The sequence below is a fragment of the Xanthomonas cucurbitae genome (genome assembly GCF_002939885.1).
GTDB classification, from domain to species: Bacteria; Pseudomonadota; Gammaproteobacteria; order Xanthomonadales; family Xanthomonadaceae; genus Xanthomonas; species Xanthomonas cucurbitae.
In genome coordinates this window covers 1-54,214 of sequence record NZ_MDED01000029.1, presented here as the reverse complement: position 1 = coordinate 54,214, position 54,214 = coordinate 1, and the positions used below count along the sequence as shown (strand labels likewise).

At 65.6% G+C, this 54,214-nt stretch carries 34 protein-coding genes; 21 read left to right on the top strand and 13 right to left on the bottom strand.

From position 1 onward, the window contains the following. The 9 genes from XcuCFBP2542_RS19825 to XcuCFBP2542_RS14690 all read left to right on the top strand — a co-directional run. A partial coding sequence (locus XcuCFBP2542_RS19825; RefSeq protein WP_211293014.1) for a hypothetical protein occupies positions 1-193 on the top strand: 193 nt, incomplete at its 5' end. Between the two features lie 29 nt (positions 194-222). Beyond that, positions 223-1,119: a hypothetical protein gene (locus tag XcuCFBP2542_RS14730; protein ID WP_146090340.1), complete on the top strand. Its 897-nt coding sequence runs from the start codon at positions 223-225 to the stop codon at positions 1,117-1,119. Between the two features lie 1,151 nt (positions 1,120-2,270). Further along, positions 2,271-3,170: a hypothetical protein gene (locus XcuCFBP2542_RS14720; RefSeq protein WP_146090338.1), complete on the top strand. Its 900-nt coding sequence runs from the start codon at positions 2,271-2,273 to the stop codon at positions 3,168-3,170. A 26-nt stretch (positions 3,171-3,196) separates the two neighbouring features. Beyond that, positions 3,197-5,371: an XVIPCD domain-containing protein gene (locus tag XcuCFBP2542_RS14715; protein ID WP_104604369.1), complete on the top strand. Its 2,175-nt coding sequence runs from the start codon at positions 3,197-3,199 to the stop codon at positions 5,369-5,371. A gap of 288 nt (positions 5,372-5,659) precedes the next feature. Continuing rightward, positions 5,660-6,145, top strand: coding sequence for an rRNA maturation RNase YbeY (gene ybeY, locus XcuCFBP2542_RS14710; protein WP_104604367.1), 486 nt, complete (start codon positions 5,660-5,662; stop codon positions 6,143-6,145). Next, the gene (locus XcuCFBP2542_RS14705) at positions 6,145-6,663 is read left to right on the top strand and encodes a hypothetical protein (protein WP_104604365.1); all 519 of its coding nucleotides are present in this window, start codon (positions 6,145-6,147) and stop codon (positions 6,661-6,663) included. The genes ybeY and XcuCFBP2542_RS14705 overlap by 1 nt, the downstream gene beginning before the upstream one ends. 92 nt (positions 6,664-6,755) lie before the next feature. Beyond that, positions 6,756-7,634: a CorC family transporter gene (locus tag XcuCFBP2542_RS14700; RefSeq protein ID WP_104604379.1), complete on the top strand. Its 879-nt coding sequence runs from the start codon at positions 6,756-6,758 to the stop codon at positions 7,632-7,634. Next, the gene (locus XcuCFBP2542_RS14695) at positions 7,631-8,932 is read left to right on the top strand and encodes a lipoprotein N-acyltransferase Lnb domain-containing protein (protein ID WP_104604363.1); all 1,302 of its coding nucleotides are present in this window, start codon (positions 7,631-7,633) and stop codon (positions 8,930-8,932) included. The genes XcuCFBP2542_RS14700 and XcuCFBP2542_RS14695 overlap by 4 nt, the downstream gene beginning before the upstream one ends. A gap of 15 nt (positions 8,933-8,947) precedes the next feature. After that, positions 8,948-9,949, top strand: coding sequence for a magnesium and cobalt transport protein CorA (locus tag XcuCFBP2542_RS14690; protein WP_104604361.1), 1,002 nt, complete (start codon positions 8,948-8,950; stop codon positions 9,947-9,949). Between the two features lie 196 nt (positions 9,950-10,145). On the opposite strand, the gene XcuCFBP2542_RS14680 is transcribed toward XcuCFBP2542_RS14690, so the two are convergent. The 4 genes from XcuCFBP2542_RS14680 to XcuCFBP2542_RS14665 all read right to left on the bottom strand — a co-directional run bounded on the left by XcuCFBP2542_RS14680 (position 10,146) and on the right by XcuCFBP2542_RS14665 (position 16,055). Then, entirely contained in the window at positions 10,146-11,510 is a 1,365-nt protein-coding gene (locus tag XcuCFBP2542_RS14680) for an NAD-dependent succinate-semialdehyde dehydrogenase (protein WP_104604357.1), read from the bottom strand. Positions 11,511-11,783: 273 nt separating this feature from the next. Beyond that, positions 11,784-13,274 (bottom strand): efflux transporter outer membrane subunit, encoded by a 1,491-nt coding sequence (locus tag XcuCFBP2542_RS14675; protein ID WP_170066999.1) that lies wholly within the window; start codon positions 13,272-13,274, stop codon positions 11,784-11,786. 4 nt (positions 13,275-13,278) lie between these two features. Then, complete coding sequence (locus XcuCFBP2542_RS14670; RefSeq protein WP_104604353.1) at positions 13,279-14,865, bottom strand: MDR family MFS transporter; 1,587 nt, start codon at positions 14,863-14,865, stop codon at positions 13,279-13,281. Then, the gene (locus XcuCFBP2542_RS14665) at positions 14,862-16,055 is read right to left on the bottom strand and encodes an HlyD family secretion protein (RefSeq protein WP_104604351.1); all 1,194 of its coding nucleotides are present in this window, start codon (positions 16,053-16,055) and stop codon (positions 14,862-14,864) included. The genes XcuCFBP2542_RS14670 and XcuCFBP2542_RS14665 overlap by 4 nt, the downstream gene beginning before the upstream one ends. A 282-nt stretch (positions 16,056-16,337) precedes the next feature. Between XcuCFBP2542_RS14665 and XcuCFBP2542_RS14660 the strand changes: the two genes are divergently transcribed. Continuing rightward, complete coding sequence (locus XcuCFBP2542_RS14660) at positions 16,338-17,636, top strand: GGDEF domain-containing response regulator (protein ID WP_104604349.1); 1,299 nt, start codon at positions 16,338-16,340, stop codon at positions 17,634-17,636. 184 nt (positions 17,637-17,820) lie between these two features. Here XcuCFBP2542_RS14660 and XcuCFBP2542_RS14655 read toward each other — a convergent pair whose 3' ends face one another. The 5 genes from XcuCFBP2542_RS14655 to XcuCFBP2542_RS14635 all read right to left on the bottom strand — a co-directional run bounded on the left by XcuCFBP2542_RS14655 (position 17,821) and on the right by XcuCFBP2542_RS14635 (position 24,862). Next, the gene (locus XcuCFBP2542_RS14655; protein ID WP_104604347.1) at positions 17,821-19,128 is read right to left on the bottom strand and encodes an MFS transporter; all 1,308 of its coding nucleotides are present in this window, start codon (positions 19,126-19,128) and stop codon (positions 17,821-17,823) included. Positions 19,129-19,717: 589 nt separating this feature from the next. Continuing rightward, positions 19,718-19,996 carry a hypothetical protein gene (locus XcuCFBP2542_RS14650; RefSeq protein ID WP_104604345.1) on the bottom strand — a complete coding sequence of 93 codons (279 nt, stop codon included), beginning with the start codon at positions 19,994-19,996 and terminating at the stop codon, positions 19,718-19,720. Then, positions 19,986-22,334 carry an FdhF/YdeP family oxidoreductase gene (locus XcuCFBP2542_RS14645; protein WP_104604343.1) on the bottom strand — a complete coding sequence of 783 codons (2,349 nt, stop codon included), beginning with the start codon at positions 22,332-22,334 and terminating at the stop codon, positions 19,986-19,988. Before XcuCFBP2542_RS14645 ends, XcuCFBP2542_RS14650 begins: the two co-directional genes overlap by 11 nt. After that, positions 22,331-23,176, bottom strand: coding sequence for a formate dehydrogenase accessory sulfurtransferase FdhD (gene fdhD, locus XcuCFBP2542_RS14640; RefSeq protein WP_104604341.1), 846 nt, complete (start codon positions 23,174-23,176; stop codon positions 22,331-22,333). Before fdhD ends, XcuCFBP2542_RS14645 begins: the two co-directional genes overlap by 4 nt. Positions 23,177-23,182: 6 nt before the next feature. Further along, positions 23,183-24,862 (bottom strand): OFA family MFS transporter, encoded by a 1,680-nt coding sequence (locus tag XcuCFBP2542_RS14635; protein WP_104604339.1) that lies wholly within the window; start codon positions 24,860-24,862, stop codon positions 23,183-23,185. 395 nt (positions 24,863-25,257) lie between these two features. Between XcuCFBP2542_RS14635 and XcuCFBP2542_RS14630 the strand changes: the two genes are divergently transcribed. The 4 genes from XcuCFBP2542_RS14630 to XcuCFBP2542_RS14615 all read left to right on the top strand — a co-directional run bounded on the left by XcuCFBP2542_RS14630 (position 25,258) and on the right by XcuCFBP2542_RS14615 (position 33,185). Next, positions 25,258-26,130, top strand: a complete 873-nt coding sequence (locus XcuCFBP2542_RS14630; protein WP_104604337.1) for a plasmid replication/partition related protein — start codon at positions 25,258-25,260, stop codon at positions 26,128-26,130. Positions 26,131-26,656: 526 nt separating this feature from the next. Beyond that, positions 26,657-27,961: a DUF445 domain-containing protein gene (locus XcuCFBP2542_RS14625; RefSeq protein ID WP_104604335.1), complete on the top strand. Its 1,305-nt coding sequence runs from the start codon at positions 26,657-26,659 to the stop codon at positions 27,959-27,961. A gap of 112 nt (positions 27,962-28,073) precedes the next feature. Beyond that, positions 28,074-32,162: a CHASE domain-containing hybrid sensor histidine kinase/response regulator gene (locus XcuCFBP2542_RS14620; RefSeq protein WP_104604333.1), complete on the top strand. Its 4,089-nt coding sequence runs from the start codon at positions 28,074-28,076 to the stop codon at positions 32,160-32,162. Between the two features lie 36 nt (positions 32,163-32,198). Then, entirely contained in the window at positions 32,199-33,185 is a 987-nt protein-coding gene (locus XcuCFBP2542_RS14615) for an HD-GYP domain-containing protein (protein WP_104604331.1), read from the top strand. Between the two features lie 169 nt (positions 33,186-33,354). On the opposite strand, the gene XcuCFBP2542_RS14610 is transcribed toward XcuCFBP2542_RS14615, so the two are convergent. Next, a complete protein-coding gene (locus XcuCFBP2542_RS14610) occupies positions 33,355-38,379 on the bottom strand; it encodes an NAD-glutamate dehydrogenase (RefSeq protein WP_104604329.1) in 5,025 nt (1,674 codons plus the stop codon). Between the two features lie 278 nt (positions 38,380-38,657). Between XcuCFBP2542_RS14610 and XcuCFBP2542_RS14605 the strand changes: the two genes are divergently transcribed. The 3 genes from XcuCFBP2542_RS14605 to XcuCFBP2542_RS14595 are packed head-to-tail and all read left to right on the top strand — an operon-like array spanning position 38,658 to position 43,813. After that, a complete protein-coding gene (locus XcuCFBP2542_RS14605; protein ID WP_104604327.1) occupies positions 38,658-39,317 on the top strand; it encodes a TetR/AcrR family transcriptional regulator in 660 nt (219 codons plus the stop codon). A gap of 14 nt (positions 39,318-39,331) precedes the next feature. Then, positions 39,332-40,630: an efflux RND transporter periplasmic adaptor subunit gene (locus XcuCFBP2542_RS14600; protein ID WP_104604325.1), complete on the top strand. Its 1,299-nt coding sequence runs from the start codon at positions 39,332-39,334 to the stop codon at positions 40,628-40,630. Positions 40,631-40,642: 12 nt separating this feature from the next. Further along, positions 40,643-43,813 carry a multidrug efflux RND transporter permease subunit gene (locus XcuCFBP2542_RS14595; RefSeq protein WP_104604323.1) on the top strand — a complete coding sequence of 1,057 codons (3,171 nt, stop codon included), beginning with the start codon at positions 40,643-40,645 and terminating at the stop codon, positions 43,811-43,813. A 695-nt stretch (positions 43,814-44,508) separates the two neighbouring features. Here the strand turns inward: XcuCFBP2542_RS14595 and XcuCFBP2542_RS14590 are convergent. Then, complete coding sequence (locus tag XcuCFBP2542_RS14590; RefSeq protein ID WP_104604321.1) at positions 44,509-45,501, bottom strand: LacI family DNA-binding transcriptional regulator; 993 nt, start codon at positions 45,499-45,501, stop codon at positions 44,509-44,511. Between the two features lie 160 nt (positions 45,502-45,661). Between XcuCFBP2542_RS14590 and ptsP the strand changes: the two genes are divergently transcribed. The 4 genes from ptsP to XcuCFBP2542_RS14570 all read left to right on the top strand — a co-directional run bounded on the left by ptsP (position 45,662) and on the right by XcuCFBP2542_RS14570 (position 52,483). Further along, entirely contained in the window at positions 45,662-48,178 is a 2,517-nt protein-coding gene (ptsP, locus tag XcuCFBP2542_RS14585; protein WP_104604319.1) for a phosphoenolpyruvate--protein phosphotransferase, read from the top strand. After that, entirely contained in the window at positions 48,175-49,131 is a 957-nt protein-coding gene (pfkB, locus tag XcuCFBP2542_RS14580; RefSeq protein WP_104604317.1) for a 1-phosphofructokinase, read from the top strand. Before ptsP ends, pfkB begins: the two co-directional genes overlap by 4 nt. Before the next feature lie 152 nt (positions 49,132-49,283). Continuing rightward, the gene (locus tag XcuCFBP2542_RS14575; RefSeq protein ID WP_104604315.1) at positions 49,284-51,029 is read left to right on the top strand and encodes a PTS fructose transporter subunit IIC; all 1,746 of its coding nucleotides are present in this window, start codon (positions 49,284-49,286) and stop codon (positions 51,027-51,029) included. 182 nt (positions 51,030-51,211) lie between these two features. Next, positions 51,212-52,483 carry a carbohydrate porin gene (locus XcuCFBP2542_RS14570; protein ID WP_170066998.1) on the top strand — a complete coding sequence of 424 codons (1,272 nt, stop codon included), beginning with the start codon at positions 51,212-51,214 and terminating at the stop codon, positions 52,481-52,483. A gap of 102 nt (positions 52,484-52,585) precedes the next feature. Here the strand turns inward: XcuCFBP2542_RS14570 and XcuCFBP2542_RS14565 are convergent, their stop codons facing one another. Both XcuCFBP2542_RS14565 and XcuCFBP2542_RS14560 read right to left on the bottom strand, forming a co-directional pair. Beyond that, positions 52,586-53,212, bottom strand: a complete 627-nt coding sequence (locus tag XcuCFBP2542_RS14565; protein ID WP_104604313.1) for a DUF2314 domain-containing protein — start codon at positions 53,210-53,212, stop codon at positions 52,586-52,588. A 421-nt stretch (positions 53,213-53,633) separates the two neighbouring features. Next, positions 53,634-54,053, bottom strand: coding sequence for a TIGR02391 family protein (locus XcuCFBP2542_RS14560; RefSeq protein ID WP_276329816.1), 420 nt, complete (start codon positions 54,051-54,053; stop codon positions 53,634-53,636). Positions 54,054-54,214: the final 161 nt, after the last annotated feature.

Sequence of the window (54,214 nt, the reverse complement as noted above, 5' to 3'; positions counted from 1 at the left end):
GAAAACGGCGAAAATCGAAGGTTTGAACGAGTTTTACGCGACCCAGGACGGCTTTTTCCGTCTCCTGGCTGCGTTGATCAGACAATCCTTAAGCAATGCGCAGGCAATTGACCACGGCAGGCCGAAGCGGTACACAGGTGACCAACATCAGATGGGCAATACCGCCAAAGGAAAGCGTCCTGGCAGGCATTGATACGCTATATCCAAGGACCGATACATTATATGCAGATAACACCCTACCCATCACTAAAAAAGCTCGCTCAAGACTGCCATGAATGGCTAGAGCGCCATCATCAGCGCAACGAATACCATCAACTTTCGACTACTGTTCAAGGCCACTTGGACGCTACTGGGCCACTGAATCCCAAAGCTTGGTCACCTCTCAGGTGGCTTGCACTGTATTACGACGTCGCAAGCTGCGATGCATTCCTGCGCTCGGATGTGGAAACACTGACCGGCGCGCTTCAACATGCAGTGCAACTGCGTGCACTGCTATTTCGGTGGAATGGCATGTATAGCGACATGCGCCAGGACCTGGGCAATTGGCCGACCGAATTTACCGACGGCATGGCGGCGGCAGGCCCAGCCATGTTGTCGTGGTGGAACAGTGCCGAAACCTGCGCCCAGCTGTTCATCGAGATGGCCGAGAAGGACCAGCGCCTCAACATCTTGCATGAAATGCGCCGCATCAAGCATGGCAGCAGCGACGCGTTCTTGATCGGGCTGTTTTCCCAGGCATTTGGCATGCAGACCGACTTCGTTGCACCGGTCGAGCTCATCCCCGAGTATCAGGCGCTGCTGGATCACTGGCACAGCTTTGATGAAACGATGTTTGCGGCGGTGATGCAGAAAGCGGCCGACTTCCACATCACCCGCAGCAAGGACGGCACAGACCAGACCACCTATGAGTTTGAAGCAACGCTGGATCGCGTCTTTCCCGCCGAGCTACTGGCCGTGCAGGCACTACGCCGCCGCCAGGGCCTGCCCGAGTTCAAGACCGATCATCTGTTGATCGATACGCCCTGGGCGCTCGTTCGGGACATGCCGCCAGCGGCACCGCATCCGTTGGCAGCGGTAGTGGAAGCACGCCTGGTGCAGGATTACCCTCAGTTTCGTTAAGCAATGCGCAGGCAATTGACCACGGCAGGCCGAAGCGGTACATAAGTGACCAACACCAGATGGGCAATGCGGCCAACGGAAAACATCCTGACAAGCATCGTCAACCCGCATTCAAGGATCAACACGCCACATGCAGATCACACCTCATCCATCGTTGAAGAAGCAGCTGCCATTGGAATGTAGAGAGTGGCTGGAACATGCTAAAGAAAAAGGAAAAATTCATCGTTACTCCAATGACTTACAGAGTTTTCTGAATGCCTCAGGGCCATTAAAGCCTAAGGCTTGGCTGCACCTCAGCCGCCTTACGCTGCATTACGAGGTCGCAACATGCGATGCATTCCTGCGCTCGGATGTGGAAACGCTGACCCGCTTGCTTCAACATGCAGTGCAGCTGCGTGCACTGCTATTTCGGTGGACTGGGATGTACAGCGACATGCGCCAGGATCTCGGCAACTGGCCGACCGAGTTTGCTGACAGCATGAGAGCCGCAGGTCCCGCCATGCTGTCGTGGTGGGATAGTGCCGAAACCTGCGCCCAGCTGTTCATCGAAATGGCCGAGAAAGACCAGCGGCTCAATACATTGCATGAAATGCGCCGCATCATGCATGGCAGCAGCGACGCGTTTTTGATCGGGCTGTTTTCCCAGGCATTTGGCATGCAGACCGACTTCGTTGCACCGGTCGAACTCATCCCCGAATATCNGGATCACTGGCATAGCCATGATGAAGCAATGTTTGCGGCAGTGATGCAGAAAGCGGCCGACTTCCACATTTCACGCAGCAAGCAAAACACCGATCACACCAGATACGAATTCGACGCAACGCTCGATCAGGTTTTTCCCGCCGAGCTACTGGCCGTGCAGGCGCTACGCCGCCGCCAGGACCTGCCCGAGTTCAAGACCGATCATCTGTTGATCGATACGCCCTGGGCGTTCGTCCGGGACATGCCGCCAGTGGCACCGCATCCGTTGGCAGCGGCAGTGGAAGCACGCCTGGTGCAGGATTACCCGCAGTTTCGTTAAGCAATCCGCAGGCAATTGACCATCGCCGACCGAAGCGGTACACAGTGAGCCGACACCGGATGGGTAATGTGGCCAACGGAAAACATCCTGACTAGCATCGTCAACTCGCATTCAAGGACCAACGCGCCACATGCAGATCACAGCTCATCCATCGTTGAAAAAAAAGCTGCCATTGGAGTGTAGAGAGTGGCTGGAATACTCTCAAACAAAGAATGAGTACGAGGCTCACCTCCTTGCTGTTCAGCGCCACCTAGATAACTCTGGGCTATTAAATCCTAAGGCCTGGGTACCTCTTAGCCAACTGGCACTGCATTACGATGTAGCCAGCTGTGATGCGTTTCTTCGTTCAGATATAGACACACTCGCCCGCACACTTCAACACGCCGTCCAGCTGCGCGCCCTGCTATTTCGGTGGAATGGCATGTACAGCGACATGCGCCAGGACCTGGGTAATTGGCCGACCGAATTTACCGACGGCATGGCGGCGGCAGGCCCAGCCATGTTGTCCTGGTGGCAGAGCGCAGAAACCTGTGCCCAGCTTTTCATCGAGATGGCCGAAAAAGACCAGCGCCTCAACATCCTGCATGAAATGCGCCGCATCAAGCATGGCAGCAGCGACGCGTTCTTGATCGGGCTGTTTTCCCAGGCATTTGGCATGCAGACCGACTTCGTTGCACCGGTTGAACTCATCCCCGAGTATCAGGCACTGCTGGATCACTGGCACAGCCTCGATGAAACGATGTTTGCGGCGGTGATGCAGAAAGCGGCCGACTTCCACATCACCCGCAGCAAGGACGGCACGGACCAGACCATCTATGAGTTTGAAGCAACGCTGGATCGCGTCTTTCCCGCCGAGCTACTGGCCGTGCAGGCGCTACGCCGCCGCCAGGGCCTGCCCGAGTTCAAGACCGATCATCTGTTGATCGATACGCCCTGGGCGTTCGTCCGGGACATGCCGCCAGTGGCACCGCATCCGTTGGCAGCGGCAGTGGAAGCACGCCTGGTGCAGGATTACCCGCAGTTTCGATAAATCACTCGCGACAGGAGCAGGCCGACATGAACGCGACGAACCGCACCTCACGGACCAGCGACCTGGTGTCGCTTGCGCAGGCCACCGACGCAACCGGCCAGGTGGATCTGGGCGCCTACCAGGCATACCGGCTCATCAACGCCCACCAGACACTGGATGGGATGGATGCCGCAGGCGTGGTGGATGCCATCATGGCCTCGCCGGTCTATGCCGACGAACGCGGCAGAGCGCAAGTGGGCCAATTGATCGAGGCCATCTCCAGCCGCTTGCCGCCGGCCGATGCACGGCGGTTCGACGCGGCCCTGGATGCGGCGCAGCTCGATGAGTCGTGGGTCGAGCGCAACTATGAGCGCTATGTGGAAGAGCCGCTTGGCGCTGCCGCGCACCAGGCCAAGGCGGGGCTGGGGCAGGCGCTGGCCTGGAGCGACCAGCAGATCAGCGACAACCTGGCGGCAGCGCGGCGCTGGGCGCAAACCGCGCCGACACAACCGCAGAACCTCTACCTGGACCGGGCCGCCAGTGAAATGGCTGCAGGGTCGCAGGAAGCGTATGGCGCGCTGAAAGGCGCCACGCGGCATGGCCTGGCCATGCTGGGCGACACCGTGGAACTGGCCGCGCTTGCGCACCAGTTCAGTACCGACCGCGATTTCCGCAATCTGCTCATCGGCGCGGCCTCGGTGTATGCCGCCCAGGCCATCGACGACCCGGCCAAGCTCCCGCGCGACCTGCGTAACGCGGCGATCGGCGCCTGGAACCAGTGGGAAGCCGGTCTGGAGCAAGCCACGCGCGACGGCAAGGAGCATGAATACCTGGGCGATGCCAAGGGTGCCGCGGCGGTGGAAATCATCGCCACCTTCGTGCCTGTCAGCAAACTGACCAAGCTGGCGCATATTGCCCAGGTTGCGCATGCCGGCGAGGAACTGGCGCCGGTTGCAGGACGCGTTGCCGGCACGCTTGAGCGCAAGCAGGCCGGTGCACTGGCCGCAGACCTGGTCGAACTGGCCCAGGACGCGCGCCACGTTCAGGTCAGCGGCGGCCTGGCCGCCGATGGCGCCAACCTGATGTTCCACGGCCTGGCCGGGGTCAAACGCAGCCAGGGCGAGCTGGGCGCGCTGGTGGATGGCTTGCATGCGTCGGGCAACCTGGGTGGCCTGTTGCAAAGCGGCGCCTTGTCGCCCAGGGAACTGGCGCATCTGGCACGCCGCGATGTGACGCTGTTCGATGGCGAGGTGTCCTTCCATGCGGCCATCGATGCCTATGTGGGCAAGCGCGCGTTGACGGAACTTGAGAACCACGAGGTTGGCGCGATCGGCGAGGCGCTGGTGTCGCATGACCTGGCGGCACGCGGGTATACGGATCTGGTGCCGATCCAGAACAATTCCGGCCATGGCATCGATGTGGTCGGCATCAACCCGCAGACCCAGCGCTGGGAGAGTTTTGAAGTGAAGGCCTCCGTGCAGGGGATTGCACGTAGTCAGGGCGGTGATCCGGAGCAGTTTGTGGTCAGTCGGCTCAATAGAGCGATAGCTAAACAGGGCCAATGGGCGCCCCAAAATACGTGGGAAGAGCAGGCACAATCAACTGCCGCAAGAGTTCTTGCTGAAGCGCGGGATATCACCACCGGCAAAGTCGATATCGAAGCAAACTGGGCCAAAGTCAATCTCGCGCGCGACCCTGCCACCGGCACGCTCACCGGCACCCCGGAGATCGGCAAATGGATGACTCCGGCAGAACGACATCACGAGCGCGCGTTGCCCCGTGAGACACCTGCGCCACGCTCACCTGCCGATGCCGATCACCCCGACCACGCCTTGCATCAACAGATCAAAGGCAAGGTCGCCGAGCTGGACCAGCAGGCCGGCCGCAGCTTCGATGCCACCAGCGAGCGCATGACCGCCAGCTTGCTGGTGCTCGCCAAGAAACAAGAGCTGGCGCGGGTTGACCATGTGCTGCTGGGCACCCCAAGCGCCAACCCCGATGCAGTGCAGAATGTCTTCCTTGTACAAGGCTCGCCGACAGATCACGCCATGGTCCGCACGTCCATGCCGACACTGCAGGCCATACAGACCCCTGTCGAGCAATCTCACCAGCAGCTGGAGGTCATCAACCAACGGTTGGCGCAAGAACACGCACAACAGCAGGCGCAGCAACAGGCCACCGATCAGACACGCCCGCCGCCCGGGCCGCAACTCACCGTGTAGGCACCCTGTGGCAAGCAGGCGCGACACAGGCACGCCCGCTACAAACCCTCCAACGTGCAGGCAGACGCCGCGTAGCGCGCAGGGCAAACGGGCAAACGCCCCCCCCACCCGTGCGCAGGCTGTCACGTCGTGAATTTGGGCGCAGCCTCCGCCAGGGCCACCTCGACACCGCTTACAATTGCCAGATGCCGGCCGGCCGAAATGGCAGCTACACGCGGTCCACTGCGCACAGCGATGCGGCAGGTGACCGGCATGGATCAGATGCCCCTTTGCCCAGGAATTGTCGCCATGACCCGTGGACCTGTCCGTCTCGACGTTGCCGTCAGTTATGCGTTGCCGCGCGCCGGCCTGCCGTCGTCGGTGAGCTTTCGCAAGTGGGTGGCCGCTGCCTTGAAGGGACGCATCCGCGAGGCCGACCTGGCGGTGCGCGTGGTCGATGAGAAGGAAGGCTGCGCGCTCAACCACCACTACCGCGGCAAGGATTACGCCACCAACGTGCTGAGCTTCCCGGCCGAACTGCCGGAGGGCCTGCCCAAGGGCATCAAGATGCCGCTGCTGGGCGACCTGGTGATCTGCGCGCCGGTGGTGGCGCGCGAGGCGGCCGAACAGGGCAAGTCGCTGGCCGCGCACTATGCGCACCTCACCGTGCACGGCACCTTGCATCTGCTGGGCTGGGACCACGAAGACGACAAGGAGGCCGATGCGATGGAGCAACTGGAACGCGAGATCCTGGCCGACCTGGGAATCGAAGACCCCTACGCGGGGGAGCGTTGATGCGCGCGTTGATGGCAATGAGCTGCCTGCTGCTGAGTCCGGCAGCGGCATTGGCGCAGGGCGCGCCGGTACGGCCCGATCTGCCGGCACTGATCGAATGCCGCCAGCGCATCGGCGACTTCAACGCCTTGGCGCCGGTGCTGGCCGACCCGCTCAAGGCGGTGGCGCTGGGCTGGACGCCGCTGGACCAGTCCAACCTGTTCATGACCGAATACACCCTCAACACGCCCATCAAGGTGTTCGGCCACAGCACCCACCACATCGCCTTTTCCGGCGCCAGCATCATGGCGATCCTGGACCTGCCCGATCCGCGCCCGCTGGCCAAGCAGTTGGACCTGGAGCTGGGCGTGGATAACGCCGACAAGGTCATGTACGGGCGCGAGCTGGTCAGCGAAGACACCATCAACCCCAAGACCGGCGAGGCGATGATCGAATCGGTGGTACTCAGCGTGACCAACGTCAAATCGCATCCGGGCAAGACCGTGGTGGGCTGCGGCTACAGCCTGGACCTGCCCTGACCCGGGCCTGGCAACGCATCCACAGCGTGTGGCCGGCTTCCTGCTAGACTGCTGGTCCATGCCTGGTTTTCCGGGTGCCGTCCCCCGTCATGATGTCAGAAGACGACAGTAGCTACAGCGCAGACCCCCCCGAAAAACGCCGCAGCTGGCTCGAACGCCTCAGCGCGGCCTTCTCTGGCGAACCCCACACCCGCGACGAACTGATCGCGCTGCTGCGGACCGCCGAACAGGACGGCCTCATCGCCGCCGACACCTTGCGCATGATGGAAGGTGCCATCGCCGTCGCCGAGCTCACCGTGGGCGATGTGATGATTTCGCGCTCGCAGATGGTCTCCCTGCCGGTGGAGGCGCGCTTCATCGACCTGATGAAGCAGGTGGTCGAATCCGGCCATTCGCGCTTCCCGGTGCATGGCGAGAACAAGGACGAAGTGCTCGGCATCCTGCTGGCCAAGGACCTGCTGCGCGGCGTGGTCGCCGACAACGGGCCTGGCAACATCCGCGAGCTGCTGCGCCCGGCGGTGCTGATCCCAGAGTCCAAGAAGCTCAACGTGCTGCTCAAGGAATTCCGCCTGTCGCGCAACCACATGGCGATCGTGGTGGACGAGTACGGCGGGGTCGCCGGCCTGGTCACCATCGAGGACGTGCTGGAGCAGATCGTCGGCCAGATCGACGACGAACACGACGACGCCGAAGAAGAGAATTCGCTGATCGCCATCCAGGCCGATGGCCGCTACGTGGTCGATGCGCTGACGCCGATCGAGGACTTCAACGAGCGCTTCGGCGCCGAGTTCCCCGACGACGAGTACGACACCGTCGGTGGTTTGGTCACCGATGCGATCGGCCATCTGCCGGAAACCGGCGAAGAGCTGACACTGGGACGCTTCGCATTCCGCGTGGCCAAGGCCGACGCGCGCCGCGTGCATGCCTTCCACGTCACCATCTTGCCGCCCGACCCGCAGGACGACGCTTGAACCAGCTCGCCCGCAGTGCCTGCACGGCGCCGCAGCGCGGCGGCGCACGGCGGTGGCTCGCCTGTTGGGCGCTGCTGCTGCTGACGCTGCTGGCCGCGCCGCTTGCCGTGGCCCAGGCGGTCCAGGCGGTCCAGGCGGTCCAGGGCAAGGCTGCCCAGGGCATTGCTTCGGCGGTCGCCCCGGCGCCACGCGTCGGCGTGCTGACCATGCAACCGGGCGAAGTGTTCTTCGAGCGCTTCGGGCATGACGCCATCGTGGTGGTGGACCCAGTCAGCGGGCAGGCCACCTCGTACAACTTCGGGTTCTTCGACCCCAGCGAGCCGGACTTCGTGCCGCGCTTCGCGCGTGGCGAAATGATGTATTACCTGGTGGCGCTGCCACTGGAAGAAGACCTGTCGCAATACCGCAACGCCGGCCGTGGCGTCAGCGTGCAGTGGCTGGATCTGCCGCCCGAGCAGGCACGCGCACTCGCCGACGGGCTGGCGGTGCGCAGCCGCCCGGAAAACGCGCGCTATCACTACGATTATTTCGAAGCCAACTGCGCCACGATGGTGCGCGATACGCTCGATCGTGCCATGGGCGGCACGCTGAAGTCGCAACTGGCCGGTCGCTCGCGCGGCAATACCTACCGCAGCGAGGCGATACGCCTGGCCTCCCCTGCCCCGTGGATGTGGCTGGGCTTCGACCTGGGCCTGGGTCCGTACGCCGATCGCCCGCTGTCGCGCTGGGAAGAAGGCTTCGTGCCGATGCGACTGGCCGACAGCCTGACCCAGGTGCACACCAGCACCGGCCGGCCGTTGGTGCAATCCACGCAAGTGTTGTTGCCGCACCGCGTCGCGCCCGAGCCTGCCGAACAGCAGCGGCAGTGGTGGCCGTGGCTGCTGGCCGGCGCGCTGGTGGCCGCCGGCGTGCTGGCGCTGCGTCGCCGGCAACGCCTGCTGGCCGGGCTGGCACTGCCGTTCTGGCTGCTGTGCGCCATCGGCGGCGGCCTGCTGGTGTATCTGTGGGGCTTCACCGCGCATCAGTCCGCGTGGGCCAACCGCAACCTGTTGCTGGTCAATCCGCTGTGCGTGCTGCTGTGGTTTGGTGGCATCCGGCTACAGCTCGGCCATCGGCCGGGCCTCTGGTTCAATGGGCTGTCCTGGCTGGTGGCGGCCGCGGCGCTGCTGGCACTGGTGATCCACTGGCTCTCGTTCCAGGCGCAGGACAACCTGCAGTGGGTGATGCTGCTGTTGCCGATCCACGCCGCGCTTGCGATCGCCCTGCAGCCGCGCGACGTGTCGCTTCCTCGACGTTGACCCGACGATGTGCCCATGAACAGCCACGGCCGCCATCCAGACAATCCGTCCTGCGTCATCACCTGTGCCTATTACGATGGCGATGGCAAACGCCACGACATCGGCCTGGAGCAGATCAGCGACGTGCTGGAGCGCCCGGATGGCTTTGTCTGGGTGGGACTGTACGAGCCGCAGGAGTCGGTGCTGCACAAGCTGCGGGACGAATTCGGCCTGCATGACCTGGCCATCGAAGACGCGCTCAAGGCGCATCAGCGGCCCAAGGCCGAGAGTTACGGCAACTCGCTGTTCGTGGTGGTCAATACCGCACAACTGGTCAACGAGCGTATCCGTTACGGCGAAACGCATGCATTCCTGGGCGAGCGGTTTCTGCTGACCGTGCGCCACGGCGCATCGCTGTCGTACACGCCGGTGCGGCATCGGGTCGAGCGCGAGCCGGCCATGCTCCGCATGGGTGCCTCGTTCTGCCTATATGGCGTGCTGGATTTCGTGGTCGACAACTATCTGCCGATCATGGACGAGTTCCGCGACACGCTGGAGCGCCTGGAAAAGGACATCTTTGCCGACGACTACAAGCGCGAAACGGTGGTGCGGCTGTATGAGCTCAAGCGCGAACTCAACAAGATGCGTCTGGTGGTGGCGCCGTTGCAGGACGTGCTCTCGCACCTCAAGCGCAACCCTGGCTCATTGATCCACGCAGAAGTGGGCATCTATCTGCGCGACGTACTCGATCATGCGGTGCGCATCAACGACGCCATCGACACCTTGCGCGAGATGCTGGGCACCGCACTCAGCGTCAACCTGTCGATGGTAACGATGGCGCAAGGCGAGACGGTCAAGCGTCTGGGCGCCTGGGCCGCACTGCTGGCCGCCCCCACGCTCATCACCAGTTGGTATGGCATGAACTTCACCCACATGCCCGAACTCGACAAACCCTACGCCTACCCCCTGCTGGTGGGCGGCATCGTCGCCTCCTGCCTGGTGCTGTATCGCCTGTTCAAGCGCGCGCGGTGGCTGTGATGGCCGCGTTGCGGCCTGGGAATGGGGAATGGGGAATGGGGAATGGGGAATGGGGAATGGGGAATGGGGAATGGGGAATCGTAGAAGCGATTTCCCTCTTTCTGATGGAGGTAGGGGATTAGCAACGTTCATTTGCTCCAATGCCTCAGTGAGCCGCTCTACCGATTCCCCATTCCCGATTCCCGATTCCCAGCCGTCAAGCCACATAGATCGTCTTGATGTTCATGAACTCATGGATGCCGTGATCGGCCAGTTCGCGGCCGAAGCCTGAGCGCTTGATGCCACCGAACGGTAGCCGCACGTCGCTCTTGACCACCGAGTTGACGAAGGCGGCGCCGCACTGCAGCTGCTGAGCGACGCGTTCGCCGCGCTTGGCATCGGCAGTCCAGACGCTGCCGCCCAGGCCGAAGCTGGTGTCGTTGGCCACGCGCACGGCCTCGGCCTCATCGGCGACGCGAATGATAGAGGCCACCGGTCCGAAGAATTCTTCGTGATAGGCCGGCATGCCCGGCGCGACGTGGTCGAGGATGGTCGCCGGGTAGCCGGCGTGGGAGCCGGGCACCGGTTCGCCGCCCAGCAGCACCTTGGCGCCCTTCGCCACGCTGGCCTGCACCTGTTTGTGCAATTCATCGCGCAGGTCGGCACGTGCCATCGGTGCCAGCGTGGTGCTTTCCTGCTGTGGATCGCCGACCACGCGCTTGGAGGCGGCAGCAACGAAGCGTTCGATGAAACGCCCGGCAATGGCCTCCACCACGATGAAGCGCTTGGCCGCGATGCAGGTCTGCCCGCTGTTGTCGAAGCGCGACTGCACCGCCGATTCCACGGTGTGCTCCAACTGCGCATCGTCCAGCACGATGAAGGCATCGCTGCCACCCAGTTCCATCACGCACTTCTTCAGTTGATCGCCGGCATTGGCAGCAAGCGAGCGCCCGGCGCGTTCGCTGCCGGTCAAGGTCACTGCGGCAATGCGGTCGTCGCGCAGCACATCCGCGGCCTGGTCGTTGTCGATATGCAACACGTCGAACACGCCTGGCGGAATACCGGCGGCATCCAGTACCGCCTTCATGGCATCGGCGCAGCGCGGCACGTTGCTGGCATGTTTGAGCAGCGACACGTTGCCAGCCATCAAACCAGGCGCCAGGAAGCGGAACGCCTGCCACAACGGAAAATTCCATGGCATCACCGCGAACACGCAGCCCAGCGGTTCGTAGCGCACGTAGCTCGATTGCGCCTCGGTGGGAATCTGGCGCGGTGCCAGGTAATCGGCCGCATGCTCGGCGTAGTACGCGCAGGCCTGCGCGCACTTGTCCACTTCGGCCAGTGCTTCGGCGCGGAGCTTGCCCATCTCTGCGGTCATGATGTGCTGCAGGTCCTCGCGCCGGCGGGTCAGCTCTTGGCCCACACGGCGCAGCAGCGCGCCGCGCTCGGCTAGGGGCAAGGCCGCCCAGGCTGGAAATGCTTTTGCCGAGGCTGCCAGACGCTTCTCGATACCGGCGCTGTCCAGGGTGTGCTGGGTGTGCTCGACCTGGCCATTGGCCGGGTTGACGGTGTCGTAGGACATGACGTTCTCCAATGACAAGGCGGCCAATGCTAGACCCGCACGAGTTGCCGTTGCGTCACAGACGCCTGAAATCGATGTAACGCTGTGTCCATCGCACTGCGACGCAGTGCCGGACACCTGCGGCACTGGCGAAAACCCATCGGCACGGCCGCTTGTCACACCGGCTGGCGGTTCGCGGACTGTCTGCAACGCATCGTCGCCAGCCAGTCCCGCTGCCGCCAGATCCAGGCTGCCAGCCTCGCGTGAAGCGACCGTCGATCCGCAGGCACGGCCTCAACGCGTCTCCTGCTGCGCCTCGCTCCAGCCCAACCCCAGGCTCTTCTGCAAGGCCACATAGTTCACCAGGAGTTGCACCTGTGCCTGCGTGGCAGCGTCCTGCGCGATGAGTTGCTGGCGCTGCACATCCAGCAGGTCGATGGATGAGGTGGCGCCGGCATCGCGGCGTTGCTGCATCAGCCCGGCCGAGCGCGTGGCCGAGGCTTCTGCCTGGCGCGCCACCACCAGCTGTTTGCGCGCCGAGCCGAAACGCGACAGCGCCGCATTGGCATCCTGCAAGGCACCCAGCACCGCCGCCTCGTAGGCCGCCTCACGGCCGGCGTTGCCGGCACGCGCCTGGTCCACCTGCGCACGGGTCTTGCCGAAATCGAAGATCGACCAGCGCAGCATCGGCACCGCCAGGGTAGTCAACGCATCGGAATTGAAATCGCTGGGTGAGCCGGCCACCCAGCTCAGCCCGCCCAGCAGGGTCACCTGCGGGAAATAGCCGTTCAGCGCCTCGCCGATCTGTGCGCTGGAGGCAGCCAGCGCGCGCTCGGCCTTGCGCACGTCCGGGCGACGGCGGATCAGCGCGCCGGCATCGTCCACGCGCACCTGGGTGGGCAACATCGGCAGCGGCTGGGTCGTCCTCAACTGGGCGTCCAGCGCGCCGGGCTCGCGCCCGACCATCAGCGCCAGCTGGTCCTGCGCTTCCTGCGCCTGCATCTCCAGCGGCAGGCGTTGCGCCTGCTGCTGTTGCACCTGGGTGGCGATCTGTTCGACCTGCAGGTCCGAGGCAGCGCCCTGTGTGCGGCGTTGCTGCACCAGCTGCAGTGATTGGCGGATCTTGTCCAGGTTGGCATCGGCAATTGCCAAACGCGCCTGCAACCCACGGTAATTGAGATACACCTGCCCGACTTCGGCGGCCAGCTGCACCTGCGCGTCGGCCAGTTCGGCTTCGGAGGCCTGCGCCTGGGCCAGTGCGCCTTCGGCGGCACGACGACGACGACCGAAAAAATCCAGCTCCCAGCTGGCGTCGAAGCCAGCGCTGTAGATCTCGGTCTTCTCCAGATCCAGCGCCTGGCTGCCTTGCGCCGGCGGCTGCCCCTGCTGGCCGTTCTGCAGCCCGCCCAGGGTGTCCACGATGGTCTGCGGCGGCTCGGCATACGCATACACCGCACTGGCATTGAGCTTGGGCAGACGCTCGGCGCGGCGCTGGCGGGCCAGCGCGCGGTTGGCGCGCAGGCGGGCCTGCGCGGCGCGCAGCGTGGGGCTGTCGGCCAGCGCCTGGGTCACCAGCCGGGTCAAGGTGGGGTCATGCAGTTCTTCCCACCAGTGGTTCACCGGTGCGGCGGCCACCACCTCCGCGCCGCTGGCACGATGCAGTGCCGGGGCCTGTATCGCCGCATCGGCCACCGACGGTGGCTTGGTGTAGTTGGGGCCAAGCATGCAGCCACCGAGTACGACGGCGCTCAACGCCGCGGCCAGCGGCATGCGGAACAGGCGCATGGAATCAATGCATCGCAAGGTGCGTCCCCTTGGGTAACGGCTTGAGCAAAAAGGCCAGCGGGATCGTGCACACCACGATCATGCCGAAGATCCAGAACAGGTCGCTGTAGGTCATCACCAGCGCCTGCTGTTGCACCACCCGCGCGAACTGCGCAATGGCCGCAATCGCCGCCTCGCCCCCCGCGCTGCCGTGCATCTGCGCACTCAGGCCGGCCAGCGCCTCCTGCGCACGCGGCGCGTTGGCGGTGATCGAGCTGCCGATGGTTTCGGTGTGGAAACCCATCCGCCGCTCCTGGAAGGTGGAGATCAGCGCCAGGCCGACCGACCCGCCCAGGTTGCGGCCGGCATTGAACAGGCCAGAGGCATCGCCGGCCAGCTCCGGCGGCACCGAGGAAATGGCCGCCTGGTTGAGCGACATCATCGCCAGTGCCAGCCCGCAGCCCTGCAGCAGCTGCCCGGCGACGAAATGCATGCCCACCGTATCGGCGGTCAGCGACAGGTTGACGAAGCAGGCGGCGGCAAAGCACAGCAGGCCGGCGATCACCAGGATGCGCACGTCCACCACGTCCAGCAGCTTGGGCATCATCGGCATCAGCAACACGGTCGGCAGCCCGGACAGCAGCAGCACATAGCCGGCCTGCTCGGTGTTGTAGCCGGAGATCACCGCCAGGAACTGCGGAATCATGTACATCACGCCGAACAGGATCATGCCCACCGCCATGATCATGATGAACACCGCACCGAAGCTGCGATGCAGCAGCAGCGACAGGTGGATCACCGGGGCGCGCTTGCGGAACTGGCCAACGATCAACGCAATGAAGCCGCTCAGCGCGATCAGGCTCAGCGTGTTGATCTCGCTGGATTCGAACCAGCGTTCGCGCTGGCCTTCTTCCAGCACCACGGTGAGCCCGCCCAGACCCGCAGTGAGACCGTAGATGCCCAGCCAGTCGGCATCGAGCAGGCCGGCCCAATTGCCTTTCTCATGCTCCAGCCCCAGCAGCAGCAACGCCACCAGGCCCACGCAGATCGGCACGTTGATGAAGAAGGCGTAGTGCCAGCTGACGTTTTCGGTGAGCCAGCCACCCAGCAGCGGGCCGATCACCGGCCCCATGATGACGGTCATGCCGAACAGCGCAGTGCCCATGGTCTGCTGGCTGGGCGGCAGCCGGGTGGCCACGATGGTCAGCGCGGTGGGAATCAGCGCGCCGCCCGCCAGGCCCTGCCCCACCCGCCCGACGATCATCATGGTCAGCGAGGTCGACAGCCCGCACACCACTGAAAACGCGGTGAACATCACCGCGCAGATCAGCAGGAAATTGCGCAGGCCCAGCGTGCGTACGAACCAGCCGGTGAGCGGGATCATGATGATCTCGGCCACCAGGTAGGCGGTGGAGATCCAGGTGCCTTCGGTGCCGCTGGCGCCCACCTCGCCCTGGATGGTCGGCAGGGCCGCGTTGACGATGGAGATGTCCAGCGTGGCCATGAACGAGCCGATGGTGCCGGCCAGCACTGCCAGCCACGCGCCGGGGCTGGCCTTCTCGCGGCCTGCGCTGCCGCCGGCCCCCTGGCCGGTGACGGCCGCTGCGCTCATCGCGCGCGCTCCTGCTCCTGCACGCGGTCCGATTCTGCTTCGGCGCGCTGCTTGGCGTCCTTGGCCGAACGGGTATCCACGGTCACTTCCACCGACATGCCCGGTACCAGCACCTTGCGCGCCTCGGTGCCGGCCAGCACGCGGATGCGCACCGGTATGCGCTGCACCACCTTGGTGAAGTTGCCGGTGGCATTTTCCGGCGGCAACAGCGCGAACTGCGAGCCGGTGCCCGGCGACAGGCTCTCGACCTTGCCATGCAGCTTCACGCCCGACAGCGCGTCCACTTCAATTTCGGCCGGCTGGCCGGGGCGCATCAGGCCGACCTGGGTTTCCTTGAAATTGGCGACCAGGTACAGCGATTGCTGCGGCACGATGGTCATGGTGCGGGTGCCCGCAGCCAGGAATTGCCCTTCCTGCACGGTCTTGTCGCCCACCCGGCCGTGGATACGGCTGATCAGGCCGGTGTCTTCCACCGCTACGCGTGCCTGGTCGGCATCGGCGGTGGCCTGCTTCAGGCCGGCCTGGGCCTGTTCCAGCTGCGCCCTACTGGCCTGGATCTGGCTTTGCGCCCCGGTAGCCTGCGCCCGCGCGGCGTCGTACTGGGCGCGGGCGCGCGCCAGGTCGTGCTGCAGGCTTTCCTGGTGCTCGTGGGTGTCCGCGCCGGAGGCCGCCAATGGCGCGAAGCGCTTCACTTCGGCCTGGGCGAAGGTGAGGCTGGCGGCGGCCGAGGTCACCTGGGTACGCGCCTGCACCAGCGCCGCTTCCTGGCCGGCGACATTGGCAGTGGCGGCCACGATATCGGCCTGGCGTGCGGCAATGGCCGCTTCGGCCTGCTGCAGCGTGGCCTGGTAGGTGCGATCGTCGATCTGCAGCAGCGGCTGGCCGACGTCCACGATCTGGTTGTCGCCCACCAGTACCTTGGTCACATAGCCGCTGACGCGCGGCGCCACCGCCACCGAGTCGGCCTGCAGATAGGCGTTGTTGGTGTCCTGCAGGTAGCGGCCCTTGATGAGGTAATAGGCCAGCCAGATCACCAGCAGCACCACGACCAGCACGCCCACCAGGATCAGGGTCCACCTGACCTTGGGATTCTTCAGCGGCGACGGCTTTGGCGGCGGCTGGGCCTCAGCGCCCTGGGCATCGGCAGGCGCATCGCGGCCATCGTTGGACGGGGGGACTGGGTTGCTCAAGAGAAGCGTCCTGTGTGTCGTGGGCGGGGTGCGCAAGGGCTCGCCGCAACAGCGGCATTGGCGAACGCGCCGGAAACCATACAATCATTTGAACCCATCGGTACAGATTGTGTGATGAGCCTGCTCAGCCATCGCTGGGGTCGCCCCGTGGGCTACTGGCGCAGCAGGCGGCCTGCCAGCACATGCCGCGTACCGTCCGTGCCGCCGCGTTCGCTACCGCGCTCAAGTTTTCGCGGCCCGGGCCGTTAGTTGGTCTGACGGTTCGATCCACACGGCCAGCCGATGTCTCCAGGTACCTTAAATCGCAATAGTGAAAGCGCAGTCCTGCCGCAGCGCGTACTGCTGGTGGAGAATTCGCGCACGTTCACCAGCATGCTGCGCGAAGCCATCGAGCAGCGCGTGGAACTGCCGGTCACGGTCGTGTCGACCCTGGCCGAAGCGGCACGCGTGCTCGATGAGGAAGATGGCTGGTTTCTGGTCCTGACCGGGCTGGTGCTGGTGGATGGTGACCGCGACAAGGTGGTGGAGTTCTTCCTGTCGCGCAACCTGCCCACCGTGGTGGTCAGCGGCGTCTACGACGAGGATCTGCGCCAGCGCGTGCTGCAGCAGCAGATCATCGACTACGTACTCAAGAACGCGCCGGGCAGCATCGAATATCTGGCCTGGCTGGTGCAGCGCCTGGAACGCAATCGCCGCATCGGTGCGCTGGTGGTGGACGATTCGTTGTCTGCGCGCACCTACGCAGCGGCACTGTTGTCGATGTACGGCTACCGCGTGGTGCTGGCTGCCGACGGGGCGGCGGGGCTGGAAGCGATCGAACGCGACGCCGGCATCCGCCTGACCATCGTCGACCAGGAAATGCCCGGCATGGAAGGCGTGGAATTCACCCGCCGGCTGCGTGCCATCCGCTCGCGCGACAAGGTGGCGGTGATCGGCATCTCCGGCAACAGCGATTCGTCGCTGATCCCGCGTTTCCTGAAGAACGGCGCAAACGACTTCCTGCGCAAGCCATTTTCCCGCGAAGAATTCTTCTGCCGCGTCTCGCAGAACGTGGACCAGCTGGAACTGATCGGCACGCTGCAGGACCTGGCCACGCGCGACTTCCTCACCGGCCTGCCGAACCGGCGCTACTTCCTGGAGCAGAGCCAGCGGGTGATCCCCAAGCTGCTGTCGCAGGACCAGACGGTGACTGCGGCGATGGTCGATATCGACCACTTCAAGCACATCAACGACACCTGGGGCCACGAAGCCGGCGACCAGGCCCTGCGTGCGGTGGCCGCCTCGGTGTCCGGGCATGCGCGCCCGCAGGACCTGGTGGCACGCTTCGGCGGAGAAGAGTTCTGCCTGCTGGTACCGGGGCTGGATGCGGCCAACGCCACGAGTTATTTCGAGACCCTGCGCGAGCGCATCAGCGCGTTGCGGGTACGCGTCGGCGATGACACGCTGAGCATGACCGTGAGTATCGGCGTGTGCATTGCCAGCAAGGACGGACAATCCCTGCATCATCTGCTGGGCGAAGCCGACAAGTACCTGTACCTGGCCAAGGCCGGCGGCCGCAACCAGGTGCGCTTGGCGAGCTGATTGCCAGGACGCCGCGCTGCATGGCGTGGCAGCACACGCCGCGTCTGATGCAAGAAGCCGGGTCCGGATATAGCCACGCCCGCACTTACCTGCACAAGGTGTCAGGCAACGACGATGCCCCGTCGGAACGCACCCGAGCGCGACGAAGCGTTACCGGAGACACCTCGGCGCGCCTGGCGCCCAGCTAGCTGGAATGCTTGCCGCCAATCGTCTGCCGGCGCGGTCGCCGCGCGACCATCAACGCCAGCAGGCTCAGCACCGCAGTGGCACCCAGATAGTAGCCCACCGCCTGCACGCCGTAGCGCGCGGCCAGTTGCGTGGCGACGTACGGCGCCGGTGCCGCGCCCAGGATGCTGGCCAGATTGAACGACAAGGATGCGCCGGTGTAGCGCACCTCGGTGGGATACAACTCCGCCAGCAAGGTGCCGCAGGGCCCATAGGTCAGCCCCATGAAGAAGAATCCCAGCGACAGGAAGCCAAGCACCTGCAGTGGATGGCCGGCCTGAAACAACGGCGCAAACGCCATCCCGAACGCAATGATGGCGATGCTGGCCAGCAGCATCGCCAGCGGCGCCCCATGGCGGTCGCCGAACTTCGCCGACAGCGGGATGCCCAGCGCAAAGAACACGATGCCGGCCATCTGCAGCAGCAGGAATTGTTCCTTGGCGTAGCCCAGGGTCTTGGTGCCATAGCCCAGCGCAAAGACGGTCATCAGATAAAACAGCACGAAGGTGGCGAACGCGCCCAGGGTGCCCACGATCAACGCCGGCCAATGCTGCGAGATCACCGTGCCCAGCGGCAGGCGCACGCGTGTCTTGCGATCCAGGGTCTTCTGGAAATCCGGGGTCTCGGTGATGCTCAGGCGCACCCACAACCCGATGGCGACCAGCAGCGCGCTGGCCAGGAATGGCACCCGCCAGCCCCAGGCCAGGAAATCGGCATCGTCCAGCAATGCCCCCATGCCCAGGAAGGTGCCGGTGGACAGCAAAAAGCCCAGCGGCGCGCCCAGCTGCGGAAACATGCCGTACCACACCCGTTTGCCAGGCGGGGCGTTTTCGGTGGCCAGCAACACCGCCCCGCCCCATTCGCCGCCCAGGCCCAACCCCTGACCAAAGCGACACACCGCCAGTAGCGCCGGCGCCAGCACGCCGATCTGCGCATAACCGGGCAACAGGCCGATCGCCACCGTGGACAGGCCCATCGTCAGCAACGCCGCCACCAGCGTCGCCTTGCGGCCAATGCGATCGCCAAAGTGGCCGAACACCGCCGAGCCCACCGGCCGCGCGATGAAGGCCACCGCAAAGGTGGCCAGCGACTGCAGCATCGCCGCGCTGCCATCGCCGGCCGGAAAGAACAGCGCGGGAAACACCAGTACCGCCGCAGTGGCGTAGATATAGAAATCGAAGAATTCGATGGTGGTGCCGATCAGGCTGGCAAACAGCACGCGCGCAGGCGAATTGGTGGGCGTAGCAAGCGACGCGGCGGCAGTCATCGGTAGTCGGCATCCGGAAACAAGACGGCCGATTCTGGCAGATCGCGGCAGGGCTTTGCGCAGGCCAACCGATTGGTAAAAGTTGCAAGCGTGACCGACAGTGCTGTGGGCCAGGACGTCCTCACCCGCCCAAGGCGGACGACAAGGTGTCGCCAGCTGTTGTTTAAAGTGCTTCGGTTGCAAAGCGCCTGTTTTGTGGCGTCGCTTCGACTATGTCCCGCTAAAGCTTTGTCGGTTTGCAGGAGGCCCTTGCCCGCCCACCATCGCGGGACACGCCGCAAGTACATCCCTGTAGGCTTTTACGCGGCATCCATGCCGCGTAAGGTCCAGCGACGGTGAGCGGGCAAGGACCATTCGAGAGGGTCGGTCTGTCAGTGCAAGCGACAGGCGACGTTCGCTGAGTGTGCTGCGCCGCTACCGCATCAGGAGCCGCTTCTCAAAACCGCCGACCAACGTTCTGGTGCGGTGAGGGCACCGCGCGCGCGCCCAACGACGCTTTTGGCACAAACCCGTGACCCTCGTCGTTCCTGGATGCGGTGCCAACCAAATCCAAAACACCGCCAGCTCTTCATCAAAGCGGGAAGATCGCTCAACCGCCCTGCGGCACTTGCGCCGTTGCACCTTGCACGTGTTCAACCAGGCCGGCAGGCGTTAGCACCGCAAATTGGCGTTCGCCACGCTCTTCTACACGCACCCAGTCCGGACCCGGTTCACCGTCCAGGTTGGCCGTGCCCAGCCAGGCGAGCGTGCGTAGCAGCACGCTCATGCGCACGCCCAGCTGCTTGCACAACTTCGCCAGAGACACGCCCTGCGGTGCCTCGGCCAGGGCGTGCAATAGCTGTGCAGTGAGCTGCGGGTCAGCGGACAAGCACGGCCCCGATGTCGCGCGGCGCCGCGTCGGCGGTTTCGGCGCGGTGCGGCAGCACGATCACCGGAATCGACTTGGAGGTGGGCGTGCGCGCTTCGTCGGCGAAGCTGGACAGCGGCACCAGCGCGTTGGTTTCCGGGTAGTACGCCGCCAGGCAGCCACGCGGGATGTTGTAGTCCACCAGCAGGAAGCGCCGCGCCTCACGGCGCACGCCGTCCTCGCACAAGCTCTCCAGGTCCACCCAATCGCCGGCCTTCATGTTGAGCGCGGCAATGTCGGCGCCGTTGATGAACAGCACGCGGCGCTCGCCGAACACGCCGCGATAGCGATCGTCCAGTCCGTAGATGGTGGTGTTGTATTGGTCGTGCGAGCGCGTGGTGGCTAGCGTGAAGACCATCTGATCGCCCCGCGAACGCCGCGCGCGGTGGATCGGGTTGTCGGTAGGCACTGCATGCGATTTGAACACCGCGCGTTGCTCGGGCGTGACCCACTTGCGGTCGCGCGCGGTGTTGGACAGGCGAAAGCCCCCCGGCACGCGCACCCGCTGGTTGAAGTCGGCAAAATCCGGGAACACCTGCGCGATCAGATCACGCACACGGTCGTAGTCGCCCACCAGCCAGCGCCAGCGGATCGCGCTGCGCGCACCCAAGGTGGCTTCGGCCATGCGTGCCACGATCGCCGGCTCGGACAACAGGTCCGGCGAGGCCGGCGGATTGATGCCGGCCGACAGGTGCACCATGCTCATCGAATCCTCCACCGTCACTCCTTGCGCGCCGGCGTCCTGGATGTCGATTTCGGTGCGGCCCAGGCACGGCAGGATCAGCGCCTCGCGCCCATGCACCAGGTGGCTGCGATTGAGCTTGGTGGTGACATGCACGGTGAGGTCGCAGTTGCGCAACGCACGGTGCGTGGCCTCGGTATCGGGCGTGGCCGCGGCGAAGTTGCCGCCCATCGCGAAGAACACCTTGCCGCGACCATCCAGCATTGCCTCGATGGCGCCGACGGTATCGAAGCCGTCCGCCCGCGGCGGCGCGAAGCCGAACACCGACTGCAGCTTGTCCAGGAACGCGGCCGGCGGCTTTTCGTAGATCATCATCGTGCGGTCGCCCTGCACGTTGCTATGCCCGCGCACCGGGCACACGCCTGCGCCGGGCCGGCCCAGGTGGCCGCGCAGCAACAGCAGGTTGGTAATCATGTGGATGGTGGCCACCGAATGCTTGTGCTGGGTGATACCCATGCCCCAGCAGGCGATCACGCTCCCGGCGTTGAGGTAGATCTGCCCGGCCTTGCGCAGCGCCGCTTCGTCCAGCCCGGATTCCTCGACAATGGTGTCCCAGGACTCGGCCTGCACGTCCGCGACAAAGGCGTCGAAATTGGCGGTGTGCTCGGCGATGAAATCCAGGTCCAGCAAGCGCGGCGTACCTTCGCGCTGTGCCTGCGCGTCGCGTTCGAGCACATGCTTGATGATGCCCTTGATCGCAGCCAGATCGCCGCCGATCTTGAGCTGGAAGTAATCCGATGCGATGCGCGTGGAGCCGTTGTGCAGCATCTCCAGCTTGTCCTGCGGGTCGGCGAACTTTTCAAGCCCGCGCTCGCGCAGCGGATTGAACGCGGCAATCGCCGCGCCACGCTTGGAGGCCTGACGCAACTCGCCGAGCATGCGCGGGTGATTGGTGCCTGGGTTCTGGCCGAAGATGAAGATGGCATCGGCCAGTTCGAAATCGTGCAGCGACACCGTGCCCTTGCCCACGCCGATCTGCGAGCGCAGCGCGGTGCCGGAGGGTTCGTGGCACATGTTGGAGCAGTCGGGAAAGTTGTTGGTGCCGAACTCACGCACGAACAGCTGGTACAGGAACGCCGCCTCGTTGCTGGTGCGCCCGGAAGTGTAGAAGATCGCCTCATCGGGGCTGGCCAGGCCATTGAGATGGCTGGCGATCTGCGCAAACGCCTCATCCCAGCTCACTGGTACGTAATGGTCGGTGGCCGCGTCATAGCGCATCGGCTCGGTCAGCCGGCCCTGCCCCTCCAGCCAGTAGTCGCTGTACTGCGACAACAGGCTGACGCTGTGCGAAGCGAACAGCTGCGCCCCGGCACGGCGCGCGGTGGACTCGGCCGCCACAGCCTTGGCGCCGTTCTCGCAGAACTCGAAGGTGGAGGTGTGATCGCGGTCGGGCCAGGCGCAGCCGGGGCAGTCGAAGCCGTCCGGTTGGTTGGCATGCAGCAGCGTCTTGGCGCCCTGCACTGCGATGTCCTGTTCCATCAGGTGCTTGGCGACCGAGCGCAATGCGCCCCAGCCGCCAGCGGGATTGTCGTACTGCTTGATGGTCTTCTTGCTCATGCGGGCTCTCCCACCGCCACGCCCAGGTTCAGGCGCTGCGGATGGCTGTAAACAACACAATCGTGATCGCGGGCAAACCCGATCAGGGTCACGCCCGCACTGTCGGCCAGGCTGATCGCCAGCGCGGTGGGCGCGGAGATCGCTGCAAGCAGCGGTATCCGGGCCTGCGCGGCTTTCATGGCCATCTCAAAACTGGCGCGGCTGGTGACCACCGCAAATCCTTGCGATGCATCGATGCGCGCCTGCGCCAATGCACCGATCAACTTGTCCAGGGCGTTATGCCGGCCAACGTCTTCGCGTACCAGCTGCACGACACCCTCGGCATCAGCCCATCCGGCCGCGTGCACCGCGCCGGTCTGCGCGGCGATCGGCTGCTGCGCGTGCAGCCCAGCCAGCGCGCGCGCCAACGCGTCCGCATCGATCTGCAAGGCGGACTGCACCACCGGCGGCACGCGCAGCACCGCCTCGATCGATTCGTTGCCGCACACCCCGCAACCGCTGCGCCCATCCAGGTTGCGCCGCCGCCGGTCCAGTGCGGCGGCACGCTCGGGCGGGATCTCGATCTGCAACGAAGCGCCTTCCAGAAAGGTCTCCACCGCGACCACCCGCAGCTCCTGCGGGTGGTCGACGATGCCTTCGCTCAGCGAAAAGCCCAGCGCAAAGTCTTCCAGGTCTTCAGGCGTGGCCATCATCACCGCGAACGGCACCTGGTTGTAGATCAGCGCAACCGGCATTTCGGCCGCCACCTGGTCCTGCACCGTGGCACCGCGCCCGCCACGATGTCGGAACACCGTGCGCACCACGCTGCCAGGGCGCACCGAGCGCGAGGACGGAGTGGTCATCTCACCTCAATGGAACAGCACGAAGGCTTTCTGCAGCGTCACCCAGATGCCGAACAGCATCGGGATACCCACTGCCAACCAGGCAACCGCCACCAGCGCGGGATTGCCACCGTGGCCGATGCGCGCCATCTGCTCCGGCGGCAACACCGCATGACCGCTGCGGTCGACCTTTTCGTGCGCCAGCTGCTTTTCGCGCGCCAGTTCGTCGGGCGTCATGAAATGACGCGCGGCCACCGGACGCACCAGCAGATTGCAGATCAGGCCGAGCACGAGCATGCCGGCGAGGATGTACATGGTGGTGTTGTAGACCTGTGACGGCGGGCTGCCGTGGGCCAGCTGGTACTCGCGCATATAACCCACCACCACCGGGCCGAGGATGCCGGCAGTGGCCCAGGCTGTCAGCAGGCGGCCGTGGATGGCGCCCACCATCTGGGTGCCGAACAGGTCGGCCAGGTACGCCGGAATGGTGGCGAAGCCGCCGCCGTACATCGACAGGATGATGCAGAAAATGCCCACGAACAGCGCAATGCCGCCCACGTTACCGGCCGATGGCGCCGCCGCATACAGGCAGATGCCGAGCAGGAAGAACACCGTGTAGGTATTCTTGCGGCCGAGCTTGTCGGACATGCTGGCCCAGAAGAAGCGGCCGCCGATGTTGAACAGGCTGAGCAAGCCGGTGAACCCCGCCGCGATGGCGGCGATGCTGGCCAGCTGGGTGGGGTCCAGGCTGCCAAAGCCGACATCCACGCCGATCAGGCGGCCGCCAAATACTTCCTGCAGCATCGGCGAGGACATGCCGATCACGCCGATACCGGCCGACACGTTCAGGCACAGCACGCCCCACAACAGCCAGAACTGCGGGATGCCCCAGACCTTCTTCACGTGCACATGGTTGGAGGTAATCATGGTGTTGGAGCTGGCCACCGGCGCGGTCCAGCCAGCCGGCGTCCAGCCGCTCGGCGGCACGCGGTAGCCGAAGGCGCCAGCCATCATGAACACGAAATACAGCGCGGCCATGACCAGGAAGGTTTCCATCACGCCCACCGACGTGGGGGTGGCGAAGTGGCGCATCAGCGCATCGGCCAGCGGGCTGCCGATCATCGCGCCGCCGCCGAAGCCCATGATGGCCATGCCAGTCGCCATGCCGCGGCGGTCGGGGAACCATTTAATCAGGGTGGACACCGGCGAGATGTAGCCCAGGCCCAGACCAATCCCGCCGATCACGCCCGAGCCCAGCCACAGCATCCAGATCTGGTGGAAGTGGATACCCATCGCCGAGATCACCAGGCCGCCGCACCAGCACAGCGCCGATACCACGCCCGCCTTGCGCGGTCCGGCGCGTTCCAGCCAGCCGCCCCAGATCGCCGCCGAGCAGCCCAGCAGCACGAAGAACAGCGTGTACATCCACTGCAATTCGCTGATCTTCCAGTCGCAGGTCGTGGACACCATGCGGGCGAACAAGCCCATGTCGGCCGGACAGGCGATCGCTTCGGTGATGCCCAGCGCCTTGGACAACGGCAGCCAGAACACGCTGAAGCCGTAGGCCATGCCGATGCACAGGTGGATCGCCAACGCGGCCGGCGGTACCAGCCAACGGTTGAACCCCGGACGCGCAACGATGCGCTCCTTGGACAGCAGACCGGCGCTGGCGCCGCTGGCTGTCGCCACGATGGATCCTTGCGTCATTCCCATTTCCCCCAAAGTAAAAGTGCTGCGATGAATACGATTGACGGCTGCGATGGATTGGTATGGCGCGCATGGCAGACAACGGCAACCAGCCCCGACCGGCACCGGTCTGGCGCATCATCGGCGATCCCCGCAGCTTTGCAATGCTCGGTCCCGCACGGCAGCGTTCCATCGCGCCAGCAGCCCCAAGCCACGCAAGCCTTCCTTGAGGTTAGCGGCCGACAGTGCGACTAATTGACTAGTCCTTACCGACTAGATTGCGCCACCGCCGATGCACTGCGGCGCAGCCCGCGCCTTGCCACCGGCCTCGCATGCGCGCTGGTGCCGGGTCAAGCGCGCAAAGCCCGGGCCGCCTCACTACAATGCCGGCCCCGCACTCCCCCTGCAGTTGCCGCATGAACATCGTTGTCAAAGAAGAACTCAAGGCCTACATCGACCCCCTGACCCCCGACGAGCACGAGGCGCTGGAGCGCAGCCTGTTGGCCGAGGGCTGCCGCGACGCGCTGGTGCTGTGGGGCGATGTGCTGGTGGACGGCCACAACCGCTACGGCCTCTGCCAGAAGCACGGACTGCCGTTCCAGACCGTACAGAACCCGCGCTTCACGTCGATGCAGGACGTGCACCTGTGGATGATCGAACAGCACCTGGGCCGGCGCAGCGTGTCCGATTTCCAGCGCGGTGTGCTGGCGCTGCGCAAGCGCGAGATCCTGGCTGCGCGCCAGCGTACCCAGCGCGACGCCGATACCGCCGCCGAGGCACCCAGCGTGGCCGACGCGTCCACGTCATCCGACAGCGACGACCATGCCGTGCACGACCGTGGCAATGGACAGGCGAGCCAGGACAACGACACCCCACCATGGGACGAGACCTCCACCCCGGTCAGCCGCGCCGAGCTGGCGCGCGAAGCACGCCTGAGCAGCAACCAGGTGGTGATGATCGAACGCATCCACAAACAGGCCGCGCCGGAGGTGGTGCAGGCGGTGAAGGCCGGCGAGATCTCGATCAGCGCCGCCGCTGCCGTGGCTACCCTGTCCGCAGATGAGCAGCGCGCCGCAGCCCACGCCGGCAAGGCCGAACTCAAGCAGGCGGCCAAGCGCGTCCGCGATGCCAAGCGCAAGCCTAGACCCGACGAAGCCGAAGGTGGCGAAGCCGAGCGCCGCGACCTCAAGGCCTTGCAACGCCGCGTCAGCGAACTGGAGACCGAGAACGCCGCCCTGCAGTCCAAGGTCGTCGCCCTGCAAGCGCAGCTGGAGCGTCTCCGCAGCTGAGCCAACCTCGCGTAGGAGCGCACCCGGGCGCCCCGATAACCGCAAGCATTCCCGGCAACGCCCCATCGCGCCCAGGGACGCTCCTACCGGCATCCCCACTGTAGGAGCGCACCCGGGCGCGACCGGGCTCTCCCGATAACCACAAGCATTCCCGGCAACGCCCCATCGCGCCCAGGGGCGCTCCTACCGGCATCCCCACTGTAGGAGCGCACCCGGGCGCGACCGGGCTCTCCCGATAACCACAAGCATTCCCGGCAAAGCCCCATCGCGCCCAGGGGCGCTCCTACCGGCATCCCCACTGTAGGAGCGCACCCGGGCGCGACCGGGCTCTCCCGATAACCACAAGCATTCCCGGCAAAGCCCCATCGCGCCCAGGGACGCTCCTACCGGCATCCCGACTGTAGGAGCGCACCCGGGCGCGACCGGGCTCTCCCGATCCCCCACCACGCCCCAAAACACCGCGACGGCAACCGCCGCCGCCCTGGCGTGGACATGCCCTGCCCCAGCCACTGGGTACACTTCGGGCATGGAACCCAGCCTCAGCACGCCCCGCCCCACCGATCCGCGCCGCGCGCAATTGCAGCGCATGAAGCTGCTTGCAGCGGCACTGCTGCTGGCAATGTTCGCCGGCTTCGTGATGAGCCACCTGATGGGCGAACAAGGCATCTGGGCCTGGGTGTCGGCCTTCTGCGAAGCGGCCACGGTCGGCGCCCTGGCCGACTGGTTCGCAGTGGTGGCGCTGTTCCGCCATCCGATGGGCTTGCCGATTCCGCACACCGCCATCCTGCCGCGCGGCAAGGAGCGCCTGGCCGACGGGCTGGCGGTGTTCGTGCGCGACCAGTTCCTGGCGCCCGAGGCCTTGATGGAAAAACTGCGCGTGTTCGATCCCGCCAGCCGCCTCGGCGACTGGCTGGCCAAGCCCGAACAGGCGCGCATGCTCGCGCAGATGGCGCGCGGCTGGATGCTGCAGGCGATGGATCTGCTGGATGAAGCGGCCGTACGCCATGCCATCCAGCGCTTCGTGGTGGACCGGCTTCGCAAGTGGAACGCGGCCGCCACCGTCGGCGATGTGATGGCCCTGCTCACCACCGACGGACGCCACCAGAAGCTGCTCGACGAAGTGCTGTTGCGACTGGGGCAATGGCTGGACCAGGAACAGGTCAAGACGCGCGCCTCGGCCTTGATCGTGCGCTACGCGCGTCGCGAATGGCCCAAGTTGGTCGGCACGGTGAACTGGGTCAAGCCCATCGAAGAGATCGGCGACTCGCTGGCCGAGCGCATGGCGCGCGCGGCGATCGAGGAACTGCAGGACATCCTCACCACGCCGGAGCATCCGATCAGGCGCGACTATGAAAGCTGGTTGCAGGGCTACATCGGGCGTCTGCGCGACGATCCGGAGATGGCCACGCGGGTCGAAGCGCTCAAGCAGCGCGCCATCGAACACCCGGCCCTGCAGGAGTACGTGCAAGGCCTGTGGGGCGAGATCCGCGATGCGCTGCGTCGCGACCTGGCCCGCGAGCAGTCGTCGGTGGCGGCGCACATCGAGCGCTCGATGCAATCGCTCGGCCAGGCGCTGGCGCAAGACCCGTCGCTGCGCGACGCACTCAACCAGCACATGCTGCAGGCCGCCGACAAACTCACCACGCGGTTGCGGGCGTCGGTCACCGAGCACATTGCTTCTACAATGAAAAGTTGGGACGAACGTCACCTCGTCGAACAATTGGAATTGGGCGTGGGGCGCGATCTGCAATACATTCGCTTCAATGGGACGTTGGTCGGTGGACTGATTGGTGTGATTCTTCACGCATTGTCGATCTGGTTATCGTTCTGATGCACTGACACGGCGCCGAACACCCACCGGACACGCGTATGCGCGCGCCCCGGATCGGGAGCGGCGTCGGCCGTATAACGGGCACGCAACAGGCAGGGCAAAAGGAACGAGCATGCCGAATGGCCGCTGGAATCTGCGCAGGAAATACGGGCGCCGGGCGTTTCTCTGCGCCGCGCTGGTTCTCATCACAGGCCTGTGTGCCGCCATCGCTGCAGGCGTCTGGCTGAACCGGCACAACGAACTCGAGCGCGACCAGCGTTTCCAGTATGTGGTACGTGCGCTCACGCGCAATATCAGCGAACGCATGTACGCCTTCGAACACGGCCTGCGCGGTACGCGTGGCGCGGTGATCGGCGCAGGCAGCGGCGTCATCAGCCGGGAGCGCTTCACCTTGTACAGCCGCTCGCGCGACTACGCCCGCGAGTTTCCCGGCGTACTGGGCTATGGCTATATCCATCGCGTCGCGCGTGCGGAGGAAGAACGCTTCCTGCAGACCGCGCGCGCCGACGGTGCCCCCGACATCCATCGCCGTCCGCTGGCCCCCTGGGACGGCGAGCGCTACCTGGTGCTGTACTTCGAACCGGAGTCCTCGGGTAATCGCCCGCTCGGCCTGGACATCGCCTCCGAACCGCGTCGCCGCGCCGCTGCACTGCAGGCCGCACGTAGTGGCGAGCCGATCATGACCTCGCCGATATCGTTGTCCGGCTACCGTTTTCCCAACGAGAGTGGCTTCCTGTTGCTGCTGGCGGTGTATCGCGAGGGCATGCCGCTGCAGACCCCGCAACAGCGCATGGCGGCGACCAGCGGCTGGGTGTATGCACCTTTCAGTGTCGACCAGATGGTGGAGAGCGCGTTGGGCGAACGCAGCGACGTGGCGCTGGACCTGTCCGATCGCAACGAGCCCACCCACAACTTCTACCGCAGCGGCATCGCCGCCAGCGACAGCGCACGGCGACGGCCAGTGGTGCAGTTCTTGCCCATCTATGGCCGCACCTGGATCATCACCGCACACCCCACCGACAAGTTCGTGGCCTCGCTCAACCAGACCTCGCCCTGGCTGGTTGGCGCCCTGATAATGGGTACCGCAACGCTGCTGGCAGCGTTGCTGGGCCTGTATTTCAGCAATCGGCTGCGGCGCGAGGAAGTATTGCGCAAGCAGATGGAACTGGCCGCGCTGGTGAGCCATTCCAGCGAGGCCATCGTGGCCGAGACCCCGGATGGACGCATCACCCACTGGAACCCGGCGGCCGAAACGATGTTCGGGTATCCGGCGCAGGAAGCGGTCGGCCAGGACCTGAGCGCGCTGCTGTCGCCACAACCCTATGCCATGCCGGAAATCGACCCTCCCGGCGACGCGCCGGTGGCCACCGCATCGGCGGCGCTGAGCATGCGTCATCGCGACGGCCACCGGGTCCATGTGCTGGCCAGCAAGGCGCCGATCATCGAAGCCGATGCCACGCTCAGCGGCCACTCGCACTTCTTCCGCGACATCTCCGACCGGGTCCGCTCGCATCAACGCATCGTCGATCTCAATGCCTCGCTCGAACACCAGGTGGCCGAGCGCACCAGTGAGCTGGTGAAATTTTCGGTGTTGCAGCGCGCGATCCTGGCACATGCCGGCTATGCCATCATCGCCACCGATTCGGGCGGGTTCGTCACGCTGTTCAACCCGGCCGCCGAGAAATTGCTGGGCTACAGCGCCGACGAAGTCATCGGCCGGCGCAAGGCCAGCCAATTCGTCGAACCCGACCAACTGCAGGACCGCGCACAGCGGTTGTCCGAGCAGACCGGGGGCGTGGTGACGCCCACGCTGGAAGCAGTGGCCGCATTGACCAGCCTGGGCCGTAGCGATACCAGTGAATGGACCTATGTCGGCCACGGGGGCCGCCGTCTGCCGGTCCTGTTGACGTTGAGCACGCTGCGCGACGACAACGACCAGGTGATCGGCTACCTCGGCATCGCGGTCGATCTCACCGAGCAGAAGCTACACGAAAAACAATTGCGTCTGGCGATGGACGCGGCCAGGAGCGCCAATCAGTCCAAATCCGACTTCCTGGCCAACATGAGCCATGAAATCCGCACCCCGATGAATGCCATCCTGGGCATGCTGTATTTGCTCCAACGCAGCGAGCTGGCCGGGGCGGCCCAGGACATGGTCGCCAAGATCGACCGCTCCGCGCGCAACCTGCTGGAGATCATCAACGACATCCTGGACTTCTCCAAGATCGAAGCCGGGCGCATCGATCTGGAACGCGCGCCGTTCGATCTCAACCAGCTGTTCGACAACATCGCCGATCTGATGCGCTCCTCGCTCAGCGCCAAGCCGGTGGAAATGATCGTCGAGCCGTTGCCGCGCGATAGCCGCTGGCTGCTGGGCGATGCGCTGCGCATCAACCAGGTGCTGGTCAACCTGGTCGGCAACGCGATCAAGTTCACCGAACAGGGCGAAGTGGTGCTGTCGGTGCGGCGCTTCCCCAGCGGCGACCCGAACAAGGTCAAGCTGCTGTTCTCGGTACGCGATACCGGCATCGGCATCTCCAAGGAAAAGCAGAGCCTGATCTTTTCGCCATTCCTGCAGGCCGATACCTCCACCAGCCGGCGCTACGGCGGTAGCGGGCTGGGGCTGACCATCAGCCGTCGGCTGGTCGAGCTGATGGGCGGCGAACTCGAAGTGGAAAGCGTGCCCGGCCGTGGCAGCGAATTCTATTTCGTGGTGACGCTGGAAAAAGCCGAGCAACCGGCCGCACAGGACGCGCCGCCCGCGGTAACGCACGAGGCGTTGCCAAGGGTGTTGATTGCCGACGACCACGATGCCGCGCTGAACAACCTGGTGCGCATCGCCACCGACCTCGGCTGGCAGGTGGATGCGGTGGCCAGCGGCCAGGATGCGCTGCAGGCGATCGAACAGGCCAGCGAGCCGTACGACATCTTCCTGCTCGACTGGCGCATGCCCGACATCGACGGGGTGGCGATCGCCCGCCAGATCCGCGCACGCGTGGCCCCCGGGCCGCATCCGGTGATCGTCATGGTCACCGCCTACGAGCGTCGCCTGCTGGAACAGCATCCCGAGCAACAGGACCTAGATGCGGTGCTGACAAAGCCGGTCACCAGCGTGACGCTGCAACGTCTGTTCGAACAACTGGCCGACGCACGACCCGGCACGCGGTCGGCTGCATCCACCACCGTGACGCGGCGGCTGGAGGGCGCGCACCTGTTGCTGGTGGACGACAGCGACATCAACCGCGAGGTGGCGCAACGCATCCTGGAAGGCGAAGGAGCGCTGGTCACCGTCGCCCACGATGGCGAGCAGGCAGTGGAGGTACTCGAGCGGGCACCGGAGCTGTTCCAGGTGGTACTGATGGATGTGCAGATGCCGGTGGTGGACGGGTACGAGGCCACCCGCAGGCTGCGCCAGGTCCCTGCCCTGGCCAAGCTACCGGTGATCGCGCTGACCGCCGGTGCGTTTCGCCCGCAGCAGGAGAAAGCCCTGGAAGCGGGCATGAATGGTTTCATCGCCAAGCCATTCAACGTGGAGGAACTGGTCACCGCGATCCGGCACTTCATGCCCCCCGGCGTCCGCCGCACGCCCGCACTGCCGCCCTCGCCCGGCGATGGCGGGCAATGGCAGCACGACGATCCGGAGCTGCTGGACGCCCCGCGCGCGCGCAGCTTGTGGCGCGAGCGCGAGCCGTATGCGCGCTATCTGCTCAAGCTGCTGCGCGAGTACCCCGACCCGGCCGCCACCGTCGCCGAGTACCTGCAGCGCAACGACCTGCCGGCCATCGGGGCGATGGCGCACAAGCTGCGTGGTGCCGCCGGATCACTGGCCTTGCCGGCGCTGGCCGATGCGGCGGGCGAACTGGAAAGCTGCATCGAGGACGGCCACGACCTCACTGCCGCGATGCGCGCACTCAAGGACGTCATGCAGCGTACTGCCGATGCGATCCACGCCTTCCTGCAGCACGATGCGGTGCACGCGGCAGGCGATGACGCCGCAGCCGCCCTCGATGCCGACAGCGCACAGATCCTGCAAGTCGCCTTCGCCAGCGACGATGCCGACCGGATCGATCATGCATTGTTGATCTGCGCAGCGCGCCTGCCCGGTGGCCTGCGCGAAGACCTGCAACGTGCGGTGGAGGATTTCGACTTCCGTCGTGCCGAATCCGTGCTGCACCACTGGCAGGCCACACACCCATCGTGATGGCCATCCTCCCAGGCCATCGGCAAGGACACGCACATGTCATCCCGCCCCCTGCTCTGCGTCGACGACGAATCCAGCAACCTGGCCACCCTGCGCCAGTTGCTGCGTGACGATTTTTCGCTGGTGTTCGCCAAATCCGGCAGCGAAGCGCTGGAGGCGGTGGGCCGTCACGCCCCGGCGCTGATCCTGCTGGACGTCGAATTGCCCGACATGGATGGCTACACCGTAGCGCGCACGCTCAAGCAACAAGCGGCGAGCAGCGCGATCCCGATCCTGTTCGTGACCTCACGCAACGGCACGCACGACGCGCAAGCCGGTCTGGACGCAGGTGCCGCCGATTACGTAAGCAAGCCGTACTCGCCTGCCCTGCTCAAGGCGCGCATCGGTACGCAATTGAAGCTGGCCGAAAGCCTGCTCCTGGCGCAGCGCTATCACGATGCGATCCATCTGTTGGGCACTGCCGGACAGGGACAGGACGTCGATACCGGTGCACATATCTGGCGCATGGCATTGTATGCGCGGGTCGTGGCCGAGGCGGCGGGCTGGTCGCCAGAGCGGGCGCAACTGCTGCAGGATGCCGCGCCGCTGCACGACGCCGGCAAGATCGCCGTTCCCGGCAGCATCCTGCTGAAATCCGACACACTGGACGAACACGAACGCTCGGTGGTGCGGCGGCATCCGCAGGTTGGTCACGACCTGCTGCGTCACGGGCGCGGGCCGGTGTTCCAACTGGCGGCCGAGATCGCGCTGCATCATCACGAATGCTGGGACGGCAGCGGATATCCGCAAGGGCTGGCCGGCGAGGCCATTCCCGAATCAGCACGTATCGTTGCGGTGGCCGACGTATTCGACGCGCTCTGCGGACGGCGCGCCTACAAGGCGCCATGGATGATGGACGATGCCGTGCGCAAGCTCGACAGCATGTCCGGCAAACAACTGGAACCGCGTCTGGTGGAACAGTTCCACGTGGCTCTGCCGCGGATTGTGCAGATCAAGGATGCCTGGGACGGACCGGCCGCCTGACGCCAAGGCCTGCACTACTCCGAAGAAACTGCAAGGCACCTTACGACGAAACATGCCGCCCTGAAGCGGCATGGTCTCGAATACGCCGACGTCATGCATGACGTGACCGGGCAGCGGTCTCGCCATGATGACCAAGCCTGCGCTTGGCCATCACCTTGCACCGAGGTGCTTACACCCCGTGCGCCGCCAGCTGGCCCAAGCGCTGCACCGCCACCGAGACGGTGGGGTAGTCCAGGGTCTTCTGCTCGGCCACATCGGCCAGCATGGCCAGGGTAAAGCGCAGGCTGGAATCGTCACGCGCCAGCCAGTTGGCCACCTTGTCCTCGGCACTGCTGCCGGACAGGGTCAGCACCTGGCCCACCAGCGCACGCTGGTGCGCGGCCAGTTCGTCGCGCAAGACACCACGCGCCACCGCATGCCAGCGGCCGTTGACCTCCAACGCGTCGATCTGCTCGAACAACCACGGCAGCCGTAGCGCGTCGCCCAGGCGGAAATGCACCTTGGACACTTCCACCGGCTTGAGCTTGCGGGTACGTGCGGTTTCGATGATGTCGAACGCCGGGTCCAGGTAACGCAATTCGCATAGCTGCTGGGCCAGTTGCGGCGGCAGTCCCTTCTCCTGCCACTCCTGCACGCTGCCTTCGTACTGCGGGCGCTGCGCATCCGACAGCACGCCGGAGGCGACACGGATATCGTTGAACGGGCCGTGGTAACGCTCCACGGCCGCAGTGATGCCCGGCATCTGACCCGGACGCAGCAAAAGCCAACGCACGAACGAGCGTTGCAGGCGCCAGATCACTTCCAGCGCATCGATCTGCACCGACTCGGGCACCTTGCCGTCCAGCGCATCGATCTGCGTCCACAGCGCACGCGCATCCAGCGTTTCGCGGCTGATGGTGTAGGCCTTGGCCACCTCGCCGATGCTGCGGCCGGTGTCTTCCTGCATGCGCATCAGGAAGGTGGCACCCATGCGGTTGATGGTGGCGTTGGTCACGGCGGTGGCGATGATCTCGCGCTTGAGGCGATGGCGCTCCATCGCATCGGCGTACTTCTTCTGCAGTGGCTGCGGGAAGTAGCGCTGCAGCTCCTTGGACAGGTACGGATCTTCTGGGATATCCGATTCCAGCAGCTGCTGGAACGCCACCAGCTTGGAATACGACAGCAGCACCGACAATTCCGGACGCGACAAGCCCTGCCCGCGCGCCTTGCGGGCGGACAGTTCGGCGTCGGAAGGCAGGAATTCGATCTGACGATCCAGCAAGCCCTGCAATTCCAGCGTGCGAATGAAGTGCTGCTTGGACCCCAGCCGCTTGACGCTCATGCGCTCCATCAGGCTGATGGCCTGGTTCTGGCGGTAGTTGTCCCACAGCACCAGGTCGGCCACTTCGTCGGTCATCGACGCCAGCAGTGTGTTGCGTGCGTCATAGGTGAGCTTCTTGGCCTGCACCATGTCGTTGAGCAGGATCTTGATGTTCACCTCGTGATCGGAGGTGTCCACGCCGGCCGAGTTGTCGATGAAGTCGGTATTGAGCAGCACGCCAGTCTGGGCGGCCTCGATGCGGCCGAGCTGGCTCAGGCCCAGGTTGCCGCCTTCGCCCACCACCTTGCAGCGCAACTCGGCGCCATTGACGCGCAGGCCGTTATTGGCGCGGTCGCCCACATCGGCATGCGATTCGCTGGCCGCCTTGACGTAGGTGCCGATGCCGCCATTCCAGAACAGGTCCACCGGCGCCTTGAGGATGGCGTTCATCAGCTCGTTGGGCGAGAGCTGCTTGACGTTGGCGTCCAGGCCCAGCGCTTCGCGCACCGGCGCGCTGAGGTCGATGGATTTGAGCGTGCGCGGATAGATGCCGCCACCGGCGCTAATCAGCTTGGCGTCGTAGTCGGCCCAGCTGGAACGCGGCAGCTTGAACAGGCGCTCACGTTCGGCGAAGGACACCGCCGCATCCGGATTCGGGTCCAGGAAGATGTGGCGGTGGTCGAACGCCGCCAGCAGGCGGATATGCCTTGAGAGCAGCATGCCGTTGCCGAACACGTCGCCGGACATGTCGCCGATGCCGACCACGCTGAAATCCTGGCTCTGGCAATCGCGATCCATCGCACGGAAGTGGCGCTTGACCGACTCCCACGCGCCGCGCGCGGTGATGCCCATGCCCTTGTGGTCGTAGCCCACCGAGCCGCCGGAGGCGAACGCATCGCCCAGCCAGAAGCCGTGCTCCAGTGCCAGGCCATTGGCGATGTCGGAGAACGTGGCCGTGCCCTTGTCGGCCGCAACGACCAGATACGGGTCGTCCTGGTCGTGACGCACCACCTGCGGCGGCGGCACGATCTTGCCGCCGACGATGTTGTCGGTGATGTCCAGCAGGCCCTGGATGAACAGCTTGTAGCAGGCGATGCCCTCGGCCTGGATCGCGTCACGATTTTCTGTCGTGGAGCCGCCACCCACCGGCGAACGCTTGACGTAGAAACCGCCCTTGGCGCCGACCGGCACGATGACGGTGTTCTTGACCATCTGCGCCTTGACCAGACCCAGCACTTCGGTACGGAAATCCTCGCGGCGGTCCGACCAGCGCAGGCCGCCACGCGCCACTGCGCCGAAGCGCAGATGCACGCCTTCCACGCGCGGCCCGTAGACGAAAATCTCGCGGTATGGGCGCGGCTTGGGCAGATCGGGCACGATTGCCGAATCCAGCTTGAAGCTGATGCAATGGCCGTACTTGCCATCCTTGGTGGTCTGGTAGTAATTGGTGCGCAGCGTTGCATCGATCACATCGATGAAGCTGCGCAGGATGCGGTCTTCGTCCAGGCTGGAGACACGGTCCATCAGCTTGAGCAAGGTGGCGCGGGTGGCCTCCTGCTGCGCGGCGCGGTCGCTGCCGCGTGCGTCCAGCACCGGTTCCAGGGCCTTGAGCGTGGCTTCGTCGCTGCCTGCCAGCGCAGACAGTTCCTCACGCAGGCGGGCCTGGCCAGCAAAGATCTGTGGCTTGGTTTCGCTGCCGGTGGACGGATCGAACCGTGCCTCGAACAGTTCGACCAGCAAACGTGCCAGCAACGGGTAACGGGTGAAGGTGGCCTCGACATAGCTCTGCGAGAACGGTACCGCCGTCTGCAGCAGATACTTGCAGTAACCGCGCAACAACGCGACCTGGCGCCAGTGCAGGCGGGCGGCCAGGATCAGGCGGTTGAACCCGTCGTTTTCGGCATCGCCGTTCCAGATGCGTTCGAAGGCTTCGCCGAAGCTGGCGTCGGCACTGGCGGCATTGATCTTGCCCGCGGTGGATTCGACCTCGAAGTCCTGGATATAGACGGGCGTTTCGCCCACCTGCAGCCGATATGGCCGCTCGGAGATCACCCGCAGACCCATGTTCTCCATCATCGGCATCGCATCGGACAACGGAATGTCGTCGAGCTGGCGATACAGCTTCAGGCGCAGGCCTTCGCCGGCATCCAGCCGTACGCCGTCGTCGCGACGGATTTCCTGCAGGCTCAGATGCAGGTCATCCGGCCCATCCAGCGCGGCCAGGTGCTCCACATCGGACACCGCCGATTCGATCGACGAGTCCTCGATATAGCCAGCGGGTAGCGCACGGCCAAAGTTGGCCGCCATGCGCAGGCCGTTGGCCTCGCCATGCCGCGCCACCAGCGCCTCGCGCAGGGCGTCGCGCCAGTTGCGCAACAGATGCGCCAACCGCGATTCGAGTTCGGTGGTATTGAATTCCAGCGCCTCGCCGCTCTTGGGCCGCACGATCAGGTGCAGCTGCGCCAGCGGCGATTCGCCCAGCACCACCGACGAGTCGATGTATTCGCCATGCAGCGCACCTTTCAACAAGGCCTCGATGCGCAGGCGCACGTCGGTGTTGAAGCGCTCGCGCGGGATGTACACCAGCGCCGATATGAAACGCCCGTACTTGTCGCGGCGCAGGAACAGGCGACTGCGCACGCGCTCCTGCAAGCCCAGGATACCCATCGCCGTGCGGTAGAGTTCCTCTTCGTTGGACTGGAACAGCTCCTCGCGCGGCAAGGTTTCCAGGATATGGCGCAAGGCCTTGCCACTGTGGCTGCTCGGGGTCAGGCCCGACTTGCTCATCACGTATTCGTGGCGTTGACGCACCAGCGGAATTTCCCACGGGCGGCGGTTGTAGGCGCTGGAAGTGAACAGGCCCAGAAAGCGCTGCTCGCCGACGATGCGGCCGTTGGCGTCGAATTCCAGGATACCGATGTAATCCATGTAGCCAACCCGATGCACGCGCGAACGTGCATTGGTCTTGGTCAGAATCAACGCTTCCTTGAGCTTGGACGAGGCGTTCAGACCGTGCGCGGCCAGCGTGGTCACCGGACGCGCCGGCGAGGTGTCGTGGCCACGCATCAACCCCAGCCCGGACTCCTCCACCGGCGCCAGCACCTCCTGCCCCCCCTGCTTCTCCACCCGATACTCGCGGTAGCCGAAGAAGGTGAAATGGTCGGCAGCGGCCCAGCGCAGGAATTCCTGCGCCTCGTGGCGGCTGGTGTCGTCGATCGGCAGGCGGCGGGTGGCCAGGTCGTCGGCCAGCATCACCATCTTTTCGCGCATGGCGGCCCAGTCGTGCACGATGGCGCGCACCTCGGCCAGCACCTTGCGCACCGCCGCTTCCAGCCTGGGCATGTCTTCGGCTGGCTGGCGGTCGATTTCCAGCACCATGAGCGACTCGCTCTTGCCCTCGCCCACGGCGGTGAGCTTGCCGGACTTGTCGCGCGCGATACGCAGCACCGGGTGGCCAAGCACATGCACGCCGATCCCCAGCTCGGCCAGGGTCATGCTCACCGAGTCCACCAGGAACGGCATGTCGTCGTTGACGATCTGCAGCAGCGTGTGCGGCGATTCGTAGCCGTGGCTCTTCAAGGTGGGGTTGAACACCCGCACATTGACCGTTCCGGCCTTGCGGGTGCGCGCAAATTCCAGCATGTCCGACGCCAGCGCCGCCCACTGCTCGGGTGGGTGGTTGGGAAATTCGTCTTCCTCCATGCGCCGGTAGAAGTCGGCCGCGAACGCATGGACCTCGGTCTGGCGGGCAGCCGGATAACGCTTGCGCAAGGCCGCAAACACCGGCTCAAGAGTGACCGCCTGCGGTTCGGTGGCAAGCACGGGGACGGCACGTTCGGCGACCGGTTTGACCGACGTCGTGGACGATTTCGAAGCGGCTTTCTTGGCTGTCATGAGTAGAGCTGGACTGCTCGGTGGAAAACCTGAATTGTACCGACGGACCGTGACGACGCCTTGCTGCATAGCGCAAATACGCGGCATGCAGCGGGCGCAGCAATGCCGCCAAAGTGCTACCGCTGTGTAGTTCTTCCGGGCCGCGCGAGCCTGGCGGGCAACAGATCGCCAGATCCGGCAAAGTCCGGCACAAGGCTTGGCAAACAAGGAGTTGCGCAGACGAAACTGCGATCGTCAAGGCTGTTTAAAAACTAAACTGGACGGTATAGTCTACCCCCATGACGTCTCGTCCCCCCCATGCCGCCCGGCGTTCGGACTGCGATCGCCGCATCCATGCTGCCGTGCACACCCTGCTTGCCGAGCGCGGAATGCGGCTGAGCATGGACGCGGTGGCCGAACGCGCCGGTTGTTCCAAGCAGACGCTCTACCGTCACTACGGGTGTAAAGAAAACCTGCTGCGCGACGTGCTGCAGGGTCACGTGCACTTGGCCATGGTCCCGCTGGGCGCCGCCTCGGCTGACCTGCGCCACGACCTGCTGGCGTTTGCAGTGGCCCATCTTGACCGCCTCAACTGCCCGGATGTGTTACAGACCTGCCGTTTGGTGGAAGCCGAGTCGCACCGGTTCCCCGATCAATCCCAGCAGATCTTCCACGAAGGCGTGGTCGGCATGCAGCAGCGTCTGGCGCATCGTTTCGAGCAGGCCATCGCCGCCGGCCAATTGCACGCTGACGATCCGCAGCGCATGGCCGAGCTGCTGCTGAGCATGATCGTCGGGCTGGATTTCGATCGACAACGCTTCCAGGTGCCCCATCGCGCCGGCCTTGCCGCCAGGCAGCAGTGGGCGCAGTTCGCCGTCGACACCTTTTTGCGGGCGTTTGCCGCGGCCGGCGCCGCGCCCGTGCCGACCCCATGCACCTTTTCCACTTCAAGACCCTAACGGAGTTCCTCCTGATGATCGCCCCGCTCCGCACCTTCGGCCTGGCCCTGGCCATCACCGTGGCGCTCGCTGCCTGCAGCAAGCCCGAACAACAGCAGGCGCCGCCGCCGCCGGAAGTGTCGGTGCTGGAAATGAAGCCGCAGACACTGCCGCTGGAGCGCGATTTGGTGGGCCGCCTGTCGGCCTTCCGCTCGGCCGACGTGCGCGCCCGCGTCGATGGCGTGGTGCTCAAGCGCCTGTACACCGAAGGCACCGACGTCAAGGAAGGCCAGCCGCTGTTCCAGATCGACCCGCAACCGCTGCGGGCCACACTGTTGCAGGCACAAGGCCAGCTGGCCGCCGCCGAGGCGACCTACGCCAATGCCCAGATCGCCGCCAAGCGCGCGCGCAGCCTGGCGCCCCAGCAATACGTGTCGCGCGCGGATATCGACACCGCCGAAGCCACCGAACGCTCTTCCCGCGCCAACGTGCAGCAGGCGCGTGGCATCGTCGAAGCGGCCCGCATCCAGCTGAGTTTCGCCAATGTGACCTCGCCGATCACCGGGCGCGCCGGCATCCAGCGGGTGACCGAAGGCGCACTGGTGGGCGCTGGCGAAGCGACCCTGTTGACCACCGTGGACCAGATCGACCCGCTGTACGTGAACTTCGCGATGAGCAGCGACGAGCTGGCTGCGCTGCGCCAGGCGCAGAGCAGCGGAACCGTGCAGCTCAGCGGTGACGGCAAGTCCACCATCAACGTGGAACTGGGCAACGGCACGCAGTATCCGCACCCCGGCACGCTGGACGTCTCGGCGGTGACGGTGGATCCGAGTACCGGCGCGGTGTCGTTGCGCGCTACCCTGCCCAACCCCGAACTGGCGCTGCTACCGGGTGCGTTCGTGACCTTCAAGGCCAGCCTGGGCCAGCGCAACAACGCCTACCTGGTGCCGCAGCAGGCGCTGCAGCGCGATGCAATGGGTGCCTATGCGCTTGTGCTGGGCAAGGACGGCAAGGTGGTGCGCAAGAACCTCACCGTGGACGGCCAGCAGAAGGGCCAGTGGATCGTGACCGGCGGTGTGGCACCGGGCGACCAGGTCATCGTCGACGGCGTGCAGAAGGCCAAGGAAGGACAGCCCGCCAAGGGCGTGCCGTGGGATCCGAACAAGCCGGCCGCCGGTGCACAACCGGGTGCACCGGGTGCGGCACCGGCCACCGGCCAGGCGGGCAAGGCAGAAGGCGCACCCGCCGCCGATGCCGCCGCCCCGGCCGCGCAGAACCAGCCCAAGCAGGACGCGGCCGCGCAACCGGCCGACTCCCAGTCCAAGCAGCAGTGACGGAACCCGGACATGCCTAAGTTTTTCATCGAACGCCCGATCTTCGCCTGGGTGGTGGCGATCCTGATCTCGCTCGCGGGCGTGATCTCGATCCTGAACCTGGGTATCGAGTCGTATCCCTCGATCGCCCCGCCGCAGGTCACCGTGTCGGCCACCTTTCCCGGCGCCAGTGCCGATACCGCCGAAAAGGCAGTGACGCAGGTCATCGAGCAACAGCTCACCGGTATCGACCACCTGCTGTATTTCAATTCGTCCTCGGCCTCCAACGGGCGCGTGACCATCACCCTGACCTTCGAGACCGGCACCGACGCCGATATCGCCCAGGTGCAGGTGCAGAACAAGGTGTCGCTGGCCACGCCGCGCCTGCCCTCCGAGGTGACCCAGCAAGGCGTGGTGGTGGCCAAGGCCAACGCCGGCTTCCTGATGGTGGCGGCGCTGCGCTCGGACAACCCGTCGATCAACCGCGATGCGCTCAACGACCTCGTCGGTTCGCGCGTGCTCGAGCAGATCTCGCGCGTTCCCGGCGTTGGCAGCACCAACCAGTTCGGCGCCGAGTACGCGATGAACATCTGGTTGAACCCGGAGAAGCTGCAGGGCTACAACCTGTCGGCCACCCAGGTGCTGACCGCCGTGCGCAACCAGAACGTGCAGTTCGCTGCCGGTTCGGTCGGCGCCGACCCCACGCCCGACGGCATCAGCTTCACCGCCACCGTCTCGGCGGAAGGCCGCTTCAGCTCGCCGCAGGAATTCGAAGACATCATCCTGCGCACCGACAACAACGGCGCCACGGTGCGCCTGAAGGACGTGGCGCGCGTCACCGTGGGCCCGAGCAACTACGGCTTCGACACCCAGTACAACGGCAAGCCCACCGGTGCCTTCGGCGTCCAGCTGCTGCCGGGCGCCAATGCGCTCAACGTCTCCGAGGCAGTGAGTGCCAAGCTCGACGAACTGCAGCCCACCTTCCCGCAGGGGGTGACCTGGTTCGCACCGTACGAGTCGACCACCTTCGTGCGCATCTCCATCGAGGAAGTGGTGCACACCCTGGCCGAAGCCATCGTGCTGGTGTTCCTGGTGATGCTGCTGTTCCTGCAGAACTTCCGCGCCACGGTGATTCCGACCCTGGTGATTCCGGTGGCGCTGCTGGGCACCTTCTTCGGCATGTACGCCATCGGCTTCACCATCAACCAGCTGACACTATTTGCGATGGTGCTGGCGATCGGCATCGTGGTGGACGACGCGATCATGGTGATCGAGAACGTCGAACGCATCATGAGCGAAGAACACCTGGAGCCGAAGGCGGCCACCCAGAAGGCGATGACCCAGATTACCGGCGCGGTGGTGGCCATCACCGTGGTGCTGGCGGCGGTGTTCATCCCGTCCTCGCTGCAGCCGGGCGCCTCCGGTGCGATCTACAAGCAGTTTGCGCTGACCATCGCCATGTCGATGGGCTTCTCCGCGCTCCTGGCGCTGACCTTCACGCCGGCGCTGTGCGCCAGCTTCCTCAAGGCCACCCATTCGGACAAGAAGAACTGGGTCTATCGCACCTTCGACAAGTACTACGACAAGCTGGCGCACCGCTATGTGGGCGTGGTCGGTCACACCCTGAAGCGCTCGCCGCCATGGATGATGGTGTTCGTGGTGCTGGTGGTGCTGTGCGGCTTCCTGTTCACGCGCATGCCGGGCAGCTTCCTGCCCGAAGAAGACCAGGGCTTTGCGGTGGCGATCGTGCAGCTGCCGCCAGGTGCCACCAAGATCCGCACCAACGAAGCGTTCGCGCAGATGCGTGCGGTGCTGGAAAAGCAGCCGGCCGTGGAAGGCATGCTGCAGATCGCCGGTTTCAGTTTCCTGGGTTCGGGCGAAAACGTCGGCATGGGCTTCATCCGGCTCAAGCCGTGGGACGAACGCGACGCCACCGCCGAGGAGCTGATCCAGCAACTCAACGGTGCCTTCTACGGCATCAAGGGCGCGCAGATCTTCGTGGTCAACCTGCCCACCGTGCAGGGCCTGGGACAGTTCGGCGGCTTCGACATGTGGCTGCAGGACCGCGCTGGCGCAGGCCAGGAGGCATTGAACCAGGCGCGCAACATCGTGCTGGGCAAGGCCGCGCAGAAGGCCGACACCATGGTGGGCGTGCGTCCGAACGGGCTGGAAAACTCGCCGCAACTGCAATTGCATGTGGACCGCGTGCAGGCGCAATCGATGGGGTTGAACGTCAGCGACATCTACAACTCGATCCAGCTGATGCTGGCGCCGGTGTATGTCAACGACTACTTCTCCGAAGGCCGCATCAAGCGCGTCAACATGCGCGCCGACGACCAGTTCCGTACCGGTCCCGACGCGCTGCGCAACTTCTTCACCCCCAGCACCTCCGCCACCGGTGCCGATGGCCAGCCCGGCATGATTCCGTTGAGCAACGTGGTCAAGGCCGAATGGACCTACGCCTCGCCGGCGTTGAACCGCTACAACGGCTATTCGGCGGTGAATATCGTCGGCAACCCGGCCCCGGGCGGCAGCTCCGGCCAGGCGATGGCGGCGATGGAAGAAATCGTCAACAACGATCTGCCGCCGGGTTTCGGCTTCGACTGGAGCGGCATGTCCTACCAGGAAATCATTGCCGGCAATGCGGCCACGCTGTTGCTCGCGCTGTCGGTGGTGGTGGTGTTCCTGTGCCTGGCCGCGCTTTACGAGAGCTGGTCGATTCCGGTGGCGGTGCTGATGGTGGTGCCGATCGGCGTGCTGGGCGCGATCGTCTTCTCGATGCTGCGCGGCCTGCCGAACGACCTGTATTTCAAGATCGGCATGATTACGGTCATTGGTCTTGCGGCGAAGAACGCGATCCTGATCGTGGAATTCGCGGTGGAGCAGCGCGCGGCGGGCAAGACCTTGCGCGAGGCCACGCTGGAAGCGGCGCATCTGCGTTTCCGCCCGATCCTGATGACCTCGTTCGCCTTCATCCTGGGTGTGCTGCCGCTGGCGATCTCCACCGGTGCCGGCGCCAACTCGCGTCACTCCATCGGTACCGGCGTGATCGGCGGCATGGTGTTCGCCACCGTGCTCGGCGTGATCTTCATCCCGCTGTTCTTCGTGGTGGTGCGCCGCATGCTGGGCGACAAGCTGGACGAGCAGTCCAAGGAGTATCTGGTCGCGCAGAACGACTCGGGCACGCACCGCCCGGATCGCTGAGCCAGGCGTTTGTTGCAACCAAGAAGCCCCGGCACTGCCGGGGTTTTTTGGTTGCGATCTCGTACTACCTCGTAGGAGCGCACCCGGGCGCGACAGGCCTTCCCGGTAACGCCCGTCGCGCCCGGGTGCGCTCCTACGATGGGGCGGCTAGATGCGCGGGCGGGCACCGGTAGAGCCACGCACCACGCAACGCCCGGTCATCACCGTGCGGCGGATCGGCAGCTGTTGCCCTCCCGTACTGTCCCGTAGGAGCGCACCTGGGCGCGACAGGCCTTCCCGGTAACGCCCGTCGCGCCCAGGTGCGCTCCTACGATGGGGCGGTTAGATGCGCGGGCGGGCGCCGGTAGAGCCACGCACCACGCAACGCCCGGTCATCACCATGCGGCGGATCGACAGCTGCGGCCGGCGATGCCGGGGTCTTTGGGTTGCGATCCCGTACTACCTCGTAGGAGCGCACCTGGGCGCGACAGGCCTTCCCGGTAACGCCCGTCGCGCCCGGGTGCGCTCCTACGATGGGGCGGCTAGATGCGCGGGCGGGCGCCGGTAGAGCCACGCACCACGCAACGCCCGGTCATCACCATGCGGCGGATCGGCAGCTGTTGCGCTCCCGTACTGTCGCGTAGGAGCGCACCTGGGCGCGACAGGCCTTCCCGGTAACGCCCGTCGCGCCCAGGTGCGCTCCTACGATGGGGCGGCTAGATGCGCGGGCGGGCGCCGGTAGAGCCACGCACCACGCAACGTCCGGTCATCACCATGCGGCGGATCGGCAGCTGCGGGTTGCCCAGGCGTTCCAGCAGCAGCGACATCGCTGCGCGGCCCATGTCCTCGACCGGTTGCTCGACCACGGTGATGCCGGGTTCGACCAGGTCGGTCCAGCGTTCGTTGTCGAAGCCGGCCAGCGCCAGGTCCTGCGGCAGGCGCAAGCCGGCGGTGCGCGCGGCCTTCAGCGCGCCCATCAGCAGCAGGCTGTTACTGGCGACGATGGCTTCGGGGCGGTCGTCGCTGGCCAGCCAATCGCTCAGCTCGGCGATCGCCGCTTCGGCCGTCGGCGCCACTTCGCGGTAGTCCGGTGCCAGACCCTGCGCACGCATCGCGGCCAGGTAGCCGTCGCGGCGCTCGGCCGCGGTGGTGCTGGTGCTGCCGAACAACCCGCCGATGCGCCGGTAGCCCTGCGCCTGCAGATGCACCACCAGTTCGGCCATCGCTGCCGCGTTGTCCAGCACCACGCTGTCGTAGCGGCTGCCGGGGCCGGCACGGTCCACCAGCACGGTGGGGTACTCCAGCGACAGCGCATGCATGCGCCCCACGGTCACGCGGGTTGGCGCGAAGATCAGCCCGGTGATGCGCTCTTCCTGCATCAGCTCCAGGTACAGCGCCTCGCGCTCGGGGTCTTCATCGGTGTTGCACAAGGTCACGCGCATACCGGCCTTGTAGGCAACCTCTTCCACCGCCCGGATCAGCGCGGTGAAGTACGGGTTGCGGATGTCGGCCACGATCACCCCCAGGATGCCGGACTGCTGCGAGCGCAGCCGCCGCGCCATCAAGTTGGGCCGGTAACCGGTCCGGCGCACCGCCGCTTCCACCTTGGCGCGCACCTCGGCGCTCACCGGGCCGCTGCCCAGCGCCCGCGACACCGTGGACTTGGATACCCCGGCCACCCGGGCCACGTCATTGATGCTGGTACTCACTGGGACCGTTCCCGCTCCATATGCCGCACCTGAACGCAGGCGGCTCTTGACTCCGATCCTAACCTGAAAGCATTACTTGGTTTTTGTGCACCGCACATTGACCTGGATAGTGGGAACGTTCCCACTATACTTCCCAGCCCGATCCCACCCGGAGCCCGCCTTGTCCTCTCCGCCGCTTGCCCCCGTGACCCCCGAGCTTGTCCGCCTGCGCGCGCACGCCCGCGACAAGGACGACGCCATCGCCCAGGCCGCGCAGCTGCTGGTTGCCGCCGGCTGCGTGGCACCGGGCTACGACGCCAGCATGCGGCGCCGCGAAGGCCTGGCGAACACCTTCCTGGGCCATGGCCTGGCGATCCCGCACGGGGTGGGCGAAGACCGCCACCTGGTGCGCCGCGACGGCATCGCGGTGCTGCAGCTGCCCGAAGGCGTGGAGTGGAACCCCGGCCAGACCACCCGGCTGGTGGTGGGCATCGCTGCGCAATCCGACACCCATCTCACCCTGCTGCGCCGGCTGACCCGGCTGATCCAGGAGCCCGCGCAGCTGGAGGCGTTGTTCACCACAGACGACCCCGGCGTGATCGTGGCCGCCCTCACCGGCGACCGCGCCCCGGACACCGAAGCCGCGCCGGCCACCGACCTGGCCGAAACGTTCGAGTGGACCATCGCCTACCCCAATGGCCTGCACGCGCGCCCGGCCACCCGCTGGGCCGAAACCGCCCGTGGCTTTTCCGCCCGCGCCCAGGTCCGCGCCGGCGACCAGGCCGCCGATGCCAAGAGCCTGGTCGGCCTGCTGCAGCTGGGCCTGCGTGCCGGCGACAGCATCACCGTCTCGGCCGAAGGCAGCGATGCCGCCGCCCTGCTCAAGCGCCTACGTGCGGTGATGGACAGCCTGTCCGCACAGGAAAAAGCCGACGCCGAACGCGCCGCGCAACGCCGCGCCGCCCCGGTGGCCGGCTGGACCCCGCCGCAGGCACAGCCGGCCATTGTCGGTATCGGTGCCAGCCCGGGCGTGGCGATCGGCATCGTGCACCGGCTGCGCGCGGCGCAGACCGAGGTGGCCGATCAACCGGGAGGCCTGGGCGATGGCGGCGCGCAGCTGCATGACGCGCTGACCCGCACCCGCCAGCAGTTGGCGGCGATCCAGGACGACACCCAGCGCCGTCTCGGCGCCTCGGACGCGGCCATCTTCAAGGCCCAGGCCGAGCTGCTCAACGACACCGACCTCATCACCCGCACCTGCCAACTGATGGTCGAAGGCCACGGCGTGGCGTGGTCGTGGCATCAGGCGGTGGAACAGATCGCCTCCGGTCTGGCGGCGCTGGGCAACCCGGTGCTGGCCGGCCGCGCCGCCGATCTGCGCGACGTCGGCCGCCGGGTGCTGGCGCAGCTGGACCCGGCGGCGGCGGGCGTCGGCCTCACCGACCTGCCCGACCAACCCTGCATCCTGCTGGCCGGCGACCTGTCGCCGTCGGACACCGCCAACCTGGACACTGCCCGAGTATTCGGCCTGGCCACCGCACAAGGCGGCCCGACCTCGCACACCGCGATCCTGTCGCGCACCCTGGGCCTGCCGGCGCTGGTCGCAGCCGGGGGCCAGTTGCTGGATATCGAAGACGGCGTCACCGCCATCATCGACGGCAGCAGCGGCCGGCTCTATCTCAACCCGTCCGAGCAGGACCTGGACGCGGCACGCACCCACATCGCCGAGCAGCAGGCCATCCGCGAGCGCGAAGCCGCGCAACGCGCCCTGCCTGCCGAGACCACCGACGGTCACCACATCGACATCGGTGCCAACGTCAACCTGCCCGACCAGGTGGCGATGGCACTGACCCAGGGTGCCGAAGGCGTCGGCCTGATGCGTACCGAGTTCCTGTTCCTGGAGAGCGGCCGCACGCCCAGCGAAGACGAGCAGTACCAGACTTACCTGGCAATGGCGCAGGCACTGGATGGTCGCCCGCTGATCGTGCGGGCGCTGGATATCGGCGGCGACAAGCAGGTGGCGCACCTGGAACTGCCGCACGAAGAAAACCCGTTCCTGGGCGTGCGCGGCGCGCGCCTGCTGTTGCGTCGCCACGACCTGCTGGGGCCGCAACTGCGGGCGCTGTACCGCGCTGCCAGGGACGGTGCGCGGCTATCGATCATGTTCCCGATGATCACCTCGGTGCCGGAGCTGATCGCACTGCGCGCCATCTGCGCGCGCATCCGCGCCGAGCTGGACGCGCCCGAGCTGCCGATCGGCATCATGATCGAAGTACCGGCCGCCGCCGCGCAGGCCGACGTGCTGGCGCGCCACGCGGACTTCTTCTCGATCGGCACCAACGACCTCACCCAGTACGTGCTGGCGATCGACCGCCAGAACCCCGAACTGGCCGCCGAGGCCGACAGCCTGCATCCGGCAGTGTTGCGCATGATCCGCAGCACCATTGAAGGCGCACGCAAACACGACCGCTGGGTTGGCGTGTGTGGCGGACTGGCCGGCGATGCATTCGGTGCCAGCCTGTTGGCCGGCCTGGGCGTGCAGGAACTGTCGATGACGCCCAACGACATCCCGGCGGTGAAGGCGCGCCTGCGCGGCACCGCGCTCAGCACGCTGCGGCAGTTGGCCGAGCAGGCGTTGAACTGCGAAACCGCCGAGCAAGTGCGCGCACTCGAAGCACAGCGCGAGGACATGGCATGAGCCTGCAGGCCATCACCGTCACGCTGAACCCGGCGATCGACCAGACCATCCAGCTCGACAGCCTGCAGCCCGGCGCCGTGCATCGCGCCAGCAGCGTGCGCAACGATGCCGGCGGCAAGGGCATCAACGTGGCGGCGTGCCTGGCCGACTGGGGCAGCGATGTCGCCGCACTCGGTGTGCTCGGCGGCGGCAATGCCGGCGTGTTCGAAGCGCTGTTCCGTGAGCGCGGCATCGTCGACCACTGCCAGCGCGTGGCCGGCGACACCCGCACCAATCTCAAGCTGGTGGAGGCGCGCAGCAACGACACCACCGACATCAACCTGCCCGGCCTGCAACTGACCAGCGCGCATCTGCAAGGCGTGGCCGATCAGCTCGCGCCGCTGCTGCGTCCCGGCCTGCCGGTGGTGCTGTCCGGCAGCCTGCCGGCCGGCCTGCCCGACGACAGCTGGGCGCAGTTGCAGGCGCAGGCCGGCGCGGCCGGTGCACGCGTGCTGCTGGATACCAGCGGCGCGCCGCTGGTGGCCGCATTGGGCACCGCCCGCGAGGCCCTGCCGTACGCGGTCAAGCCGAACCGCCACGAACTGGAAGCCTGGACCGGCCGCCCGCTCACCGACCGCGCCGCGCTCAGCGCCGCCGCACACGAACTGCTCGCGCGCGGCATCCAGCTGGTGGTGATTTCGATGGGCACTGACGGTGCGTTGTTCGTGCAGCGCGACAAGCGCCTGATTGCGCGCCCGCCACGGCTGGCGCAGGGCAGCAGCGTGGGCGCAGGCGATGCGATGGTGGCCGGCCTGGCCGCCGCGCTCCTGGATGCGGCCACCGATCTGGAGCAATGCGCGCGGCTGGCCACCGCGTTTTCGATGTGCCGGCTGGAAAGCGGTAACGCGCGCCGGATCACAGCCGATGGCGTGCGCCGCGCCGCAAGCGACGTCGTGATCGAGATGCTGTCGTGAGCCCTTGTCTGCCGCGGCCGCGCTCGGACGCAGGCAGGTCCACGCCTGGTGCCATGCGTCTGCGCACCCCCGGCCTGCGCCACCCGCGCGCGTAAGCCTCGCCCATCCCCCCGCCGGCCACCCGGCGACCGCAATACCGCAGGAGTTTTTCCATGTCCTCTTCCATCGTGGTCATCGCCGCCGGCGAACGCAGTACCGAGGCCGTCCTGGCGGCCGAAGCGCTGCGCCGTGCGGCCACCGCCGCCGGCCGCAGCCTGACGGTCGAAATCCGCAGCGACCAGGGCGTGCTTGGCGCCTTGCCCGCCGCGCTGGCCAGCGGCGTGTCCCAGGTGCTGGTGATCGGCGATGCCGACGCCGACACCAGCCGCTTCGGCGACGCGCAACTGCTGCATCTGAGCCTGGGCGCAGTACTGGACGACCCTTCCGCCGCGCTCAGCCAGCTCGCCGTCACCTCCAGCGCTGGCGCCGCGTCTGCTGCGGGCGATGTGTCTTCCAATGCCAGCAAGCGCATCGTCGCCATCACCTCCTGCCCCACCGGCATCGCCCACACCTTCATGGCCGCCGAAGGCCTGCAGCAGGCCGCGAAGAAACTCGGCCACCAGATGCGCGTGGAAACCCAGGGCTCGGTGGGCGCGCAGGATGCGTTGACCGACGATGAGATCCGCATGGCCGATGTGGTCATCATCGCCGCCGACCGCGAAGTGGACCTGGCCCGTTTCGCCGGCAAGCGCGTGCTCAAGAGCGGAACCAAGCCGGCCATCAACGACGGCCTGACCCTGATCAACAAGGCGCTGGCCGAGGCCAGCGTGCACGGCGGCGCGGCACAGGCCAACGGCACCGCCGCCAGCACGACCGCAAGCAAGGGCAACGGCCGCACCGGCGCCTACAAGCACCTGATGACCGGCGTGTCGTTCATGCTGCCGTTCGTCACTGCCGGCGGCCTGTTGATCGCGCTGGCCTTCGCGCTCGGCGGCATCTACGCCGGCGACGACGCGCACCAGGGCACCCTGGCGTGGTCGCTGTTCCAGATCGGCGCCAAGGCCGGTTTCACCCTGATGGTGCCCGCGCTGGCCGGCTATATCGCCTACTCCATCGCCGACCGCCCCGGCATCGCGCCCGGCATGATCGGCGGCCTGGTCGCGGCCAATCTCAATGCAGGTTTTCTCGGCGGCATCATTGCCGGCTTCATCGCCGGTTACGGCGTGGCCGCGCTCAACCGCACCATCAAGCTGCCGCGCACGCTGGAAGGGCTCAAGCCGGTGCTGATCCTGCCGGTGCTGGGTACCCTGTTGGTGGGCCTGGCGATGATGTATGTGTTCGGCCAACCGGTCGCCGACCTGCTGGCCTGGCTCACTGCGTGGTTGCGCGGCATGCAGGGCAGCAGTGCGCTGCTGCTGGGCCTGTTGCTGGGCGGCATGATGGCCTTCGACATGGGCGGGCCGGTCAACAAGGCCGCCTATGCGTTCTCCACTGGCCTGATCGCCAGCCAGGTCTACACCCCGATGGCCGCCGCCATGGTGGCCGGCATGACCCCGCCGCTGGGCATCGCACTGGCCACCTGGATGTTCCGCAATCGCTTCACCGCCGAAGAACGCGGCACGGCCACCGCCGCCGGCGTGCTCGGGCTGGCTTTCGTGACCGAAGGAGCGATCCCGTACGCCGCGCGCGACCCGTTGCGCACCATTCCGGCGCTGGTGATCGGCTCGGCCGTGGCCGGCGCGATCTCAATGACCGCCGGCGCCGAACTGAAGGCACCGCACGGCGGCATTTTCGTGCTGCTGATCCCCAATGCCGTGACCCACCTGCTCAATTACGTGCTGGCCCTGGTGGTCGGTGTGGTGATCACTGCCATCGCGCTGCGCCTGCTCAAGAAGCCGGTTGCCGACGTCGTCGCCTGACGCACGTTTGCCGCGCGTTGCCGATCAGCTGTGCGCTTCCATCGCAGCTGATCGCTGACCCGCCTCATCGCTGACCGGTTTCACCGCTGCGCTGCGCACCGTCGTGCGCGGCCAGAGGCTTGCCCACCCCTTACCTGTCGCGTTCGCCACCTAGGCCACGCCCTTCTGTCCGGAGTCCTGCCATGACCGCCCTCGCCCACCGCCGCCACCGCCTGCTGTGCCTGTCGCTGACCCTGGCACTCACCCCGCTCGCCCACGCGCAGGATGCCGCCGATGCCTTCAAACTCAAGCTGGGCTACACCGGCGAAGCCGCCGCGATGATCGACGGTGGTCGCAAGCGCGGCGACGCCTACGCCGGCCAGCTGATGGTCGGCACCGACGTGGACATGGACCGCCTGTTCGGCTGGAACGGCGCCACGGTCAAGCTCTATGTCACCAACCGCCACGGCACCAACCTGTCCAACAGCAGCATTGGCAACAGCACCTCGGTGCAGGAAATCTACGGCGGCCAGGGCACCCGCCTGGCCAATTTCACCCTGCTGCAAAAACTCTTCAACGACCGCCTGGAACTGGAAGCCGGCCGCAGCGTGGCCAACATCCACTTCCTCGGCTCGGACCTGTGCCAGTACTTCCAGGGCAACTCCGCCTGCGGCAACCCCACCTTCGTGTTCCGCACCAGCAACTTCACCTACTGGCCGGTCTCCAGCTGGGCCGCACACGCCACCGCCTGGGTCACGCCCAAGGTCTATGTGCATGTGGGCGCGTATGAAGTGAACCCGGTGCAGGCCCAGGACGGCCAGCACGGCCTGAAGTGGAGCACCGACGACACTACCGGCGTAGTGGTGCCCTTCGCCATCGGCTACAAGAACAAGGGCGGCGACGGCACGCTGGCGGCACTGTACGAACTCGGTGGCTGGCAGGACAACTCCGACTACACCGACCCGCTGCGCGACCGCAACGGCAACCCCGCCGTGCTCAGCGGCCTGGGCTATGAGAACAAGCAGGGCCGCTCAGGCCTGTTTGGCCGCTTCGAACAACAGGTCACCAACCCCGACCCATCCGGCACCCGCGGCCTGACCGTATTCGCCGCCATGCTCAAGAGCACCGGCGGCCAGGCCATCGAAGACCATTTCGTGCAACTGGGCCTTGTGCAGAAAGGCACCTTCGCCAGCCGCCCGCAGGACAACATCGCCTTCGTCATCACCCAGCAGAAATACAGCGACGCAGCCATCGAAAACCTGCGTCTGGCCCGCGCCTCCGCCGGCGGCACCGGCACCCCGGCCGATAACCAGATCATGATGGAGCTGAGCTACGGCATCCAGGTCACCAAGCGCCTGCGCATCGCCCCCAACCTGCATTACGTCATCAACCCCGACCAGTTCAACGAAGCTACCCGCAGCACCGATCTGAAGAATGCATTGATTGCGGGCATGCGGATTGATTGGAATCTGTGACCCGTGGAGAAGCTGCGCGTGTTGCGCGCATGCTTGTAATGACCCATCACTGCCTAACGCCTGAGTTAAGCCGCCCCGCAGAGCGGCGTCGGCTTAGACAACTTAATAGGGGGCAGGCAGCGGCGCATAACTGTTCACCCCGATGTAGCGATCAAACGGCTCGCGCTCGGCTGCAGGAAGGCGGCTCCGTTGAATGCGAAGCGAGTAACCGCCATGCATGACGCCCGAGCTGACCAAAGCCCAATCCGCTACTTCCGATTCCGGCACGAACTCCCTTGTGCCAGGCGAAAGATCAGTGAACTCGGGCGGCGCCTCGAAGACGGACGCGTTGAACCCAGAGGGCGTAGCGGACTCCACGCTTAGCCAAAGCCACATCCCGCCAACTGCCGGATGAGAGATGTATGTCTTTACCAGAGGTGAGACATCGGCCGGTATTCCATCGGCTAGTAACCGACGAAAGTGGCTTAGCGAGCCGTGAGCTGCTCGGGCAGCGTGCGCGAGCTCCCCTTTGGGCATCGCCATAAACAGGGGTTCGTCTTGGGCTTGCTCAAATTTGCTGGCGGCATCGGGTTGACCAAGGCCCAGTACGCCGCGTACGAACCCAAGAATCTTACAGACTTTGCTCATTCCCGCTGCCCCTAGCGCCTGAATTAAGCCGGGCCGCGAAGCGGCTTCGGCTTGAATGAATTGCCAGGATTCATCACGAGTGTCGCGCAGGTAGTGGCGCATTGGTCTGGATCGACTCAAACACTGCGTCTGGATTGCTCTGGCACCAATAGCGGAAGTACAAGAATGGCTCCTTGCCCTCAAACAGATCAGTCGCGCTTGTCTCAGGATGGATCAAAAGCCTTGGCTGATGCCACTGTTGAGCCATAACGCCAATGCAGTTTTCCGAGCCAGCAACATCAAGCAGCCATGTGGCTTGCCCGCCAGCAATGCCTGCCAGCGGGCAAGCGCGCCAAGCGGCGGCTAGCATCTCTAGGACATTGGAGGATGCCGCAATGGAGAACGTCGCTCGGTGTGAGTCACAGTCATCTCCAGCGCAAACGCTGTCTCGGTCTGCTTTGATTTGGATTGTCGCAGCATCTGACATAAGCCCTATTACCTGAGTTGAGTCGCGCCGCGAAGCGGCGTCGGCTTGGACGAATTGTTAGACCTTACCACCACTGACTACAGACGCCGAGTCAAGCTTCCGGTGTAGGTAGGAAACAAGCGAGAACATGTCTACAGCATCCTGTTCCGGCATTGTCCACTCCGTCCGAGGTGCGTGCGCGACCGGATTACGGACGGCACCGAATACGCCTGTAAGGAGGTTCGCTACTCCCTTCTGCTCGCTCACTTCAGTCTCCGAGCTGAGCGAGTTCAACGCGATGATAGGTGACTTGGTGGAAAAAGCTGTGCTAACCAGGTCGGCACCGTCCGACTTGAGCCCGGACATTTTGCGAATGCGCTGGCCAAGCCCTTTGATGGCTTCGAAGACAGCGTGGAAATAGTTGTCTTGTAGCAGTTCAGCCCGGCAGTACTTAAAGACTTCGGGGTGGGTGGAGCGACACTCAAGAAGACCCTTCAGTCTTCCAGCCCGCGCCTGAGCGCCGGAGAGAGTTGATTCGCGAGTGGTGCGGACGACTTTGCCGTCTTCTCTAAGAGGGTGTTTACATAATTAACCAGTCAGCCGCGCCAGCAGCAATCGCGCTTGAGCCAGCCAAACCCACGCCTCGGCCACCTTGGGCA

Coding starts and splice junctions, on each gene's coding strand:
- XcuCFBP2542_RS14730 (WP_146090340.1), top strand. CDS start 223: ATGCAGATAACACCCTACCCATCACTAAAAAAGCTCGCTCAAGACTGC.
- XcuCFBP2542_RS14620 (WP_104604333.1), top strand. CDS start 28,074: ATGCCGAATGGCCGCTGGAATCTGCGCAGGAAATACGGGCGCCGGGCG.
- XcuCFBP2542_RS14625 (WP_104604335.1), top strand. CDS start 26,657: ATGGAACCCAGCCTCAGCACGCCCCGCCCCACCGATCCGCGCCGCGCG.
- XcuCFBP2542_RS14570 (WP_170066998.1), top strand. CDS start 51,212: ATGACCGCCCTCGCCCACCGCCGCCACCGCCTGCTGTGCCTGTCGCTG.
- XcuCFBP2542_RS14610 (WP_104604329.1), bottom strand. CDS start 38,379: ATGACAGCCAAGAAAGCCGCTTCGAAATCGTCCACGACGTCGGTCAAA.
- pfkB (WP_104604317.1), top strand. CDS start 48,175: ATGAGCCTGCAGGCCATCACCGTCACGCTGAACCCGGCGATCGACCAG.
- XcuCFBP2542_RS14615 (WP_104604331.1), top strand. CDS start 32,199: ATGTCATCCCGCCCCCTGCTCTGCGTCGACGACGAATCCAGCAACCTG.
- XcuCFBP2542_RS14595 (WP_104604323.1), top strand. CDS start 40,643: ATGCCTAAGTTTTTCATCGAACGCCCGATCTTCGCCTGGGTGGTGGCG.
- XcuCFBP2542_RS14720 (WP_146090338.1), top strand. CDS start 2,271: ATGCAGATCACAGCTCATCCATCGTTGAAAAAAAAGCTGCCATTGGAG.
- XcuCFBP2542_RS14690 (WP_104604361.1), top strand. CDS start 8,948: ATGAACAGCCACGGCCGCCATCCAGACAATCCGTCCTGCGTCATCACC.
- XcuCFBP2542_RS14700 (WP_104604379.1), top strand. CDS start 6,756: ATGTCAGAAGACGACAGTAGCTACAGCGCAGACCCCCCCGAAAAACGC.
- XcuCFBP2542_RS14605 (WP_104604327.1), top strand. CDS start 38,658: ATGACGTCTCGTCCCCCCCATGCCGCCCGGCGTTCGGACTGCGATCGC.
- XcuCFBP2542_RS14630 (WP_104604337.1), top strand. CDS start 25,258: ATGAACATCGTTGTCAAAGAAGAACTCAAGGCCTACATCGACCCCCTG.
- XcuCFBP2542_RS14715 (WP_104604369.1), top strand. CDS start 3,197: ATGAACGCGACGAACCGCACCTCACGGACCAGCGACCTGGTGTCGCTT.
- XcuCFBP2542_RS14705 (WP_104604365.1), top strand. CDS start 6,145: ATGCGCGCGTTGATGGCAATGAGCTGCCTGCTGCTGAGTCCGGCAGCG.
- XcuCFBP2542_RS14565 (WP_104604313.1), bottom strand. CDS start 53,212: ATGCGCCACTACCTGCGCGACACTCGTGATGAATCCTGGCAATTCATT.
- XcuCFBP2542_RS14600 (WP_104604325.1), top strand. CDS start 39,332: ATGATCGCCCCGCTCCGCACCTTCGGCCTGGCCCTGGCCATCACCGTG.
- fdhD (WP_104604341.1), bottom strand. CDS start 23,176: ATGACCACTCCGTCCTCGCGCTCGGTGCGCCCTGGCAGCGTGGTGCGC.
- XcuCFBP2542_RS14645 (WP_104604343.1), bottom strand. CDS start 22,334: ATGAGCAAGAAGACCATCAAGCAGTACGACAATCCCGCTGGCGGCTGG.
- XcuCFBP2542_RS14670 (WP_104604353.1), bottom strand. CDS start 14,865: ATGAGCGCAGCGGCCGTCACCGGCCAGGGGGCCGGCGGCAGCGCAGGC.
- XcuCFBP2542_RS14680 (WP_104604357.1), bottom strand. CDS start 11,510: ATGTCCTACGACACCGTCAACCCGGCCAATGGCCAGGTCGAGCACACC.
- XcuCFBP2542_RS14575 (WP_104604315.1), top strand. CDS start 49,284: ATGTCCTCTTCCATCGTGGTCATCGCCGCCGGCGAACGCAGTACCGAG.
- ybeY (WP_104604367.1), top strand. CDS start 5,660: ATGACCCGTGGACCTGTCCGTCTCGACGTTGCCGTCAGTTATGCGTTG.
- XcuCFBP2542_RS14660 (WP_104604349.1), top strand. CDS start 16,338: ATGTCTCCAGGTACCTTAAATCGCAATAGTGAAAGCGCAGTCCTGCCG.
- XcuCFBP2542_RS14675 (WP_170066999.1), bottom strand. CDS start 13,274: ATGCGCCTGTTCCGCATGCCGCTGGCCGCGGCGTTGAGCGCCGTCGTA.
- XcuCFBP2542_RS14655 (WP_104604347.1), bottom strand. CDS start 19,128: ATGACTGCCGCCGCGTCGCTTGCTACGCCCACCAATTCGCCTGCGCGC.
- XcuCFBP2542_RS14635 (WP_104604339.1), bottom strand. CDS start 24,862: ATGACGCAAGGATCCATCGTGGCGACAGCCAGCGGCGCCAGCGCCGGT.